Annotated in this window: 35 protein-coding genes; 15 read left to right on the forward strand and 20 right to left on the reverse strand. The window is 56.8% G+C overall.

Annotation, left to right across the window (positions count from 1 at the left end; translation table 11 throughout):
• The first annotated feature begins 892 nt into the window (after window positions 1-892).
• Window positions 893-2,521: a dipeptide ABC transporter ATP-binding protein gene (locus J1779_RS01390; protein ID WP_217202679.1), complete on the forward strand. Its 1,629-nt coding sequence runs from the start codon at window positions 893-895 to the stop codon at window positions 2,519-2,521.
• On the opposite strand, the gene J1779_RS01395 is transcribed toward J1779_RS01390, so the two are convergent.
• The 7 genes from J1779_RS01395 to J1779_RS01425 all read right to left on the reverse strand — a co-directional run bounded on the left by J1779_RS01395 (window position 2,518) and on the right by J1779_RS01425 (window position 10,055).
• Window positions 2,518-3,357, reverse strand: a complete 840-nt coding sequence (locus J1779_RS01395; RefSeq protein WP_217202680.1) for a sulfurtransferase — start codon at window positions 3,355-3,357, stop codon at window positions 2,518-2,520. The genes J1779_RS01390 and J1779_RS01395 overlap by 4 nt on opposite strands.
• Window positions 3,344-4,345, reverse strand: coding sequence for an ornithine cyclodeaminase (locus tag J1779_RS01400; protein WP_217202681.1), 1,002 nt, complete (start codon window positions 4,343-4,345; stop codon window positions 3,344-3,346). The genes J1779_RS01395 and J1779_RS01400 overlap by 14 nt, the downstream gene beginning before the upstream one ends.
• 1 nt (window position 4,346) lies before the next feature.
• Window positions 4,347-5,345, reverse strand: coding sequence for a 1-aminocyclopropane-1-carboxylate deaminase/D-cysteine desulfhydrase (locus J1779_RS01405; protein WP_217202693.1), 999 nt, complete (start codon window positions 5,343-5,345; stop codon window positions 4,347-4,349).
• Between the two features lie 64 nt (window positions 5,346-5,409).
• Window positions 5,410-6,792 (reverse strand): M20/M25/M40 family metallo-hydrolase, encoded by a 1,383-nt coding sequence (locus J1779_RS01410; protein ID WP_217202682.1) that lies wholly within the window; start codon window positions 6,790-6,792, stop codon window positions 5,410-5,412.
• The gene (locus tag J1779_RS01415; protein WP_136375195.1) at window positions 6,789-7,703 is read right to left on the reverse strand and encodes an ABC transporter permease; all 915 of its coding nucleotides are present in this window, start codon (window positions 7,701-7,703) and stop codon (window positions 6,789-6,791) included. The genes J1779_RS01410 and J1779_RS01415 overlap by 4 nt, the downstream gene beginning before the upstream one ends.
• Before the next feature lies 1 nt (window position 7,704).
• Window positions 7,705-8,565: an ABC transporter permease gene (locus J1779_RS01420; RefSeq protein WP_056777336.1), complete on the reverse strand. Its 861-nt coding sequence runs from the start codon at window positions 8,563-8,565 to the stop codon at window positions 7,705-7,707.
• Entirely contained in the window at window positions 8,562-10,055 is a 1,494-nt protein-coding gene (locus J1779_RS01425) for an ABC transporter substrate-binding protein (protein WP_122095379.1), read from the reverse strand. The genes J1779_RS01420 and J1779_RS01425 overlap by 4 nt, the downstream gene beginning before the upstream one ends.
• A 188-nt stretch (window positions 10,056-10,243) precedes the next feature.
• Between J1779_RS01425 and J1779_RS01430 the strand changes: the two genes are divergently transcribed.
• Window positions 10,244-10,900 carry an FCD domain-containing protein gene (locus tag J1779_RS01430; RefSeq protein WP_056777328.1) on the forward strand — a complete coding sequence of 219 codons (657 nt, stop codon included), beginning with the start codon at window positions 10,244-10,246 and terminating at the stop codon, window positions 10,898-10,900.
• A 73-nt stretch (window positions 10,901-10,973) separates the two neighbouring features.
• On the opposite strand, the gene J1779_RS01435 is transcribed toward J1779_RS01430, so the two are convergent.
• From J1779_RS01435 to yahO, 4 genes are all read right to left on the reverse strand, one after another.
• Window positions 10,974-12,317: an LLM class flavin-dependent oxidoreductase gene (locus J1779_RS01435; protein ID WP_122095378.1), complete on the reverse strand. Its 1,344-nt coding sequence runs from the start codon at window positions 12,315-12,317 to the stop codon at window positions 10,974-10,976.
• A 32-nt stretch (window positions 12,318-12,349) separates the two neighbouring features.
• The gene (locus J1779_RS01440) at window positions 12,350-12,910 is read right to left on the reverse strand and encodes a GNAT family N-acetyltransferase (protein ID WP_217202683.1); all 561 of its coding nucleotides are present in this window, start codon (window positions 12,908-12,910) and stop codon (window positions 12,350-12,352) included.
• A 10-nt stretch (window positions 12,911-12,920) separates the two neighbouring features.
• Entirely contained in the window at window positions 12,921-13,919 is a 999-nt protein-coding gene (locus J1779_RS01445) for an LLM class flavin-dependent oxidoreductase (RefSeq protein ID WP_056777318.1), read from the reverse strand.
• Window positions 13,920-14,122: 203 nt separating this feature from the next.
• Window positions 14,123-14,401: a DUF1471 family periplasmic protein YahO gene (yahO, locus tag J1779_RS01450; protein ID WP_056777315.1), complete on the reverse strand. Its 279-nt coding sequence runs from the start codon at window positions 14,399-14,401 to the stop codon at window positions 14,123-14,125.
• 330 nt (window positions 14,402-14,731) lie between these two features.
• Between yahO and J1779_RS01455 the strand changes: the two genes are divergently transcribed.
• The 3 genes from J1779_RS01455 to J1779_RS01465 all read left to right on the forward strand — a co-directional run bounded on the left by J1779_RS01455 (window position 14,732) and on the right by J1779_RS01465 (window position 17,087).
• The gene (locus J1779_RS01455) at window positions 14,732-15,499 is read left to right on the forward strand and encodes a phytanoyl-CoA dioxygenase family protein (RefSeq protein WP_056777312.1); all 768 of its coding nucleotides are present in this window, start codon (window positions 14,732-14,734) and stop codon (window positions 15,497-15,499) included.
• A gap of 139 nt (window positions 15,500-15,638) precedes the next feature.
• Entirely contained in the window at window positions 15,639-16,475 is an 837-nt protein-coding gene (locus J1779_RS01460) for an AraC family transcriptional regulator (RefSeq protein ID WP_056777310.1), read from the forward strand.
• Between the two features lie 81 nt (window positions 16,476-16,556).
• Entirely contained in the window at window positions 16,557-17,087 is a 531-nt protein-coding gene (locus J1779_RS01465; RefSeq protein WP_217202684.1) for a chorismate mutase, read from the forward strand.
• Between the two features lie 58 nt (window positions 17,088-17,145).
• On the opposite strand, the gene J1779_RS01470 is transcribed toward J1779_RS01465, so the two are convergent.
• Window positions 17,146-18,060 (reverse strand): DMT family transporter, encoded by a 915-nt coding sequence (locus J1779_RS01470; protein WP_238485019.1) that lies wholly within the window; start codon window positions 18,058-18,060, stop codon window positions 17,146-17,148.
• On the reverse strand, window positions 18,057-18,650 hold the full coding sequence (locus J1779_RS01475) for a TetR/AcrR family transcriptional regulator (protein ID WP_217202685.1): 594 nt from the start codon (window positions 18,648-18,650) through the stop codon (window positions 18,057-18,059). The genes J1779_RS01470 and J1779_RS01475 overlap by 4 nt, the downstream gene beginning before the upstream one ends.
• Window positions 18,651-18,850: 200 nt before the next feature.
• Between J1779_RS01475 and J1779_RS01480 the strand changes: the two genes are divergently transcribed.
• The 4 genes from J1779_RS01480 to J1779_RS01495 all read left to right on the forward strand — a co-directional run bounded on the left by J1779_RS01480 (window position 18,851) and on the right by J1779_RS01495 (window position 22,766).
• Entirely contained in the window at window positions 18,851-19,276 is a 426-nt protein-coding gene (locus J1779_RS01480; RefSeq protein ID WP_217202686.1) for a CopD family protein, read from the forward strand.
• A 196-nt stretch (window positions 19,277-19,472) separates the two neighbouring features.
• Window positions 19,473-20,495, forward strand: a complete 1,023-nt coding sequence (locus J1779_RS01485; protein ID WP_217202687.1) for a LacI family DNA-binding transcriptional regulator — start codon at window positions 19,473-19,475, stop codon at window positions 20,493-20,495.
• Window positions 20,496-20,651: 156 nt separating this feature from the next.
• Window positions 20,652-21,695: an oxidoreductase gene (locus J1779_RS01490; protein ID WP_056777292.1), complete on the forward strand. Its 1,044-nt coding sequence runs from the start codon at window positions 20,652-20,654 to the stop codon at window positions 21,693-21,695.
• A gap of 60 nt (window positions 21,696-21,755) precedes the next feature.
• The gene (locus J1779_RS01495) at window positions 21,756-22,766 is read left to right on the forward strand and encodes a bile acid:sodium symporter family protein (RefSeq protein WP_056777287.1); all 1,011 of its coding nucleotides are present in this window, start codon (window positions 21,756-21,758) and stop codon (window positions 22,764-22,766) included.
• 64 nt (window positions 22,767-22,830) lie between these two features.
• Here the strand turns inward: J1779_RS01495 and add are convergent, their stop codons facing one another.
• From add to malX, 3 genes are all read right to left on the reverse strand, one after another.
• Window positions 22,831-23,829 carry an adenosine deaminase gene (gene add / locus J1779_RS01500; protein WP_217202688.1) on the reverse strand — a complete coding sequence of 333 codons (999 nt, stop codon included), beginning with the start codon at window positions 23,827-23,829 and terminating at the stop codon, window positions 22,831-22,833.
• Between the two features lie 207 nt (window positions 23,830-24,036).
• Window positions 24,037-25,221 (reverse strand): MalY/PatB family protein, encoded by a 1,185-nt coding sequence (locus J1779_RS01505; RefSeq protein WP_217202689.1) that lies wholly within the window; start codon window positions 25,219-25,221, stop codon window positions 24,037-24,039.
• A 60-nt stretch (window positions 25,222-25,281) separates the two neighbouring features.
• Window positions 25,282-26,895 (reverse strand): maltose/glucose-specific PTS transporter subunit IIBC, encoded by a 1,614-nt coding sequence (gene malX / locus J1779_RS01510; RefSeq protein WP_056777271.1) that lies wholly within the window; start codon window positions 26,893-26,895, stop codon window positions 25,282-25,284.
• Window positions 26,896-27,151: 256 nt separating this feature from the next.
• On the opposite strand from malX, the gene malI reads away from it, so the two are divergent.
• The gene (gene malI / locus J1779_RS01515; protein WP_056777268.1) at window positions 27,152-28,183 is read left to right on the forward strand and encodes a Mal regulon transcriptional regulator MalI; all 1,032 of its coding nucleotides are present in this window, start codon (window positions 27,152-27,154) and stop codon (window positions 28,181-28,183) included.
• A 100-nt stretch (window positions 28,184-28,283) separates the two neighbouring features.
• On the opposite strand, the gene araA is transcribed toward malI, so the two are convergent.
• The gene (gene araA, locus J1779_RS01520; protein ID WP_122095370.1) at window positions 28,284-29,789 is read right to left on the reverse strand and encodes an L-arabinose isomerase; all 1,506 of its coding nucleotides are present in this window, start codon (window positions 29,787-29,789) and stop codon (window positions 28,284-28,286) included.
• 36 nt (window positions 29,790-29,825) lie between these two features.
• A complete protein-coding gene (locus tag J1779_RS01525) occupies window positions 29,826-31,505 on the reverse strand; it encodes a ribulokinase (RefSeq protein ID WP_217202690.1) in 1,680 nt (559 codons plus the stop codon).
• Between the two features lie 416 nt (window positions 31,506-31,921).
• Here J1779_RS01525 and J1779_RS01530 point away from each other — a divergent pair, with 416 nt between their 5' ends.
• The 4 genes from J1779_RS01530 to araC all read left to right on the forward strand — a co-directional run bounded on the left by J1779_RS01530 (window position 31,922) and on the right by araC (window position 36,762).
• On the forward strand, window positions 31,922-32,908 hold the full coding sequence (locus J1779_RS01530) for an arabinose ABC transporter substrate-binding protein (protein WP_056777260.1): 987 nt from the start codon (window positions 31,922-31,924) through the stop codon (window positions 32,906-32,908).
• A 148-nt stretch (window positions 32,909-33,056) separates the two neighbouring features.
• Entirely contained in the window at window positions 33,057-34,640 is a 1,584-nt protein-coding gene (gene araG / locus J1779_RS01535) for an L-arabinose ABC transporter ATP-binding protein AraG (RefSeq protein WP_238485020.1), read from the forward strand.
• 17 nt (window positions 34,641-34,657) lie between these two features.
• A complete protein-coding gene (araH, locus tag J1779_RS01540) occupies window positions 34,658-35,662 on the forward strand; it encodes an L-arabinose ABC transporter permease AraH (RefSeq protein ID WP_056777255.1) in 1,005 nt (334 codons plus the stop codon).
• Window positions 35,663-35,838: 176 nt separating this feature from the next.
• Window positions 35,839-36,762 carry an arabinose operon transcriptional regulator AraC gene (gene araC, locus J1779_RS01545; protein ID WP_056777252.1) on the forward strand — a complete coding sequence of 308 codons (924 nt, stop codon included), beginning with the start codon at window positions 35,839-35,841 and terminating at the stop codon, window positions 36,760-36,762.
• 112 nt (window positions 36,763-36,874) lie between these two features.
• Here the strand turns inward: araC and J1779_RS01550 are convergent, their stop codons facing one another.
• Together J1779_RS01550 and J1779_RS01555 are read right to left on the reverse strand one after the other, a co-directional pair.
• Window positions 36,875-38,818, reverse strand: a complete 1,944-nt coding sequence (locus tag J1779_RS01550; RefSeq protein WP_217202691.1) for an exoribonuclease II — start codon at window positions 38,816-38,818, stop codon at window positions 36,875-36,877.
• 148 nt (window positions 38,819-38,966) lie between these two features.
• Window positions 38,967-41,273, reverse strand: a complete 2,307-nt coding sequence (locus J1779_RS01555) for an FdhF/YdeP family oxidoreductase (RefSeq protein ID WP_122095366.1) — start codon at window positions 41,271-41,273, stop codon at window positions 38,967-38,969.
• 461 nt (window positions 41,274-41,734) lie between these two features.
• Here J1779_RS01555 and J1779_RS01560 point away from each other — a divergent pair, with 461 nt between their 5' ends.
• The gene (locus J1779_RS01560) at window positions 41,735-42,904 is read left to right on the forward strand and encodes a serine hydrolase (protein ID WP_217202692.1); all 1,170 of its coding nucleotides are present in this window, start codon (window positions 41,735-41,737) and stop codon (window positions 42,902-42,904) included.
• The last annotated feature ends 142 nt before the right edge of the window (window positions 42,905-43,046 follow it).

Here is a 43,046-nt window from a genome sequence, read left to right on the forward strand (position 1 = left end):
AAACAGGGGGGTTTTATCCTGTGCTTCAAGTTCAACTTCAAGGTCAAGACCGTGGGTTGCCACCCACACCGGCCTTAGGGGTGGCTTATCGCCGCCACCCCTAAGAACCCCGGGCTCTTTTCACTGCGCGCTGTCGCTTGCTGGCTATGTTTCAGGGGCTCCTCCTATTGCCGCAAACGCCGCCGCTGCGCGGTCCTCTCATTTCAGGTTCGGACCCGCTCGGAAAATACCCTCGCGGTTTCTCACCGTTCATTCGACGTCGTTTTGAGCGCGGCCAGAGGCTTCTTAAAGCACAACCTCACCGTTTTCGACTTTATAAATCAAAGATAAATCAAAAAATTAAGTCTCAATAATCATTTGAATTACATAGCCATTAGCCGCACTCAATAATCATTCGAATTACATAGCCCTTGGCCGCGCTCAAAAATCACGCCGTAGGGAGTGGTGGAAAACCGCGCGTTTTTTTGCGCGGGTTGTAACCCGACCGGAGGGCACCGCGTAGCGGCGGGATTTTGCGGCAATAGCCGGAGCTGCTGGAAAGTAGCCCGCGAGCGGCAGCGCGCAGTAAAAAAGACGTGGGAGATCCAAGAGGGGCCCGTCCTGGCCCCTTTTGGGCGGTTTCGGCGACAGCCGCTGAGCGATCACCGCACGTGAGAAACCGAAATTTTCACCAGGCCCTAAAATGGTCGTGTTACAACGCGTGGAATAGCCGCCGCCCCCCAAGTCGGTGTGGGTGGCAACCCACGGTGTTGACCTTAAGGCCGGTGTGGGTGGCAACCCACGGTCTTGAATTTGAATTTGACCTTAAGACAACACCAGCATGGCTACCTGTTGCCCCTCAACAATATACGATATATCCTCTATGCTCACTTTCCACCCAGGAAACCCCGTTATGACCCCATCCACAACGCTTCTCGATATCCGCAGTCTTGCGATTCATACCGATTCAGGGATCCCGCTGGTAAATCCTGTTTCCTTTCAGGTGAACAGACGCGAAATAGTGGCGCTGGTGGGGGAATCAGGCTCGGGGAAAACCCTCAGTTCGCTGGCGCTGATGGGGTTGTTGCCGCCCGGCGTGTTGATGAGCGGGGGCGAAATCTGGCTGGAGGATAAACGTATTGCCAGCCCGGATGTGCCTTACGATGCGCCAGTGCGCGGCAAAGAACTGGCGATGATATTTCAGGAGCCGATGACCAGCATGAATCCGGTGCTGAAAGTCGGGGAGCAGATCGCGGAAGTGCTGGTTCGCCATCAGCAGATTGGCTGGAAACAGGCGCATCGCGACGCGGTTGCCTTGCTGGATCGCGTGGGCATCGTTAACCCCGAGCAGCGGGCGAAGCAGTATATTCATCAGCTTTCCGGCGGGATGCGCCAGCGGGTGATGATCGCCAGCGCCATCAGCTCTAAACCCCGTCTGCTGATTGCCGATGAGCCCACCACCGCGCTGGACGTCACCATTCAGGCGCAAATCCTCGCGTTGTTGCAGGAACTGCAACAGGAAATGGAAATGGGGATCCTGCTGATTACTCACGATTTAAGCATCGTTGCCCGCTACGCCGACCGCGCATATGTCATGCATCAGGGAAACCTGGTCGAGCAGGGGCCGGTCGGGCAGTTGCTGACCGCGCCGCAGGAACCTTATACCCGCAAACTGATTGCCGCCTCACAACCGCAGGCGCGTCCGGCAGGCGCACAGATAAGCGATGAAGCACCGCTTATCCGGCTGCACGCGCTGACCAAAAGTTATGCGCAAACCCGCTCTCTGCCTTTTGTTGCCGCTAAACGCCAGACGGTGCTGTTCCCCACCACGCTGGATATCCGCCGTGGCGAAATTCTCGGGCTTATCGGGGAATCCGGTTCCGGTAAAACGACGCTGGGGCGGGCGATTATGGGGCTGATTGACACCGACAGCGGCGATATCGAATTTGACGGCGTATCCCTGACCCTCGCCAGCCAGGCCATCCGGCAGAAAATGCGTCGCCGTGCGCAAATTATCTTTCAGGATCCCTATGCCAGCCTGAACCCGAAAATGACCATTGGTGAGCAAATCGCCGAGCCGCTGCGGGTCTATAAATTACGTCCGGCGGGGCAGATTCAGGCAAGGGTGGCGGAGTTGCTCAAACTGGTCGGGCTGGAAGCGCATCACGCCAGCCGCTTGCCCGGTGCGTTTTCCGGTGGGCAGCGTCAGCGCGTGGCGATTGCCCGTGCGCTGGCGCTGGAACCGGAGTTACTGGTCGCGGATGAAGCCGTTTCGGCACTGGATTTATCGGTTCGCGGGCAAATACTGGCGCTGCTGGACAGACTGCGTGAACAGCTGGGGCTGACCGTGTTGTTTATCAGTCATGATCTGGCTGCCGTGAAGCAGGTCTGCGATCGCGTGGTGGTGCTGTATCACGGAAAAGTGGTGGAAAGCGGCACCACCGGCGAGGTGCTTGTCGCGCCGAAACACCCCTATACCCGCCAGCTGCTGGCCGCGGCGCCGGATATTGTGCAGGCGCTGCAACTGCGTAAAGCCAGCTAGAAACCGGCCAGCATCGGCAATTCATCATGTTCAGCCCATTCATGCCAGGAGCCGACATAAATCGCCAGATGCTGATAACCCGCCAGCTGAAGCGCGACATACACCGTGGCAGCCCGCGCGCCACGGTGGCAATAAATAATGGCGCGGCGATTGGGTGAAATCCCGGCTTTTTCAGCACGCTGACGAAGCTTACCGGCTGCCAGAAACTGACCGTCCTGTATCACATCCTCCCAAAACAGCAGTGTGGCGCCCGGAATACGCCCGGCGCGGTGACAGCATTCATGGGCAAACTCGCCGGAATACTCGCTTTGCCTGCGGGCATCGACAATCTGCGTATGGTGTTGCGCGGCTGCCAGCACGTCAGCCCGCGTGGCGGCGAGGCATTTCTGCATTATGGGAGCGGGTGAAAAGTCAGGGTGTTGTGCGCTGATTTCAGCCTGCAAACCCTGTCCGGGCAGCAGCGCGCCACCGGCCTGCACCCAGGCATCGACACCGCCGTCGAGCAGTAACGCTCCCGAAATGCCGGTAAACTGCGTGAACCAGACGCCCCGTGGCGAGCGCATGCCCACCTGTTGCTCGAAAAAAACCGGAGTGACGTTGTCACCGATGAGCAGCGTCTGCCACGCGCGATAAAAAGCGTGAGCCATGCTGACGATCCCTTCGTCGCTGCTGTCAGGAATAAAATAGTCGTATACGTTGAGATGGCAGGCATCAGGCAGGGTGGCCTGCTGCCATTGCGCCCGTTCACGGACGTCAATCAGCGCAAATAACTCGCCCTGCGCCAGACGGGCGCGCAGTTCAGCCGCACCGATCAGCAGGGAATTATTCAGGGGCATGGGGGGACTCCGGGAAAAACGGTAACAGGGTGCCGGTATCGCGTTCAGCGGCCAGCCGCAGGACCCGCGAGGCCAGGGCGATATCGAACACGTTAAGGCCAAAAGAGGAAAAATAGACGCTGTCCCCGGCGGCAGGCCGCCAGCCGTCGAGCAGCAGGCTGCCTAAATCTGCATCCACCCGCTCCCTGCTGAATTCACCGGCGCGGTACATCTGGAACAGACTTTTGGCACTGGTTTCGCAGAAATCACCCCATAAATCCACCACCACGCGGCTGGCGCAGCGGATGGCGGCAAAACTGACTTCGTGATAGCCGACCTGGATCACCAGCCGTCCGGGGCGCATCGCCTCAGCTTCCAGCAGAGGTTCTGCGGCGCTGGTGCAGGTGATGACTGCGTCAATATCCCGGCTGAGCGCCTCCTGCAAATTTTCGACGTTGACCAGCGGCCACGGTAAAGACGCGCTATCGAGCGGCAAACTGCGCTGGCGGCGATCCCACCAGCTGACTTCCAGCAAATTGCCGAACAGCTGACGCAGCATATCCAGATGTGCCATCGCCTGAACGCCAGCCCCCAGCAGCAGCACGCGCTGCACGGTGCGCGGCGCGGCGTGACGCAGGGCAAGTGCGCTCACGGCCGCCGTGCGGGTGGCGGTCAGCGCACCACTTTCCACCAGCCCGAGCGGCAGTCCGTTATCCGCCCGGCTGACAAGCGTGAGCGCCATTGCCTGCGGCAGATTGTCCTGTGCGTCTGGCCGGTGGGCGGTCCATTTCACGCCTGCGGCATTAAAACGCCCGCCGACCCGCGCCGGTAATGCATAGGCTTTGCCACGCTGGCCGGTGAGGCTGACATGGGTTTCCGCAGGCATTTCGGCGTCGTGGTGGCGCATTAGCGTGACAACGTCACAGACATCATCCAGCGCCGCCTGTGCCAGCGTACCGCCGAGCGAGATGACGTCCTGCCGGCTCAGATAGCGAAAACCCTCCGTCATTTCAGTGCTCCAGCAGCGTTTGGGCAAAGGGATAGAGCGCCGGTGAACCGCCGCAGTGGACGAAAATCACCGTGGCACCGGCTTTAATTTTGCCTTGTTCCACCAGACCGATCAGGCCGTGCATGGCCTTGCCGGTATAGACCGGATCCAGCAGCAGGCCTTCTTCCTGCGCGACACGGTAAATGGCGTCAATCCCCCCGGCGGACGGCACGCCATAGGCTGTACCGACGTACTCATCCTCAATCCAGATATCGTCGGGAGTCCAGCGTTGCGGCCATTCGAGCAGATCGGCGCAATCCTGCGCCATGGCGGATATACGTGTGCGGAACCATTCGGCCTTAGCACTGACGCTGATGCCGACGATGCGGGTGTCAGGCCAGTATTTACGTGCACCGACGTACAATCCGGCCAGAGTGCCGCCGGAGCCGGTGGGGGCGACGATCACCTGCGGCGGTGGCTGATTGCGCTCTTTAAGCTGAGCATCCATCTCTTCGACCGCGCGCACGTAGCCCAGTGCGCCGAGCGGCGTGGCACCGCCGAGCGGAATGATCAGCGCTTTCTCGCCACGGGCTTCTGCCGCCGCCGCGTGGGCGTTCATGGCGCCTTCAATCTGGCTGAAATAGCCCTCGGGGTCGAGGAACTCCAGCTCCGCGCCAAACAGCTTATCGAGCAACAGGTTGCCCTGATAACTCTGCGGCGCGTCGCCACGCAGCACCAGCACCGGTTTCATGCCGAACTTACGTGCCGCCGCCGCCACCATGCGGGCATGGTTGGACTGATGGCCGCCGGTGGTGATGACCACCTTGACCTGCTTGCGGCAGGCGTCAGCCATCAGATACTCCAGCTTACGGACTTTGTTGCCACCGCCGCCAAAGCCAGTGTAATCATCACGTTTGATGTCGAGCGTGATGCCAAGCGAGTTACTGAGCGAGGCCAGACGCTCGAGAGGTGTGGGGAAAAACCCCAGTGGAACACGTTCAAAATCATCTGCTTGTTTCATCATATTTTCCTGCTGATTATTTTTTAAAACTTTCCCGGGAGTTGACGCAAAACAGCGGCGGAGATCACTCCGTCACCGTTGAAAAAGAGGTGTCGTTGCTGAAGAAATGTATCCAGTCGGTGACGGATTGCTGAAACCGTGCCAGCCCGCGCAGGGTGACGAATTCATTGACGCCGTGGGCGTTGCCACCGTGGCCGAGGCCGCCAATCAAAAAGGCTTCGGACACGTGCGCAAAGGTGTAGGCGGGCGCGCAGCCGGGCGCCCAGGGCCAGATTTGCGGCGTGGCACCCTGCGCCTGATAGCTGGCGAGCAGCGCGTCCACCCCGGCACTTTCGCGCGGGAAGCGGTGGCCGGGATAGCTGTCGTCCAGCGTCAGCGTCACGCCGCTGAATTCCGGGCGCGACAGGGTTTCCCTGATGTCGTTAAGCAGGCTTTCCCCGTCGATGCCGGGCGGCACCCGCAGCGCAAATTCGGCGCTGGCACGGTGCGGGATCACGCCGCGCGCATCGGACGGATCGCTGCGGATTTCGGAAATGTTCAGCACCGCGCCGTTAATCAGCTGTTGCAGGCAGGCAAGCGTATCGCCGTGTACGGACAGTTTTTCGCTGCGGCGAAAGCGCAGTTCGTCTTCGATGCTGAACCGGGCGGCGAGGGTGGTCAGCAGGCGGGTCGCCTGTTCGTCGGTCTGTCGTCGCGCCATCACGCCGTTGTCTTTGGCGGGCGCAATGGCATGCAGGGCGTTCACCAGGTGCCAGATGGGGTTGGCGATCCAGTTGGCATTGCTGGCATGGATTGCCGCATGAGGGCCGCCCCATTTGCCCGCGTTGACTTCAATTCTGCCGCCGCTCAGCCCGCTGAAACCGAGGTAAACCCGCGGTTCGCCGCCGCCGTATTCGCACAGCGAGGGGAAAAATACCGCGTCAGCGGGCGCCACCGGGCAGGGTGTTTGTGCCAGATAGCGGCGTAAATGCCCGCTGCCCGTCTCTTCCTCACCTTCAAGAATGATCTCCAGATTGACCCGCAGGGCACCGCTATCGCGCAGGGATTTGATGGCCGTCAGCATCCCCGCCAGCGGGCCTTTGTTGTTTTCGGCTCCGCGCGCGACAAAGACGGCGCCAATGCCCGGCCAGTCACTGAATCCGCCGCTGAACGGCGGGTGCTCCCAGCCTTCCGGTCCGGCGGGCATGACGTCATACATGTTGTAGAGCACCAGCGTTTTCGCGGCCTGCATGTCGATGCGCAGATGCACCAGCGGCGGCGCGTCGCCTGACGATTGCTGGCTGACGGTGATAACCGGCGTGCCGCCCAGCTCGCGGATGATCCAGGCTTCCAGCCAGCGGGCAAGTTCGCGTTGCTCATCAATTCGCCCGGCTACGCTGGCAAACGGCGTAATGGCGGACAGGACGGCCAGGGTGGGTTGCAGTTCAGCAGGGATCTCAACAGTCACAGGCGAATCCTCGGATTAAGCACGACATAAAGCAGATCGATAATCAGATTGATGCCGACAAACACCAGCGCGGCCAGCAGCACGATGGCCTGCACCAGCGGGAAATCACGGTTCTGGATCGCCTGTACCGCCAGGCGGCCAATCCCCGGCCAGGCAAAAATGATTTCCGTGACCAGCGCGCCGCCGAGCAGTGACGCAAAATACATGCCCTGAACGGTGATCACCGGGATCAGCGCATTGCGTAACCCGTGGCGCACCACGACCCGCCACTGACTCAGCCCTTTGGCGCGCGCTGTGCGGATATAATCCTGCTGTAAAACGTCTATCAGGCTGGCGCGGATCAGGCGGGCAATGGCGCTCATGTAATACGCGCCAAGGCTCAGTGCGGGCATCACCAGCTGGCTGGCGCTGCCGTAGCCGCCGGAGGGCAGCCAGCGTAAATTCAGGCTGAACACGATGATCAGCAATAAGCCGAGCCAGAACACCGGCACGGCCTGCCCGCTGAACGCCAGCAGGCGGGCGAACAGATCCCACAGCGTGTTTTGACGAAGCGCACTGAGGATCCCGAGCAGTAAACCGGCCAGCGTGCTCCAGGCCAGCGCGGTGACGGCGAGCAGTAATGTCGCCGGTACGCGCTGGGAAATCAGTTCGGTGACCGGCTGGCTGTAGCGCAGCGATTCACCCATATCGCCCTGCAGCACGCCGGTCAGGTAATGCCAGTATTGCCAGGTCAGTGACCGGTCAAAGCCCATGCTGTGACGAAAATTCTCCATCTCCTGCTGACTGGAACCGGGTGGCATCATGACGGCAGCCGGATCGCCGGTCAGATGCAGGCTGTAAAAAATCAGCAGTGACACGCCGAACATCACCAGAACGGATTGGGCGAGGCGGTGCAGGATATAGCGCAACATATCAGTCGAGCCTCGTGTGGGTTTTGCGCAGCAGACTGTCGCCGAGCAAATTGCAGCCGATCACCAGCGCGGCAATCACCAGGCCGGGATACAGCACCAGCCACTGCGCCAGCAGCATGTAAGAACGGCCTTCGCCGATCAGATTGCCAAGGGTCGGCGTCGGAGGCTGAATGCCCATGCCGAGAAAGCCAATTGACGCTTCCAGCACAATCAGCCGGGGAATATCCAGCGTCAGCAGCACGATAAGCGGCGTCATCAGATTGGGTAACACGTGGCGCAGCAAAATACGCGGCGTGGAGAAGCCCATCGCTTTCACGGATTCGATGTACTCCAGTTCGCGGATTTCCAGCGTTTTTGCCCGTGCCACGCGGGCGTAAATCGCCCAGCTGGTGACGCCCATGATCACGATAATGTTGCTGAGCGTTGCGCCAAACAGCGCCATCACCAGCAGGATCAGCAGGATGAACGGCACGGCGAGCTGAATATCCATCAGGCGCATGATCACCGCGTCCAGCCAGCCCCCGACGTAACCGGCGATCATGCCGAGTGCGGAACCGATCAGCGCAGCGATCACCGCCGCCAGCATCACCACCATCAGCGAGAGGCGGGTGCCGGAGAGAATGCGGGAAAGAAGGTCGCGACCCAGCTGATCGGTGCCCAGCCAGTGCGCGCCCGCGGAGCCCGAACTGCCGGGAGGCGAGAACGCCGCTGCCAGATCGTTAATCAGCGGATCGGGCAGAGGAAGCCACGGCGCGAGCAGCGCCGGGACGATCACCAGCAGGAGCAATAGTCCGCCGAGGACGCCGTCACCGTAAAAACGGCGACGGGGTTTTCTCAGCAAAGCCTGTCGCGGTGAAATCATTTGAGCCTCAGATCAAACAGCGGGATACGGGCATCGGCGCGGCCGCTGAAGGTGAGGTTGTCAGCACTCGCGTACAACGCATCTTCTTTGTACAGCGGGATCAGCGGTTGCTGCTGCGCCACCACGTCCTGAATCTGTTGCAGGATTTTCTCACGGCGGGCCGGATCGACGGTCAGGCGGCTGCTGTTGAGTAAGGCATCCAGCTCCGGTGAGCTGACGGTCGAATAGGGTTCGCCGGAATGCAGAATGGGGTAAAGCGCAGCGTCGGCATCAAGCGTTTGCGTTGAACCCCACGCCAGCATGTACATCGGTGCCTGTTTTTGTGCGGCAACCTGCTGGGTGTAAACCGACCACTCCGGCACTTCCAGCTCGGCTTTCACCCCGATGGCGGCCAGATCCTGCACGATGGCCTGTGCCACGTCGGCGCTGGCAATGTAACGGCGCGGCGCCTGGAAGCGCAGGGTGAATCCCTGCGGGTAACCGGCTTCGCTCAGCAAGGATTTCGCCTTCGCGATATCCTGCGCCGGGGCGGGTATCGCCTGATAACCGAAATCTTTCGGCCCGGCCATGGTGCCGGTCGGCGTGCCAAATCCGTGCAGCAGATCGCGGGTATACGCGGTGCGGTTCAGTGCCAGTGACAGCGCCTGACGCACGCGCACGTCGTTAAGCGGTTTCTGATCGTTCTTCAGCCCGAGATAGATTGTGAGCCCGCCGTTTTTAACCTGTTCGAGATGAACGCCCGGCTTGTTTTTCAGCGCTGGCACCAGATCAGCCGGTACGCCATCCACCAGCTGAACTTCACCGGTCAGCAGGGCGGTAATGCGCGCGGTGGCTTCCGGGATCGGACGCCAGGTGACGGTATCGATTGCGGGCTTGCCGCGCCAGTAATCCGCATTGGCCTGCATCACGACTTTTTCATCCGGAACAAATTCTTTCAGAATATACGCGCCGGAACCCACGGGTTTGCGGGCAAATTCAGCCGCCCCTACTTTTGTGACGTAAGCTGGCGGTACAATGTAGGTCGGGTAGCGACTCATGCGGGTTGGCAGCAGCGGATCCGGGCCGGTGGTATGAATTTTCACTTCAAGATCGCCGCTGACTTCAACGGATTTTATCGTGCGGATATACGAAATGGTCGGTGAGTGATTGGCCGGATCGAGAATGCGATCGATAGAAAATTTCACCGCCTGCGCATTGACCGGTTCGCCGTCAGAAAATGTTACACCGGGGCGAAGGGTAAACGACCAGGTGGTGTCATCGAGGGCTTTCCATGCGGTGGCCAGACCCGGCTGCAACTGCATGTTGGCATCGCGCAGCACCAGCGTGTCAAACAGGTTGTCTACCAGCGTGGCAGGCTCTTTAAGGAAACCGGGATCCATCGCGGTTGCGGACGTTGTCTGGGCAATCACCAGTTCGGAAGCGAAGGCTACCGGCGTCATGAGGCTCATCAACACAGCCAGCGAAGCCAGCTTAAAGGCAGGTATTTTCATCTACGGTCATTCCCAAAGTGAAGCCGCCAGCAAAGTTGACGGAATTAACGTGACGTCCGGCGTCACAGAAAACGTACAAGCAATGTTCAACTCCTCAATACATGATATATCCTATATAATGTATTTTTGGCAAGCTACGGATTAAACCGCAAAAGAAAAGCCATATTTTTGCTAAAGGAAAATGTCACATGTTTGAGATGGAAAAAGCGCAGCGTGTCAGTTTAACCATGCAGGTCGAAGCCAAACTGAAAGGGGCGCTGATCGTCGGCATCCTCAAGCCCGGCGCGCGTCTGGTCACGAAAGAGATTGCGGCGCAACTGGGCACCAGCGTCACGCCGGTGCGCGAGGCACTGCTGCGGCTGGTGTCTGCGGGCGCGCTGGATGCCACGCCCGCGCAGGCATTTCTGGTGCCTAAAATCGCGCTGACGCGTTATCAGGAAATCACGCTGATCCGTAAAAATCTCGAAGGTCTGGCGGTGTCTCAGGCCTGCGAGCGGGCAACGCCAGCCTGCCTGACGCAGCTGAAAACGCTGAATGCCCAATTTATGGCGGCGAAAGTGGTGAATAACGTGGAAGAGGCGTTACAGGCTAACCGCGAGTTTCGTTTTGCGCTGTATGACATCGCCGGTATGCCGACGCTGACGGCGCTGATTGAACAACTTTGGGTGCAAATCGGTCCGTGTTTTAACTATCTCTATCCGCAATCGGCGCACATGGCACAGGGCCAGCACAATTACGATCAGCTGCTGCTGGCGTTAGAGGCGGGTGACAGCAAACGCTGCGTGAAACTGATTCATAAATCCATTGATGACGGTTCTGCCATTCTGGAAAAGCACTATTTCTGAGAGGCTGGGCATAAACGGGTGGTGGGAATAAACAAAAGCCAGACAGGACGGTGATCACCTGTCTGGCTGCACCTTACGCGGTGGCAATTTCCTCTTGTGCGGCCTGCGCCGCAAACTGGTTTTCCGGCTCGGCTAACCCCAGATTTTCCCTCAGCGTCTTCCCTTCATACTCCGTGCGGTACACCCCGCGGGCCTGTAACAGCGGGATCACCTGGTCGGCAAAGACGTCAAATGCCGTCGGCGTGCCGCCGCGCACGATAAAGCCGTCAGTGGCGCCGGAGGTAAACCAGTGTTCCAGTCCGTCGGCGACATCCGCAGGCGTGCCAAGGAACGTCGGGCGTGGCGTGGCGGCTTCCAGTGCCGCCTGACGCAGTGTCAGCCCGCGTGCGTGCGCATTGCGTTTGATTTCGTCGGTGGTGCTGCGAAAGCTGTTCTGGCCCAGATCGCCGATGTCCGGGAAGGGCGCGTCGGGGTCGTGCTGGCTGAAATCGTAATGCTCAAAGTAACGCCCGAGGTAATCCAGCGCGCTTTCCAGCGTCACTAACTGCGCGGTTTCCTGATACTGGCGCTCAGCCTCGCTGACCGTGTCACCGATAATCACGCTGATGCCCTGGAACACGCGGATATCGTCGGCGTTGCGGCCATTTTCCACCAGCTGACGGCGGACATCCTCGCGGAATGCGCGGGCCAGTTCAGGCGTTTCCTGACGGGTATAAATCGCGTCAGCCGCTTCGGCGGCAAAGGCTTTGCCCTGTTCGGACGCGCCGGCCTGAAATACCACCGGACGGCCTTGCGGTGAGCGCCCGACGTTGAGCGGGCCCTGCACCGAGAAGTATTTTCCCTGATGATTCAGCGTGTGTAATTTTTCGGAAGCGAAGAATTCGCCGCTGGCTTTGTTACGCACGAACGCATCCTTTTCCCACGAATCCCACAGCCCTTTCACCACGCTGACGTACTCACTGGCGATGCGGTAACGTTCGTCGTGCTCCGGGTGTTTGTCACGGGAGAAGTTTTTGGCCGAGCCTTCCAGCGGGGAGGTGACGACGTTCCAGCCCGCCCGGCCACCGCTCAGATGATCGAGGCTGGCAAACTGACGTGCGACGGTGAACGGCTCGCTGTAGGACGTTGAAAGGGTCGCCACCAGACCAATTTTATCGGTGACCAGCGACAGCGCCGAAAGCAGGGTAATCGGCTCAAAACGGTTAAGAAAATGCGGGATAGATTTCTCAGTAATAAAAAGCCCGTCGGCAACAAATAAGAAATCAAATTTAGCCTGTTCGGCTTTTTGCGCTAATTGCTGGCAGAACTGAATATTAATACTGGCGTCGGCGACAGCGTCAGGGTGTCGCCACGCCGACATATTTCCCGATGCGCCCTGAATAATGGCACCCAGACGAAGGTATTTATTGTGGCTCATTGTGAATTCCTTATTGATTTAACCGGGCGGCGCTAAACCGGCGCGCGTAATTCAGTGAGTGAACGAACCTGTGGCTTATTTTCCTGTACGTCGAATGCCTGCTGATCGAGAATTTTACGCAGATACACTAGCTCGACGCCCAGCGCATTGGTCGCGGTATGAAACGGCTCGTAGCCACGGCGCAAATAGAGATCTGTCAGCCACGGGTGTCTGATCGCCGTAGCCAGATACACGGCGGGGGATTTCAGCGTATCGCGTAAAAACGTTTCTTCGACGTGACGGATAATTTCGCGGCCAAAACCCTGGCCCTTCGCCTGTTCGGCCACCGCGAACCAGTGCACAAAAGGCCAGGGGGCGAGATGATTTTTTGCCGGTGTCCACGGAAAGCGGGTGGTCAGGGTGGCGGTCAGTCCGGCATCGGTTTCCAAAACATAAGTGGTTTCACTGCGGATAACCTGCCGCACGTCTTCCACGCTGGCGCGGGTAATGGTGAAGTGAATATTGTGCTCGAGAAGCGGCGCGTAGGCCTTTTGCAGCAGGCAGTGCAGGGCTGCTGCGTCGGACTCACGGGCAAGACGAATACCTTGGCTCATGTTCAGATCCTCAGGCCAGCGCCACGCTGGACGTGGCGAGTAATTCGAGAGAACGCAGGCGCGCCTGCGGCTGTGCCAGCGGGGTATCTATCACAAATTCCTCAATGCCGTATTTCGCCTGCAACGCCTCCAGTTGCTGATGGACCTCCTCGCCGGTGCCGTGCAGCACGGCGGATTTGCGCTCTTCAATTTCATGAGACGCGGCGTCCGACTGGCGCGCGTACAGCTCGGCCTGTTCCAGACTGCCGACGTTGACGCTCTGACCGTCGCTGCCGGTCACGCGATATCGCTGGCTGTTATCCACCAGGCTGGCCGCTTTCGCCGCCGTGTCGGCCACGATCACCGGCACGGCCAGCAGGGCGCGCCTGCCGTTGCTGTCATGCGAATAGGCGGAAAGGGCGCGGGAAATATCGCGCTCGTCGGCATTCAGATGGGCGGCGAAAACGAAGTTCCAGCCGAGGCTCGCCGCCAGCCGCGCGCTTTGCTCACTGGCACCCAGCAAAAAGCGTGAGGCAGGCTGCGGCGGTTGCGGCGTCACAGACAGGCGGTCATCGCCATGCCCTCTGACCGGCACCGACAGCCAGTCATCCAGCTGGCGAAGCTGTTCGGCAAAATCGCCTTTACGGGCAGGATCGACGGCGTACTGCAACGCGTGGGTGGAAAGTGGCAATCCGCCCGGCGCTTTGCCGATACCGAGATCAACACGTCCCGGCGCCAGCGAGGCCAGCTGATTGAAATTCTCCGCCACCTTGAACGGGCTGTAGTGTTGCAGCATCACGCCCCCGGAACCGACCCGCAGTTGCCGGGTATGCGCCAGGATCCAGGCGATGACAATTTCAGGCGAGGAGATCGCCAGTTTGTCCGTATTGTGATGCTCGGCCAGCCAGAACCGGTGATAGCCCCAGCGTTCGGCTTTTTGCGCCAGTTCCAGCGTGCGTCTGAGCGCACCGGCCGCATCTTCGTGGTCATCCAGCGGACTTTTTTCCAGCAAACTTAAACGGTATCCCATCGCTTTCCCTTGTTTTCGAAACAGGTTGTTAACAAGGATTATTGGATTCAGGGGGAAGGGATGTAAAACAACAATAGTTGCTATTTAAGTGCGGGAAATGAGATTAGAAAGCAGACTGGCGGGGAATATTTCATAAGACGCAAAAAATAACATGCCCATCATGAAATGGGCATGTTAAGAAAACCGGTTTTAACGTTTAAAAATCACTTTTTCTTATAAACGTCCGCAGTACCGTGGATCTTATTATTGGTATTGCCGGAGGTTAAAACGAAGACGTCACCGCCTTTTTTATCGGCTTTTTTCGACAGGTCTTCGATAGCGCCGGACTGAGAGGTTTTATTGGACGTCGTCACTGAACCCACTTTGGTGTATTCAGACGCCACTTTTTCAAAATCCACTTTCTTCATCAGTTCTGCGGAAAAAGCACTGGAAGAGATAAACGCCGTCAAAGCCACAGCCAGCAATACATTGTATTTTTTCATGTCAGCCTCAGATTGAGAATTGCCCAGTAATTGACGAAACCTGGCTAGCCCTACGCCTGTTTATAATAACCCTGTTAAGTAATAAACCCGTCTGTAAACAACAGGTTCACACCTCACTAAGGTGTAGATGACGTTGTGAGTAATTTCAATGCAAAACTAAAATTTTAAATGCTTCCCGCTCTGTTTCAGGGAAAAGCCGTCATGGCGCGCTATCTCACATTCCGTTTCCGATCCCACAAAAATCCAGATCTCCGTAGGATTTTCATCGTTTTTTCCTGCTCCTTTCCCCGTAGTTTGATGTTACGCAAACGTTAACTGACGAGGCAAAACATGAACACTTCAACAGAACAGTATCTCACCGCGCTGGGCGCAAATCAGACGTTGTCACCGGCGCAACTCGATGAGCTGGAGACGAAAGGTTATGTGGTTATTCATGATGTTATCGACAAAGACTGGCTGGAAGATATGCGCAGTGCCTTTGATTCTCTGGTGGAAAAAGAGGGCGATAATCTGGCGGTGGAACACCATCAGGAAGCCACCGCGACGCGCATCGCTAACATGATTAACAAAGGCACCGTGTGGGAAAAAGTCTGGGCGCATCCGCTGATCCTTTCTGTCTGCCGCCATATTTTTCAGGGAGCCTTCAAGGTGTCGAGCCTGAACGGACGGGAAGCGTTGCACCACGGCGGGCATCAGCCGCTTCATGCAGACTGGAAAAAACCGCGCCCGGATTTCCCTAAAGTGCATCTGGTGAATGCCATCGTGGCGATTGACGATCTGAGTGCTGCCAACGGCGCGCCGCGTATCATTCCCGGCACGCACCATCGCCCGGAGCTGCCGGAAGAGGTGCTGGCCGACCCCGCGCTGCCGCATCCTGATGAAGTGATGTTTGAAGCCCCCGCAGGCAGTGTCATGATTTACAACGCGCACGCCTGGCATGGCGGCACCAATAACACCCTCGGCACACGCCGCCGGGTGCTGCACAGTTTGTATATCGACCGTGACGATATGCAGCAGCAGGATCAGCGCAAGTGGCTGAAGCCCGAAACGGCCAGCCGTCTGACACCTGCGCAGAAATGGTTACTCGACGTGCTGTGACGTCTGACGGAGTGAAACGCCCGGCCTGCAGGTCGGGCTTTTTTTTGGCAATTTGCGCAGGGTCACAGAGTCCGCCACCGGCATAACATCGAAGTTGTTACGGGTATGTTATGGTAAAAGGAAATCCCCGGAGGCTCACATGCTGACTGACGTCATTGAAACCCTTTTCCGATCGGTGTCCGGCAGCGGCGCGCCGGTGGTGCGCTTCCCGGATAACTCCCAGCCGCCGCCCGAACTGGCCTGTGTGGTGAGCTTTCCGCGTATCGAATTTGTGGTCGAAGGTGAGGTGCATGATCGCAGTATCACCCGCGACAAGGGTTTACTCAGGCAGGGGGACGCCGTTTATATCCCCGGCGGGAAGTGGAATCTGACGGTATGGGACCGTCCCGCGGTGTTGCTGAGTATTCTGTTCAGCAAAGAAAAGCTGGGTTTCAGCCTGCAATTCTGGGATGGCAAGGCCTTCACCGGCACCGACAAACAGAGCGTGCCGCGCCTCGGCCCGCGCGTGGGATCCTTCCTGTTGCAGGCCATGAATGAAAGCGTTTCTCTTCCCGACGATCAGCAAACCGCCCGCTGCGTGGTGGCCGGATTGCTGAGCCATTGCCTTGAGCAGTTATCCAACAGGGCCCAGGTGCTGACCCGCAGTGGCGCACTGTTTGAGATGGTGAAAAAATACATCGACGAAAATGCTTCGCTGCCGCTGACGCGGGAAAACGTGGCGAAACGCTTCCACATCACCCCCAATTACCTGTCGCATCTGTTCAGAAAATCCGGCGATATCGGCTTTAGCGAATACCTCAATCACGTGCGTCTGGAGCGGGCGAAACTGCTGCTCAAAGGCTACGAGCTGAAAATTAAAGAAGTCGCGAGTCATTGCGGATTTGTGGACAGCAATTATTTCTGCCGTGTGTTTCGCAAAAGCACTGCGCGATCCCCTTCGCAATACCGCAGCCAGTGGCTGAGCCAGTTGCCCTGATTTTTTTTGCATATTGTCACTCTGCGGTATTATTGCGGGTCTATGCTACTTTTTTTAACCCGTAATGATAAGGAATGAGTGATGCACCAGCTCGTGTTGTTTTTATCTTTGTTCTGCATGGCCAGTTCGGCTTTCGCCAGCCCCGATGCGGCGACTTCTCTGGCTTCAGCGATGAATCAGCGCATGGCGGTGATGAAAGATGTGGCGGGGTATAAAGCGGCCCATCATTTACCGGTTGAGGATTTGGTCAGGGAACAGAAAGTGCTGGCCGAAGCCCAGGAAGAGGCGGGGAAAGCGGGCGTGGACGCTCAGTCGGTCGCGCCGTTTATTCAGGCGCAGATGGATGCGGCGAAAGCCATTCAGTACCGCTATCTGGCAGACTGGCTGTCGCAGCCGGAACCTGAGTGGAAACCGGCCGATCTGGCGGACGTCAGAAAACGGATTTCACAGTACGACAAACTGATCCTCGACGCGCTCAGCCAGCAACTGAATGCCGGAGGATTCAGCAAGGAAGAGCGTGCGCGGATGGTCAGCCTGCTCAACGCGCCGCACCTGAGTAATGCCGATAAACAGCGCCTGGCAGATTCACTGGGAATGATTAAACCTAAGTAAAACCCCTCAACCCGGCGGGAATGGCGCACTTTTCGCTGCCATTCCCCCGTCTCTTGTTCTACGCCTGTGCCAGCCGGCGTCTCTTCACCGGCACCGTGATCCACAGCAGGCAGGCGACAATCAGGCCAATCCCCACCCAACCCAGAGCGGGCAGCCTTTCTCCGACTATCACCACGGCAAGCACCGCCGCAACGGCGGGTTCGAGCAGCGTAATGGTGGTCGCCATACTGGCCGGAATGCGCGCCAGCCCGTAGCCGTAACAGAGATAGCCGATAAACATCGGGACCAGCGCCATGTAAATGCCGACGGCGGCGTTATTCCACGAGGCCAGCAACGGCGCGCCGGTAGCAAAGAGTACCGGCATCAGCATTATTCCGCCGAAGCCAAAGGTCGCCCCCATGGCGGTGCGCGAAGGAATTCCGCGCTGCATCAGATGACGCGCCGCCCAAGAGTAAAGGGCGTAGGTCAGACCGGCCAGCAGCCCGAGCGCAATGCCGGTGATCACCTCTGACTGCTGCGCCGTGGAGGAGGAGTGCGCACTTTCGGCCAGACAGAGCAGCACCATGCCTGCGACGCCCGCCGCCGCGCCGGTCATCCAGCGGCGCGTCAGGCGCTGTCCGTCAAGACCATATTCAATCAGTGCAGACAGCAGCGGTGCGGAACCGATGGAAATCACCGTCCCGACCGTCACCCCCGCCAGATGCATGGAGGCATAAAACGCCAGCGGATACACCGCCACCGCCAGCGCACCGGTCAGCAACATCCGCCAGTGGTGGCGCAGCGTGGCGCGGTGACGGGCAATGCCCCGCAGGGCGATCAGCGCCTGTAACATGCCGCCAACGCCCATCGCCACCGCACCGATGGCAACGGCGCTGACGCCCGGCGCAAAGGTCGCCGCCGTTCCGGTGGTTCCCCACAACAGTGCGGCGATCAGCACGCCGCCCATGCCTGACATACGTTCACCGGGATTCATGCCTGCGTCGCCTCCATCATCTCTTCTGCCATCGCCATGGCCTGCCGGACACAATCGCCGTTGCCTTCAAGCCCCGCGCGGGACATGGCCCCTTCGAGCAGGAAGGAGAAGTGACGCGCCATCCGCTGCGCTTTGAGTTCATCGCCGTTAAACAGGGTGAGAAGGTGGGCGGTCAGAATCGATTCCACCTGTTCTTTGTGCCCGCGCACCGTCGTTCTGCCGGGGGCGCCGGCGGGTAACTCTGCGGCGGCGTTGAGTAATCCGCAACCGCGAAAGCCGCGCTCATAGGCGAATTCCGCGTGATCCTCATACGCCAGAAATACCGCCAGCACGCCTTCTCTGGCGTCAGAAGTCTGTTGCAGACGGCGGCTGTAGAGCATCAGCCATTCGTCGTGGCGGATCTCAATGTACGTGGCCACCAGTTCAGCTTTGGATTCGAAATTGTTGTAGAGGCTTTTTTTGGCCACACCGGCTTTTTTGACGATGGCATCAATGCCCGTCGCAGCGATGCCATCGTTGTAAAACAACACTCTGGCCGCGCCCAGCAGGCGGTCGCGGGCGCTTTCTGCGGGAGAATCGGAGACTGGCATGGCGCAATTCCTTCGGGGTGAGTAAGTGGTAGGTATACCAGTCTACCTACTGGTGACGAAAAACGAAAGGGACAAAGTGGACGGGTTAACCGTGCCTTTACTGGGGGAAAGAGACATAATCCGGTAAAAGCCGTTTGCAGACAGCGGGTTGGTTCTGTCCGGCAGAGCAATATGTCGTTAACTTTCAGAAGGAATAAAACATGCTTCATGAGTGGCTGAATGCCGTACACGTTATTGCAGGGGTGTTGTGGATTGGCGGAATGATGGGGATGGCGATGGTTTTCGCGGTCACCGGCAACGCGGCGGCGAAGGAGGCCAGCCAGGCGGCGCTGCTCGGCTATGTGCGCAAATGGAACCGCTGCGTCACCAGCCCGGCGATGCTCCTGCTTTGGATCGCCGGTATCTGGATGATTGTCAGTTACGGCAAATTTCCGCACGCCTGGTTGCTGATCAAACTGCTGGTGGTGGTGGGGCTTTCCGCCCTTCACGGCATGCTTTCCGGTGAACTTCGCCGCCGTGCAATCGGCCAGCCGACCAAAAACTTCGCCATTTTAGGTAAGGCGTCGGCAATTATCGTGGTGGCCGTGGCAGTGATCGGGGTGTTAGCGGTGATCAGACCCTTTTAACGGTGCGGCAGTGACCGGCTAAAACGGCCTTAACCGGCAACAAAAAATCCACGCTCAGACGTGGATTTTTTATTGGCATCAATTTCGTAACAAACACTAAACATTTTCAGCTTAACCCGCTGGCGGCGCTGTGAGAAACTGGCAATGATTGCGCAAACATTCTAATTTTTGACACCCGAAAACAGTGGGCAATGCTTTGAATAACACCCAAAAAACCTATAAGAATCGAACCCGTTCTGCCACGCTCGAAGATGTGGCGAAAGAAGCCGGTCTGTCACCGATGACGGTGAGCAGGGCGCTGAATAACCCGAAAGTGGTGCGCCCGGCGACTATCTCCCGCGTGATGGATGCGGTGAATATTACCGGCTACATCCCCAACATGCTGGCCGGCGGGCTGGCGACCAGCCGCACCAAGCTTATCGCCGTGGTAGTGCCGCAGATTAATAACAATATGTTTGTCGATACCGTGCAGGCGATAAGCGATGAGCTGGCGCTGCGCGGTTACCACATGTTGCTGTGCATTGTCGGCTACGAGCCGGAGGCGGAAACGGACATTGTGGCGACACTGCTTTCCCGCCGCCCGGACGGCATCGTGCTCACCGGTATTCATCACACCTCAGAACTGAAACGCATTATTCTGAACGCCAATATTCCCGTGGTTGAAATCTGGGATTTAACGCCCACGCCCATCGACATGCTGATCGGCTTCTCCCATGAAAAAGTCGGCAACGCGATTGGCGCGTATTTTCTGGATAAAGGCTTCACCCGCTTCGGCTTTATCTGTGCCTCTGACCGCCGCGCGGTGGTGCGGAAAAAGGGTGCGCAGGCGGTGTTGCGCACCCGGCCTGAGCATGAGATTGAAGAGCTGATTGTCTCCCGTCCGGCGAATATGGAGATCGGGCGCAATGCGCTGCGTCAGATGATGGCGGAGGGTAAACGTTTCGATGCCATCATTTGCAGTTCTGACACGCTGGCGCAGGGCGCGATTATGGAGGCGGAAGCGCAGGGGTTGCGGGTGCCGGGCGATCTGTCGGTTATCGGCTTCGCAGACCTGAATTTTGCCGCCCACAACCGCCCGGCGATAACCACCGTAAGTGTGGATAAGTGGGAACTCGGGGTGAAGGCGGCCCGGATGCTGGCGGATAAAATCGAAGGCATTCCGGTGGCGGAAAGCGTGGTGGATCTCGGCTATTCGCTAGTGATCCGCGAATCCGCATAAGGCCATCAGGGAATATCTCGCGGGGATTTATGCCTGCATCACAGCGGCTTATCACCTTTAGAAAACGTAATTTTAACTTGTTCGCCACCTTATCCTGGTGTCAAATCAGACACATTGCGTCCTGACGGGCAAGACCGTTAACAAAAGGAAAATACTATGTCTCAAACTCTGCGGGTTGGCCTCATCGGTTATGGCTTCGCCAGCAAAACCTTCCACTCACCGCTGATCGACGGCACGCCGGGTCTGGAACTGGCCGTGGTGTCGAGCAGTGATGCCGGAAAAGTGCATGCAGAATGGCCGCAGGTCAGGGTAGTGGATTCCCCTGAGAAGGTGTTTGCCGATCCGGATATCGATCTGGTGGTGATCCCCACGCCAAACACCACGCACTTCCCGCTGGCGAAACTGGCGCTGGAAGCGGGTAAGCACGTCATCGTCGATAAACCCTTTACCGTCACGCTGGAAGAGGCCCGCGAGCTGGATGCGCTGGCGCGTGAAAAAGGCAAAGTGCTGTCGGTGTTCCATAACCGCCGCTGGGACTCCGATTTCCTGACCGTGAAAACGCTGATCAACGAAGGTTCTCTTGGCGATATCGTTTATTTCGAATCGCATTACGATCGTTACAAACCGCAGGTGCTGGAACGCTGGCGTGAGAGCGCGGCGCAGGGCAGCGGCATCTGGTATGACTTAGGATCGCATCTGCTGGATCAGGCATTGCAGTTGTTCGGTACGCCGGACACCTTACAGGCCGATCTGGCGGTGCTGCGCCCCGGCGGTAAAGCGGTGGATTATTTCAACGCCGTGCTGACCTATCCGCGCCGTCGCGTGGTGCTGCACAGCACCGTCTACGCCGTGGCCGAAACGGCGCGCTTTATCGTACAGGGCGAAAAAGGCAGCTATGTGAAATTCGGGCTGGATCCTCAGGAAGATCGTCTGAAAGCGGGCGAACGTTTGCCGCAGGCTGACTGGGGTTACGACATGCGCGATGGCGTGGTGACGCTGAGCCATGACGGCGTGCTGGCGGAAAAATCGCTGCTGACCCTGCCGGGCAACTATCCGGCCTATTACGCCGGTGTGCGTGATGCGATTAACGGCCAGGGTGAAAATCCGGTGCCCGCGGGCGACGCTATCCGCGTGATGGAACTGATCGAACTGGGTATGCAATCTTCTGAGCAACGCGCGACGCTGAACGTCAAAAAATAAGTCGCCGTTGTTATTTTCACGAGGTGTTAACCGCACCTGTTTATCTGGCAAGGAAGGTCCATGTCCTGGTTAAAAATCGATAAGTTTTTGCTGATTCTGATCTGTGTGGTGGTGGTCGCGTCGTTCTTTCCTTGTGAAGGGATTTACAAAACGATCTTCGAACACCTGACCACCGCGGCCATCGCGCTGCTGTTCTTTATGCACGGCGCGAAGTTGTCCCGCGAAGCGATCATGTCGGGGATCGGCCACTGGCGTTTACACGTTGTCGTTTTCCTCAGCACCTTCGCACTGTTCCCGCTGCTGGGGCTGGGGATGAAATGGCTGGTGCCGGTGGGGATTTTAACCCCGACGCTGTATTACGGTTTTCTGTATCTCTGCGCGCTGCCTGCCACCGTGCAGTCGGCCATCGCCTACACCTCGGTGGCGGGCGGGAATATTCCGGCGGCGATTTGCAGCGCGTCGGCCTCCAGCATTCTCGGCGTTTTCCTTTCGCCGGTGCTGGTGGGCCTGCTGATGCATACGCAGGGCGGCACCAGCGATACGCTGCATGCCATCGGGTCGATCGTGTTGCAACTGATGGTACCTTTCATCATCGGGCATCTGTGCCGTCCGCTGATCGGGGGCTGGGTGCAGCGACATAAGAAAATCGTTAACGTGACCGACCGCTCTTCCATCCTGCTGGTGGTGTACGTGGCCTTCAGCGCGGCGGTAGTGGAAGGGATCTGGCATCAGATTGACGGCTGGTCACTGCTGGCGGTGCTGGGTTGCTCGATTGTGCTGCTGACCATTGTGTTGATCATCAATACGTTTGTGGCGCGCTTGTTTGGCTTTAACACTAAAGATGAAATCACCATTGTCTTCTGCGGGTCGAAGAAGAGCCTGGCGAACGGGATCCCGATGGCGAACGTGTTGTTCCCGGCGGCAGCCGTCGGGGCGATGGTCTTACCGCTGATGATTTTCCACCAGATCCAGCTGATGGTGTGCGCGGTGCTGGCCTCGCGTTATGCCAGACGCGTGGCGCGTGAAGACGCGGCTGCACAGGTGAAAAAAGAAGACGTGACATCAGCATAACCGGCTGACAGAAAGACAAAAGGGCGAGAATCATTCTCGCCCTTTTTTATGGAGTCAGAAACAGTTACGCCGAGACTTTGTCGCGGATTGCCTGTTTTTCCGCATCGGTCAGGAAGGCCATGGTCAGGCCGTTTTCCTGCGCTTTGCGGATTTCATTTTGCGTCAGGCCCGCGGCTGGCGCGGCAACGTTGTACTCGTTGGCGATTTCAATGCCCTGAACCGCCGGGTCATCGGTATTGATCGACGCCAGAACGCCGTGACGCAGGAACGTCGCCAGCGGGTGCTGCTCAAGCGACGCCACGGTGCTGGTTTGAATATTGGAGGTCAGGCAGGATTCGATACCAATCTGGTGCTTCGCCAGGAAATCCATCAGCGTCGGATCTTGCGCCGCTTTCACGCCGTGGCCGATACGCTCAGCGCCCAGTTCACGGATGGCCTGCCAGATGCTTTCAGGGCCTGCCGCTTCACCGGCGTGAACGGTAATACGCCAGCCTGCATCACGCGCGCGGTTAAAGTGGCTGAGGAAAAGACTGCCCGGAAAACCGAGTTCATCACCGGCCAGATCCAGCGCGGTAATACCGTCGCGGTGCGCCAGCAGGCCTTCGAGCTCCTGCACGCAGGCATCTTCACCAAAAGTACGGCTCAGAATACCGATCAGACGCACATCGATATCATGATTTTTTTGCCCTTCACAGATCCCTTCGATCACCGCTTCCACCACGCCGGCAACCGGCAAATTGTGATTCATCGCCATGTAGTACGGCGAGAAACGCAGCTCGGTGTAATGCAAACCGGCCTTCGCGGCATCTTCCACGTTTTCTTTGGCAACGCGACGGCAGGCGTCGATGTCGCCCAGCACTTTCACGCCCCAGTCCAGTTTTTGCAGGAAGCTGACCAGATCCGGTTCCGCGTGCATCACCTGCACGTGCGGGCGCAGGGCGTCGAGTTCGTCAGCAGGCAGGGTCAGATTAAACTGACGACCTAAATCGAGAATGGTTTGAGCGCGAATGTTGCCATCAAGGTGGCGGTGGATATCAGTGAGGGGAAGGCGTGTGTCGATCATGGTGTGCACTCATTATTATTGAAATGTGCGGGGCATTATAACTGGATTTAGTTGCGCAACAAGGAAGGTTTTGGTTTTGCTGCCTCCCCGGCGAAGAGGAGGGTTGGGGTGGGGGATGAAGAAAAACTCAGCCGTCTGATGTGTGTGCTGGCATTGAGAACGCCTGCAAACACGCCGTGCATTCTCCCCCTTCGCAGGGGGAAGCGCTTACCGTAATGCCCTGATACCGCTGATTAATTTTTCAACTCCCGCTTCAACTTTCGACCGCGGGCAGCCCACATTGAGACGCAGGAAACCGTTGCCTTCTTCACCGTAGGTATATCCCGGCATGATGGCGACTTTTTGATGTTCGATCAGCTCTTTTTGCAGCAGTTTGTCGTCAATGCCCAGCGGGCGCAGGTCGATCCACGCCAGATAAGTGGATTGCGGCGGCTGCCAGTTGAGGGCCGGGAACGCGGCATTCAGCTTGTCGGCCACATAGCGCAGATTGCCCTGCAAATAGTTGCGCAACGCATCCAGCCAGGGCTCACCGGCCTGATAAGCAGCAACGTGAGCGTGGATCGCCAGCACTGCCGGAGAGGATAAGCCGTCGCAGGCTTTGAGCTGATGCAGATAGGCTTCGCGCTGCGCTTTGTGGCTGATCAGCCCGTAAGCGCCGGTCAGCGCCGGGATGTTGAAGCTTTTCGAGCCGGAAGTCAGCAGCGCCCATTCGCCACGGCCGGTTTCATTCCACGGCGTATGCGTATTGTCGCCCCAGACCATGTCCATGTGGATTTCATCGCTGATCACCCGCACGTTGTGGCGCTCACACAGTTCAGCAATCAGCGTCAGCTCTGCGCGCGTCCAGACTTTTCCGGTCGGGTTGTGCGGGCTGCATAACAGCAGCACTGAGCAGGTCGGCTGTGCCAGCAGCGTTTCCAGCTGGCGTGGATCCAGCGCCCAGTCGTTGCCCTTTTTGGTCAGCGGGCTGGAAAGCATGGTGCGCTGATTGCCTTCCACCACTTTGAAAAATGCATCGTAAGCGGGGGTGAAGGTCACCACGCCGTCGCCCGGCTGGCTCCACTGGCGGATCAGTTGCGCCACCATGTAAATCACCGACGGACCGTATACCACCATGTCGCGATCGATCTGGCTGTTGAATCGCTGCTGATACCAGTGCGCGACCGCGCCGAGGAAATCGTCATGCTGCCAGCGGCTGTAGCCGAGGACGCCGTGTTGCAGACGTTTTTGCAAGGCTTCGAGAATGCACGGCGCGGCGGCGAAATCCATGTCGGAGATGGTGAAGGGCAGTAAATCAGCGCTGCCAAAACGGTCAGCGACGTAATCCCACTGCGTACACCAGCTGCCGTGGCGATCCACCACGGTGGAAAAATCGAAAGAAGTTGAAGTCATTTTTCACTCCCTGAAGAAAGCTGAAAAGGGCGACACAAGGTCGCCCTGCGGTTTCAGTGCTTACGCCGTCACCCCTTGCGGAGCTGAATGGCTGGCCGCTTCGCGGATCAGATAATCCAGTTCATCTTTCACCGACTGTACCTGCGGCCCGATCACGACCTGCAAATTGTGGTCGTTGAGATGAACCACGCCAATGGCACGGTTAGCTTTCAGTGTTGCGTCATCCACCCGTGACATATCCGAGACGGAAAGGCGCAGGCGGGTGATACAGTTGTCCAGAGAGACGATATTTTCGGCACCGCCCAGCGCGCTGAGAATAGCCGGGACGTTGTAGCCGGATTTGCTGGAAGAAGGCACCGGCGCTGCGTCAGGCATGCTTTCCGATTCGCGACCCGGCGTTTTGATATTAAAGCGCATGATGGAGAAGCGGAAGATGGCATAGTAAGCCGCAAACCAGATGGCTGCCACAACGGGTACCAGATACCATTTGGTCGCCGTGCCGTGCAGGATGCCGAAGACCACGAAATCGATGATGTTACCGTCGGTATTGCCGATGGTGACGCCCAGAACCGACATAATGGTGAAGCCCAGACCGGTCAGAATGGCGTGGATCACATACAGCACTGGCGCCACGAACAGGAACAGGAATTCGATCGGTTCTGTGGTGCCGCCCACCACGCACGCCACCACGCCGGAAATCAGCAGGCCTTTAATTTTATGACGGTTTTCAGGTTTCGCGCAGTGGTACATCGCCAGCGCTGCGCCCGGCAGGCCGCCGAGGAAGGCAGGCATTTTGCCCTGAGACAGGAACTGTGTGGCACTTTCAGAGAAACCGTGCGTGGTCGGGCAGGAAAGCTGCGCCTGGAAGATGGTCAGCGCGCCGCTCACTTCACGGCCACAGACATCCAGCGTACCGCCGGCTTCGGTGAAGCGGATCAGTGCCACCAGAATATGGTGCAGACCGAACGGCAGCAGCAGACGTTCGCCGGAACCAAAAATCATCGGCCCGAACACGCCCGCGCCCTGAATCAGACGGCCAAGACCGTTGATGCCAGCGGCGAAGAACGGCCAGATAAGCGGGATCAGCAGACCGACTAAACCGAGCACCACGGTGGTGACGATAGGCACGAAACGGGTACCGCCGAAGAAGGCCAGTGCATCCGGCAGGCGGATGGTGTTGTAGCGTTCATGCAGCATGTACACGATGATACCGACGATCACCGCGCCCAGAATACCGGTGTCGATAGACTGAATACCGAGGATCATCTGGATGTTGTTGGCTTTCAGTACCGCAGGATCCACGGTCGGCAGCGTGCCGTTGGCGGTCAGGTAGAAGTTAATCGCCAGATTCAGCACCGCGAAGCCGACGAAGCCGGAAAACGCCGCGACGCCTTTGTTCTCACGCGCCATGCCCAGCGGGATTGCGATAGCGAACATCACCGGCAGGAAGCTGAACGCGAAGGAACCGACTTTGCTCATCCAGACGAAAATCAGCTGGAGGATCGGATTGCCCAGTGCGGGGAGCAGGGTCACCACATCGTGGCTGCTTAACGAGCTGCCGATGCCCAGCATGATGCCGCAAAACGACAGCAGAGCCACCGGCAGCATGAAGGTTTTACCCAGACTCTGGAAGAATTCCCAAAGCGTAATTTTTTGTTTTTTACTGGCAGGCATAGCTGCTCCCTGTAAGTGTTGGTGTTAGCTGTGTGTTGACGGCGCTAAAGATAAAACGTTTTACCTAAATAATACGTGGTGTGAATCACAATATTCGATCATTCCCTCTGTGCCGGGTCTGGTGGCAGGTTTAACGTTTTACTCAATCCGGTGAATTAGGTATAACTGTCTGACCACGCTTATTTTTTAATGTTGTAAATAATGCGGGCGGGAAAGGATCCCGTTTTATGGAGTTTCAAATGAACGATGACGTCCAATGAATCATAAAAAAATCACGATTATTGACGTCGCGCAGCACGCGGGAGTTTCCGTTACCACGGTGTCACTGGTGCTGAGCGGCAAAGGACGAATTTCACAGACCACCTCCGAGCGCGTAAACCGTGCGGTCGATGAACTGGGGTTTGTGCGCAACCGTCAGGCCAGTACGCTGCGCGGCGGCGAATCCGGCGTGGTCGGGCTGATTGTTCGCGATATCTGCGAGCCTTTTTATGCCGAAATGACCGCCGGGCTGAGCGAGATGTTTGAGGCGCAGGGCAAAGTGCTGTTTCTGCTGCAAAGCGGCTCAACCGGCAAGGGCCTTGAGCGCTGTTTTGATACCTTACTGACGCACGGCGTTGACGGCATCGTTATCGCCGGTGGGGTGAATTCGATTGCCGGGCTGAAAGAAAAAGCGGAAGAACATGGGGTGCCGCTGATCTGCGCGGCGCGCTCCGGCGGTATCGAAGGGGTAGATGTGGTGCGCCCGGACAACATGCTGGCCGCGAAAATGGCCACCGAATATCTGATCAAACGCGGGCATAAACAGATCGCGTATCTGGGCGGCCTGAGCAATTCGCTCACTCGCGCCGAGCGGCTGGGCGGCTTCTGCGCCACGCTGTTGCAATACGGCCTGCCGTTTCGCAGTGAGTGGATCATCGAGTGTGATTATCAGCAGAAATGCGCCGCCGATGCAGCAGAAGCCTTGTTATCCCGTTACCCGAAAATCAGCGCCATCGTCTGCCATAAAGCCTCCGTTGCGCTCGGTGCCTATTTTGGTGTGATGCGCACCGGCACCCAGGTCGGCGGTGGCGCTGTCGATAACTTCTTCCAGCAAAAAGTCGCGCTGATCGGCATGGAGGATGCGCCGGAATCCGCGCTGACCGAGCCTCCGCTGACGTCAATCGTCAACTCGGCCAGGGAAATTGGTTATTCGGCGGCACGCCGGTTAATGCTGAGGATTGGGGGGCAAAATCTGGAGGCGCAGAATATTATCGTCGCACCGGGGCTGGTGGAGAGGGAATCGGCGTAAGGCGGATTTCACAGCGGCACAACAGACTCTGCGCGCCGCTGCGAAATCTCATGATGACTCAGCGTGATTCACATGGCCGCCGTGGCGACGGCCTGCGTGATTAACGGCTGCACAGCTTGTAATACACCTCATTCCAGCGGATCTGGTTTTTGAAGTCTGCCAGCGTCGTGTCGTTATCTATCACCAGCAACTCAATTCCGGAAAGCTCGGCATAAAGACGCAGCGCGTCGATATCCAGTGCCTGCGAGAATACCGTGTGGTGCGCGCCGCCGCCGAGGATCCAGGCTTCTGCCGCGGTAGCCAGTGATGGCTGGGCTTTCCAGATAGCGCGGGCGACCGGCAATTTTGGCAGCGGATGAGGCTGTTCGACGGTATCCACCAGATTGACCAGCAGACGGAAGCGGTCGCCCATGTCGATGACGCTGGCGTTCACCGCCGGACCTGCCGGGGTGGAGAAGATCAGACGCGCCGGATCCGCTTTGCCGCCTATGCCGAGAAACTGCGCATCCAGCAACGGTTTTTCTTCTTTGGCAATCGACGGGCACACTTCCAGCATGTGCGAGCCCACCACCAGATCGTTCCCCGGTTTGAAGTGGTAGGTGTAATCTTCCATAAACGACGTGCCGCCTTTCAGGCCGCTGGCCATCACTTTCATGATGCGCAGCAGGGCGGATGTTTTCCAGTCGCCTTCGCCGCCAAAGCCGTAGCCTTTTTGCATCAGACGCTGTACTGCCAGCCCCGGCAGTTGTTTCATGCCGTGCAGATCTTCGAAGTTAGTGGTGAAGGCACCAAATTTGCCTTGTTCGAGGAAACGGGTCATGCCCAGTTCGATCTTCGCGGCGTCCAGCAGGTTTTCACGGCGTTCGCCGTTGACTTTGACCGTATCGGTGAGACGGTACGTGGCTTCGTACTCTTCCACCAGCGTATCCACGTCACCTTTGCTGACTTCGTTGATCACACTCACCAGATCGCCGATACCGTACGCGCTGACGGTGTAGCCAAACTGGATTTGTGCGGCGACTTTATCGCCTTCGGTCACTGCCACTTCACGCATGTTGTCGCCAAAACGCGCCACTTTCAGGTGCTGACTTTCATTTTTTGCCGCCGATACGCGCATCCACTGAGCGATGCGGCGATGTGATTCACCGTCCTGCCAGTGCCCGGCCACCACGGAATGTTGCTGACGCATACGGGCACCGATGAAGCCAAATTCACGGCCACCGTGCGCAGTCTGGTTCAGGTTCATGAAGTCCATGTCCATGGTGTCCCACGGCACTTCGGCGTTGAACTGCGTATGGAACTGTAACAGCGGCTTGTGCAGGATGCTCAGGCCGGCGATCCACATTTTGGCCGGCGAGAAGGTGTGCAGCCAGGTGATGATCCCCACGCACGGGTTGTGGTAGTTCGCTTCGCGGCACAGGGCGGTGATTTCGTCCGGCGTGGTCACCAGGGGTTTGAGCACCAGCTTAATCGGCAAACCGGCTTCCGTGTTCAGGCCGTTCACCACTTTTTCGGCATTCTCTTTGACCTGACGTAACGTTTCCGGCCCGTACAGATGCTGACTGCCGATAGCGAACCACACTTCGAGATGTTTAAACGCGTCCATTTGTTACTCCTGAATATCGGATATGAGAAAGAGGAATTAATGCGTCGTCTTCGCTGCGAACAGCGGTTCAGTCGTGACACACCATTGCTGATAACGTTCGTACAGGCGCTGATATTGCTCGACGCGCTGCGGATCCGGCAGCAGCGTGCGTTCGATGCTGCAGGCCATTTTTTCCTGCGCGGCAGGCACGTCGCTGAATTCACCGGCGGCGACGGCGGCAAAGATCGCCGCACCCAGCGCACAGCACTGATCTGAAGCGACAATTTGCAGCGGACGGTTCATGGCGTCGGCGCACACCTGCATGATGACCGGCGATTTACGCGCAATGCCGCCGAGGGTCAGCACGTTTTCCACCGGAATATCCTGCTGTTCGAAACACTCCATGATGGCGCGTGCGCCAAAGGCGGTGGCGGCGATAAAGCCCCCGAACAGTTCCGGCGCTTCGGTACCTAAATTGATATCGGTAATCACGCCTTTCAGGCGCTGGTTGGCAAACGGCGTGCGGCGGCCGTTGAACCAGTCGAGCACCAGCGGCAGGTGATCCAGTTTCGGATTGGCGGCCCAGGCGGCGGTGAGATCCGACAGGAGGTTTTTTTGTAATGCGGTTAACTGTGTTTGCAGTTCAGGATGGGTTTTCGCCGCCTGAATTAGCGGCCAGCTCAGCAGACGGCTGAACCAGGCGTACATGTCGCCAAAGGCAGACTGCCCGGCTTCCATCCCGATCATGTCCGGCACCACGCTGCCTTCGACCTGACCACAAATCCCGGCAATGGCACGATCGTTAACGCGGGCTTTATCGGCAATCAGAATGTCGCAGGTGGACGTGCCGATGACTTTCACCAGCGTATACGGCTGTGCGCCCGCACCGACGGCGCCCATATGGCAGTCGAATGCGCCGCCGGAAAGCACCACGCTTGCCGGTAAACCGAGACGTGCTGCCCATTCAGGGGTAAGGGTACCGACGGCCTGTTCGGCGGTGACGGTATCGGTAAAGAGCGGATATGGCAGGTTTTCAACCAGCAACGGATCAAGGGCGGCGAAGAAATCTTTCGGTGGCAGGCCGCCCCAGGACGGATGCCAGAGCATTTTGTGCCCGGCGCTGCAACGCCCGCGCACCACTTTGTCCGGCGCGGTGGTACCGGAAAGCAGGGCGGGCACCCAGTCGCACAGCTCAACCCACGACGCGGCGGCTTCTTTCACCGCGGCATCAGCGCGGGAAACGTGCAGGATTTTCGCCCAGAACCATTCGGAGGAGTAGACGCCGCCGATGTAGCGGGAGTAATCAGGGAAATCGCCGCTGCGGCACAGACGGTTGATCTCTTCGGCTTCTTCTATTGCCGTGTGATCTTTCCACAGCACGAACATGGCGTTCGGGTTTTCGGCAAATTCCGGGTTCAGCGCCAGAATGTTGCCCTGATGATCGACAGGCGCGGGGGTTGAGCCGGTGGAATCGACACCGATACCGACCACGCGGGCGGTGCGCTCATCGCCCAGGCGGGTCACCACGTTTTTTATCGCCTGCTCCATCGCTTCTATATAGTCGAGCGGGTGATGGCGGAACTGATTTTTAGCCGCATCACAGTAACGGCCTTCATTCCAGCGCGGGTAATACACGACATCCGTTTCTATCTCAGCACCCGTCTGACAATCTACCGCCAGTGCACGGACAGAATCGCTGCCAAAATCCAGACCAAGAGCAATCGCACCTTGCGTCATTCTTTCTCACTCCTTCAGGTTTGCCGTAGTCATTACGGCGGCGAATCGAATTGCTCTAACAGTAGGAGGATGTCAAAAAGGCAGTGAGGAGGCGTTAGCTGGAAGTATGCACAAATCTGCTCCCAATGATGTTTCTGTGAGGTTGGTCAAATGTTAGCGTTTGGCTAAAATCGCTATATCTATGCACATTCCTGCTGTTTTCCCGGCGTGTGATAGCGCTCTACATTCCGCTGCAAAATTACCGCTAAAACTTAACCCGTCTTACAAGAGAGTGTGACGTAAATCCGCTATACACAGGACTTCGGCGCATCCTCACTTTGTTTCCTTACGCTACTGATAACGTTTTCACGATGGCGGCAAACCACCAGATTTCAGAGCGCAATTGTGAAAAACAACAATAAAAGTCGGAGAACATCATGCATAAATTCACTAAGGCATTAGCGGCGGTAGGGTTAGCAGCCGTTATGTCACATTCAGCTATGGCAGCAGAAAATCCGAAGCTGGGTTTCCTGGTTAAACAGCCTGAAGAACCCTGGTTCCAGACTGAATGGCGCTTCGCCGATAAAGCCGGTAAAGACCTGAACTTCGAGGTCATTAAAATCGCCGTGCCGGATGGTGAAAAAACGTTGAATGCGATTGACAGTCTGGCGGCGAACGGCGCGAAAGGTTTTGTTATCTGTACGCCGGATCCCCGTCTCGGGCCTGCCATCATGGCGAAAGCGCGCAGCTATGACATGAAAGTGATCCAGGTGGATGACCAGTTCGTGAATGCCAAAGGCAAGCCAATGGAAGAAGTGCCGTTAGTGATGATGGCCGCGACCAAAATCGGCGAGCGTCAGGGGCAGGAACTGTATAAAGAGATGCAAAAACGTGGCTGGAAACCGGCTGAGACAGGCGTCATGGCCATCACCGCCGATGAGCTGGACACCGCACGTCGTCGTACTTCCGGTTCAATGGACGCGCTGAAAGCGGCCGGTTTCCCGGAAAAACAAATCTACAAAGTGCCGACCAAATCTAACGATATCCCTGGCGCACTGGATGCCGGTAACTCCCTGCTGGTGCAACATCCTGAAGTGAAAAACTGGCTGATCATCGGCATGAACGACAACACCGTGCTCGGTGGCGTGCGTGCAACGGAAGGTCAGGGCTTTAAAGCGGCTAACGTGATCGGCATTGGTATCAACGGTGTGGATGCGGTGAATGAGCTGTCGAAAAGCGCGCAAACCGGCTTCTACGGTTCCCTGTTACCCAGCCCGGATATCCACGGTTACAAAAGTATCCAGATGCTGAACGAATGGGTGACCAAAGGCGTTGAGCCACCGAAATTCACCGAAGTGACTGACGTTGTGTTAATCACCCGCGATAACTTCAAAGAAGAATTGAAGAAAAAAGGGCTCATGTAATTTCCGGGATCATTTGAAAAGAGCATCAGATAACGCTGCTGCATAACGGACGACAGTTTTTTTTATAAGTTATTTATAAAAGGTTACGTACTGTTTTCTGCTGTGCAGTGGCGTGCATTCAACTTCACTTAATTTCCAGGTAGCCACTATGACTCAGCAATCTTCAACCAAGACGCCTTTGCTGAAACCGTCGCTGACGGAGTTTGATGCGGCCAAGCCGTATCTGGAATTCCATGACATTGGCAAAACTTTTCCGGGCGTGAAAGCGCTGGACGGAATTTCTTTCAATTGTTATGCCGGGCAAATTCATGCACTGATGGGCGAAAATGGCGCAGGTAAATCGACGCTGTTAAAAATCCTCAGCGGTAATTATCAGCCGTCGCAGGGCGTTATTCACATTAAAGGCCAGCCGGTCAGTTTTAATAAAACCACTGACGCACTTGATGCGGGCGTGGCGATTATTTATCAGGAATTACATCTGGTGCCGGAAATGACGGTGGCAGAAAACATTTACCTCGGACAATTGCCGAGCAAATACGGTTTTGTGAACCGTAAACTGCTGCGCTATGAAGCCAAAATTCAGCTAGAACACCTCGGGCTGGACATTAACCCGGATACGCCGCTCAAGTATCTCTCCATCGGTCAGTGGCAGATGGTGGAGATCGCCAAAGCCCTGGCGCGTAACGCCAAAATCATTGCCTTTGACGAGCCAACCAGTTCGCTCTCTGCCCGTGAAATAGAACAATTATTCAGGGTTATCCGTGAGTTGCGTGCCGAAGGGCGCGTGATTTTGTATGTCTCCCACCGTATGGAAGAAATCTTCGCGTTAAGTGACGCTGTCACGGTGTTCAAGGATGGCCGCTATGTGCGTACGTTCGACGACATGACGCAGGTCGATAACAGCAAACTGGTGCAGGCGATGGTGGGCCGTAATCTGGATGATATATACGGTTACGCACCGCGTCCGCATGGCGAAATCCGCCTCGAACTGGATGAAGTCAAAGCGCCGGGCGTGAGAACGCCGGTCAGCCTGACGGTGCGTCAGGGGGAAATTGTCGGTCTGTTCGGGCTGGTCGGTGCAGGGCGCAGCGAGCTGATGAAAGGATTATTCGGCGGCACGCGCATAACCGGCGGCACACTGAGGCTGGACGGTGCGGTAATGAACATCCGTAAACCGGCGGATGCCATTCGTCAGGGCATCATGCTTTGCCCGGAAGACCGCAAGGCTGACGGCATCATTCCGGTTCACTCGGTGCGCGACAACATCAACATCAGTGCCCGCCGTAAAACGGTGAAAGCAGGGTGCCTGATCAACAACGCCTGGGAAGCGAAAAATGCGCGCAAGCATATCGAGGCGCTGAATATTAAAACCCCGAGCGATCAGCAGCTGATCATGAATTTGTCCGGCGGTAATCAGCAAAAAGCCATTCTTGGCCGCTGGTTGTCGGAAGACATGAAAGTGATTTTGCTGGATGAACCGACGCGCGGCATTGACGTCGGCGCGAAACATGAAATCTACAACGTAATTTATTCTCTGGCAAAACAAGGCATTGCGGTGCTGTTTGCGTCCAGTGACTTACCGGAAGTGCTGGGTCTGGCCGACAGAATTGTGGTGATGCGCGAAGGCGCCATCTCCGGCGAACTGTCCCATGACGAAGCCACCGAAGAAAAAGCGCTGGGGCTCGCGATGTTGCGAACGCCAGACCTGACTTCTGCCCCTGACGCAGCCTGACCGAGGAGCAAAATATTATGTCGAGTATGACAACCAATTCCGCCAAACCGGATCAACCCTCAGCGGCTTCACGCGGCGGCCAGGGCCTGATGCGTATCTGGGACAGTTACGGCATGTTAGTGGTGTTCGCCGTGCTGTTCATTGCCTGTACCATTTTCGTGCCAAACTTCAGTTCTTTCATCAACATGAAAGGTCTGGGGCTGGCGATTTCAATGTCCGGGATGGTCGCCTGCGGCATGTTGTTCTGTCTGGCCTCCGGTGATTTCGATTTGTCCGTGGCATCGGTCATTGCCTGCGCGGGTGTCACCACGGCGGTGGTGATTAACCTCACCGAAAGCCTGTGGATTGGCGTCGGTGCGGGGCTGGTGCTGGGGATGCTGACCGGTTTACTCAACGGTTTCGTGATCGCCCGGCTGAAAATCAATGCGCTGATCACCACGCTGGCAACCATGCAGATTGTGCGCGGTCTGGCGTATATCATTTCCGACGGTAAAGCGGTCGGTATCGAAGATGAGCGTTTCTTCGCCCTCGGTTATGCCAACTGGTTCGGGCTGCCTGCACCGATCTGGCTGACCGTCGGCTGTCTGATTATCTTCGGTCTGCTGCTCAACAAAACCACTTTCGGGCGTAACACGCTGGCGATTGGCGGTAATGAGGACGCGGCGCGTCTGGCCGGTGTGCCGGTGGTGCGTACCAAAATCATCATTTTCATGTTGTCCGGGCTGGTGTCGGCGGCAGCGGGGATCATTCTGGCGTCGCGTATGACCAGCGGCCAGCCAATGACATCGCTGGGCTTTGAACTGATCGTCATCTCCGCCTGTGTGCTGGGTGGCGTTTCCCTGAAAGGCGGTATTGGCAAGATTTCCTACGTGGTATCCGGGATTTTGATCCTCGGTACGGTTGAAAATGCCATGAACCTGCTGAACATTTCCCCGTTCTCGCAGTACGTGGTGCGTGGCTTGATCCTGCTGGCGGCGGTGATCTTCGACCGCTACAAGCAGAAAGCTAAAAAGACCCTGTAAACCGGTTTTGTGATAACGCTTTCACCGCGCTTTTTTCACGGCATTTAACGCTTTCAGGGGTTAAGTGCCGTAAAAACGCGTGGTTGTTCACAAATTGATAACCTTTACTGGCAGCGTTTTCACCGCCGATTAGAATAGATGAAAAATCCATAGCCACGTGATGTTCAGGAGGTTCGATGTATCACCGCATGATTCAGGATCAGCAGCAAAATCCGCTGTTACCGGGTTACAGTTTTAATGCTTATCTGGTCGCCGGAATGACACCGATCCTTGCTGATGGCCCGCTGGATTTCGCCATTGACCGCCCCGGCGGCATGAAAGGCTTTATTCTCAACCTGACGGTAAAAGGCCAGGGGAAAGTTTTTGACGGCGAGGATACCTTTTATTGCAACCCCGGCGATCTGTTGCTGTTCCCGCCGAAAGCGCGCCATCTTTACAGCCGCTCGGCTAACGCAGACTCCTGGTATCACCGCTGGGTCTATTTCCGCCCGCGCGCCTACTGGGCCGACTGGCTGGAATGGCACACCAAAACCCGCGACGTCGGGCGTCTCTCTTTGCCGAATAACACCCTGTTGCTGGAATTCGACCGGCTGTTCGCAAACATCGAACAGACGCAAAAATCAGGCCGCCGTTTTTGCGAAGAACTGGGCATGAACCTGCTGGAACGTCTGTTGTTGCGTGCAATGGAAGAAGACCCGCAGAGCCCGCAAAAAATCATGGATCCGCGCGTTATCGAAGCCTGTCAGTTTATTACCGGTAATCTGGCCGGTGAGCTGCGCATTGATGAAGTCGCCCGCCATGTCTGCCTGTCGCCATCGCGGCTGGCGCATTTGTTCCGCGAGCAGGTGGGGATTAACATTCTCCGCTGGCGCGAAGATCAGCGGGTGATCCGCGCCAAACTGCTGTTGCAGACGACGCAGGAGTCAATCGCGACCATCGGGCGCGTGGTGGGATATGACGACCAGCTGTACTTCTCAAGGGTATTTCGCAAGCGGGTAGGGGTCAGCCCGAGTGATTTCCGCCGCCGCAGCGTCGAGATCAATTACCCGGCAAAGCCTTACCGGGCGCAGGCGGATAATGCGGTGGCCTATCACTTCTGAGCCTCTCACAGCCTGAACAGTGATGAGCAAAATTCAGACGAACGCTGATAAAGCAGACAAAAAAAAGCCGGTATAAAAACCGGCTTTTCTCTTTTTAACGTACTGACGAAAGTTACGCCGCAGGTCGGGCGATCACATTTCGGTTTTCCATGCGCACTTCCGCAATCGTCACATCAATGATGTCACTCTGGCGGTAGGCCACTTCGCCTTTAATCAGCACGGTGCCGGTGTCAGCGCTGCACACCAGCTCGTCGCGCACGCTGTGCAGGAACGGAGCAGGAATGAACGCCACGGCGCCGATATCTTGCAGACGGATACGCAGGCCGCCGCGGGTCACATCGATAATTTCAGCGCTGAACTTCACCTCAGTACCGACTTTATCTTCCAGATAACGGGCGTACAGCCAGTCACCGACATCACGCTCAGCCATGCGGTTCGCGCGACGGCGCTCTGCCAGCTGTACGGTCATCTCATCCTGAGGTTTCTCAGCAGACTGTTGAAGGATCATCGCTTTCAGCAAGCGGTGGTTCACCATATCGCCGTATTTACGGATGGGTGACGTCCAGGTGGCGTAAGCTTCCAGACCCAGACCAAAGTGCGGCCCCGGCGTGGTGCTGATTTCTGCAAAGGTCTGGAAACGACGAATGCGGCTGTCGAGGAACTGCGTTGGCAAGGCATCAAGCTTACGGCGCAAGGCGCAGAAGCCCGGCAGTGTCAGCATCTCATCGGCGTTGGCTTGCACGTCATTGGCCTGCAACACGGTGACCGCGTTCTCAACCAGCAGCGGATCAAAACCGGTGTGCACGTTGTAAACGCCAAAACCGAGGCTGTCGCGCAGGGCGATGGCGGCACAGACGTTGGCGGCAATCATCGATTCTTCCACGATGCGGTTAGCGATGCGGCGATGCTCGGCGACGATTTCCAGCACGTTGCCTTTCTCACCCAGCACGAAGCGGTAATCAGGACGATCTTTAAACACCAGCGCGTGCTCAGTGCGCCATGCACTGCGCACGTCACAGACGCGTTTCAGCAGGCGGATCTGCGAGGCGATCACCTCACTGGCCGGCTGCCATTCGCTTTTCTCTTCGGTTTCCAGCCAGTCAGACACGTTATCGTAAGCCAGCTTGGCTTTGGACTCGATGGTCGCGGCGAAGAAACGGATGTCACTGCCCAGGGTGCCATCGGTGCTGAGCGTCACAGAGCACGCCAGAACCGGACGGCTGACATCCGGCCACAGTGAACAGATGTCGTCGGACAATTCACGCGGCAGCATCGGGATGTTAAAGCCCGGCAGATAGTTGGTGAATGCGCGTTTTTTAGCAATATTGTCGAGATCGCTGCCTTCTGCTACATAAGCTGTCGGGTCAGCAATCGCGATGGTCATTTGCAGGGTGCCGTCGCCGTTGTCTTTGACATACAGCGCGTCATCCATGTCCTGCGTGCTGCCGCTGTCGATGGTGACAAACGGCAGGGCAGTCAGATCTTCGCGGGTCAGGCCTTCGTCGCGCAATTCGGCGATGTCAGATTTAGGTGCCTCGCGTTCAAGATTATGACGTGCCAGTGTCACCCACCACGGCGCGAGATCGTCAGTGCCGGTGGTGATCCACTCAGTGATTTCAGCCTGGAAGCTGTGATCACCTTCTTTCAGCGGGTGGCGGCGCATTTCAGCCACACACCAGTCGCCGTCGCTCACTTCATGATTGATGTTACGGGCAACGCGGCACTGAATGGAATCACGTAATAAAGGGTGATCGGGAAGAATAGTAAGACGGTCGTCTTTTTTGGTCACACGACCCACAAAACGGCTGAGGAAAGGTTCAACCAGGGTTTCCGGCTGGACGACTTCACGCTCTTTTTCGGTTTGCAGTGAGGCGATCACGCGGTCACCGTGCATGACTTTTTTCATGTACGGAGGCGGAATGAAATAGCTTTTTTGGCCGTCTACTTCAAGAAAGCCAAAGCCTTTCTCAGTGCCTTTCACAATGCCTTCGACACGTGGAGTCTGAGAGTGAAGTTGCTGTTTTAGCTGCGCGAGCAGCGGGTTATCTTGAAACATATCGTCCAGAGAATTGGGGGTTAATGTGGCTCGATTAGCGGCAGACAGTTTTACGCGATCTGGCACCGTCGGGCAAGCTCTTATCCCCCCTTTCGCCTCATAACGCCGACGCGAAAGGGAGGATTTACGGCACACCCCGCAAAAGGGATCAGGCGATACGTTGCAGATCGACGGTTTGTTCACAGCGACGGATTGTCACCGGCACCGCTTTTGAGGTCGGGGTGTGGGTCTGATCGCCAAAACTCGACATCGGCACCAGCGGATTGGTTTCCGGATAATAGGCCGCCAGATTGCCGCGCGGAATGTCGTAGCTCACCAGTTTGAAACCGCTGACTTTGCGCTCAACGCCATCGTTCCACAGCGTTTCGATTTCCACCAGTTCACCGTCTTTCAGGCCTAAATCGGCCAGATCCTGCGGGTGAATAAACAGCACTTCACGCTGACCATAGACGCCACGGTAACGGTCATCAAGGCCGTAAATCGTGGTGTTGTACTGGTCATGGGAACGCAGGGTCTGCAGCGTGAACGGCGCATTGCGGTCGCCCATTGGGATCAGCACATCAGGCAACGGCGCGGCGCTGAAATTCGCCTTGCCGCTCAGGGTGTTGAAATTCAGTTCTGCCGCTGCATTGCCCAGATAGAACCCGCCTTTAATGTCGCAGCGCGCATTAAAGTCTTTAAAGCCAGGAATGGTCGCTTCGATGTGATCGCGGATCAGATTGTAATCATCCGCCAGCGCCATCCAGTCGAGGTATTTGTCGCCGAGAACCGCATCGGCGATACCGCAGACAATGGCCGTTTCGGAACGCTGTTCTTTGGATAACGGAATACCCACACCTTCGGACGCATGCACCATGCTGAAAGAGTCTTCGACGGTGATGAACTGCGAACCGGTGGCCTGCATGTCCAGCTCGGTACGACCCAGCGTTGGCAGGATCAGCGCTTCATGACCCGGCGTCAGGTGGCTGCGATTCAGTTTGGTACTGATCTGCACCGACAGTTCAAGATTGCTCAGCGCCTGAAGGGTACGCGGCGTATCCGGTGCCGCCGCCGCGAGATTACCGCCAAGGCAAATCAGCACTTTCGCTTCTTTACGCAGCATGGCTTCCAGCGCTTCTACCGTGTTGTGGCCCGGAGTCCGCGGTGGGGTGAAATGGTAATGTTTTTCCATCGCATCCAGCAGGGCTTTCGGCGCTTTTTCGTCGATACCCATGGTGCGGTTACCCTGCACATTACTGTGGCCACGCACCGGACAAAGCCCCGCGCCCGGTTTACCCAACTGACCAAACAGCAGTTGCAGGTTGGTGATTTCACGCACGGTCGGCACGGAATGTTTGTGCTGAGTAATGCCCATCGCCCAGGTACAGATCACGCGTTCGGCGTGCATATAAATAGCCGCGGCTTCGCGCAGATCCTGCTCGCTCAGGCCAGACTGTTCAGTGATTTTTTCCCAGCTGGTGGCATCCACTATTGCCAGATACTCGTCCACGCCAGCGCTGTTTTGCGCAATAAACGCATCATCGAACAGGGACGGCTGGCCGGAGGCAATGCGCTCGCGGTGAGTCTGTAACAGCGCTTTGACGATGCCGCGTACGGCCGCCATATCGCCGCCCAGATTGGGCTGGTAATAGGCGGAGCTGATGCGACCGGCCTTCGGTGTGACCACTTCCAGCGGTTTTTGTGGATCGGCAAAACGCTCCAGACCACGTTCGCGCAGGGTGTTAAAGCTGACCACTTTCGCGCCGCGATCGGCTGCGTGACGCAGGCTGTGCAGCATACGCGGATGGTTGGTCCCCGGATTTTGCCCGAAGACGAAAATGGCATCGGCTTTTTCAAAGTCGTCCAGACGGACCGTGCCTTTACCGACGCCGATACTCTGTTTCAGGCCAACGCCGCTGGCTTCATGGCACATGTTGGAACAGTCAGGGAAGTTGTTGGTGCCGAACATGCGGCCAAACACCTGATACAGATATGAAGCTTCGTTGCTGGCGCGTCCGGAGGTGTAAAAATCAGCCTGATCCGGGCTTTCCAGACCTTTAAGATGGCTGGCGATCAGCGAAAAGGCAGCATCCCAGCTGATCGGTTCGTAATGGTCGGTGGTGCGGTTGTAGCGCATCGGGTGGGTCAGACGTCCCTGATATTCCAGGAAATAATCGCTCTGCTCACGCAGTTTGCTCACGCTGTGCTGAGCGAAAAACTCCGGTTCGACGGCTTTACGGGTGGCTTCCCAGCTGACGGCTTTCGCGCCGTTTTCGCAGAAGCTGAACGTACTGTGATTATCATCGCCCCAGGCGCAGCCCGGACAGTCAAAACCGCGACCTTTGTTAACACGCATCAGGTTACGTAAATTTGAGAGGACTTTTTTACTGTCGAAGACGAAACGGGTGGTGGATTCTAATGCACCCCAGCCACCGGCCGCGCCGTGGTAGGGTTTGATCTCAGTTTTGAATTTCATAATTATGCTTCGCAGGTGGTTTTTATTCTGGTCTGGAAACAATCGGATCGGCAAAATGTTAATCGGATTGTTAATTTTATGTCACAAGTTTAGGAGGGCGAGGGGAATACGTCTAATCGAATGCCGTGATGGTGTGATAGATAACCTCTATGACGCAAAAAGTTCGGCGTGAAATCCACATTTCCCAGTTCTGACGGGGGCTTAAAGTCAGTTTCATCAGGTTAAAAAACAGCAGGTTGTGATAATCAAAACTGATTGCGCGGGCAACTGACTGTTTTGCTGAAAAAGCGTCCAACTTGTAACTGAACCGTTTCATTATGAAATGCTTAGCAAAAGACTAAGGGTTTTTCTGCACGCCGATTTAAGGCACCCTATGCCGCAGATCTCAATCTATGATTTTTTTGTATATTGCCTGTGCATTTTTATGCGCCGGTCAATACGGCACGTTTAAGGAAGACTCAGTGAAACGTAGTGTAATAAGTGTTTTGTCTTGTGTGTTGATGTTCTCTGCGGGCAGCGCCCACGCTGTCGCGCCACTCGATTTCCCGGTTGTGCCACCGAGCATTGATGCCGCCTCGTTTGTCCTGATGGATTACGCCAGCGGTGATGTGCTGGCGGCAGGGAATCCGGACGATCGCCGTAACCCGGCCAGCCTGACCAAACTGATGACCGGCTACGTGATTGACCGTGCTTTGGATCAGAAAAAAATCACCATGAATGACGTGGTGACCGTGCCTCAGGAAGCCTGGGTGGCGGGTAATAAAAGTCTCGATGGTTCTTCCCTGATGTTCCTCAAACCGGGCGACCGTGTTTCCGTGCGCGATTTGATCCGCGGGATCATCATTACCTCCGGTAACGATGCCTGCGTGGCGATGGCTGACTATGTGGCGGGCAGCCAGGACAGTTTTGTCGGCATGATGAACAAATATGTCGTCAGCCTGGGCCTGACCAACACCCATTTCGAAACCGTGCACGGTCTGGATGCGCCGGGGCAGTTCACGACGTCATACGATCTCGCCAAGCTTTCCCGAGCCATCATTGGCGGCGAGCCTGAGGAATATCAGATGTATGCCGAGAAATCGTTGACATATGACAACATCACTCAGCAAAACCGTAACGGCCTGTTGTGGGATAAAAACCTGCAGGTAGACGGCCTGAAAACCGGTCATACCGAAAGCGCCGGTTTTAACATTATCGCTTCGGCAACGCAGGGTAACCGTCGTCTGATTGCCGTCGTCATGGGTGGGAAAAGTTCAAAAGGGCGTGAAGAGCAGGCACGTAAACTGCTGACCTGGGGATTCCGCGAATACACCAGCAAGCAGATTTTCAAAGCGGGTCAGACTGTCTCTGATGAACATGTCTGGTACGGTGCGAATTCCCAGGTGAAAGTCGGTTCGCTGAGCGATGTATTCATCAGCGTACCGCAGGCGGATGCCGATAAACTGAAAGCACAGTATGTTCTGACTAACCCGCAGGTTGAAGCACCGCTGAAAAAAGGGCAGGAGCTGGGCAATATCAATATCGTGGATAACGGCAAAGTGATTAAAACCGTGCCGCTGGTGGCATTAGAAGATGTCGCCGAGGGCGGAATCATCAGCCGGGCGATCGATTATGTGAAACTGAAAATTTAAAATAACTTCCTTAATAATAAGTATTAATAATCCCTGGTGAAATGACCGGGGATTTTTTTTGCCATAAATTTGAAGTATTGATAATTTATAAAATATGACGGAGTTATTGTTTTTAAATGTAATTGGCGTAATTCATATTATC

Source organism: Rahnella rivi (genome assembly GCF_019049655.1).
Lineage (GTDB): Bacteria > Pseudomonadota > Gammaproteobacteria > Enterobacterales > Enterobacteriaceae > Rahnella > Rahnella rivi.

What these genes read in the sequence shown, in the direction of transcription:
- J1779_RS01390 (WP_217202679.1), top strand. Translation starts at nt 893, where the DNA reads ATGACCCCATCCACAACGCTTCTCGATATCCGCAGTCTTGCGATTCAT.
- J1779_RS01395 (WP_217202680.1), bottom strand. Translation starts at nt 3,357, where the DNA reads ATGCCCCTGAATAATTCCCTGCTGATCGGTGCGGCTGAACTGCGCGCC.
- J1779_RS01400 (WP_217202681.1), bottom strand. Translation starts at nt 4,345, where the DNA reads ATGACGGAGGGTTTTCGCTATCTGAGCCGGCAGGACGTCATCTCGCTC.
- J1779_RS01405 (WP_217202693.1), bottom strand. Translation starts at nt 5,345, where the DNA reads ATGAAACAAGCAGATGATTTTGAACGTGTTCCACTGGGGTTTTTCCCC.
- J1779_RS01415 (WP_136375195.1), bottom strand. Translation starts at nt 7,703, where the DNA reads ATGTTGCGCTATATCCTGCACCGCCTCGCCCAATCCGTTCTGGTGATG.
- J1779_RS01420 (WP_056777336.1), bottom strand. Translation starts at nt 8,565, where the DNA reads ATGATTTCACCGCGACAGGCTTTGCTGAGAAAACCCCGTCGCCGTTTT.
- J1779_RS01425 (WP_122095379.1), bottom strand. Translation starts at nt 10,055, where the DNA reads ATGAAAATACCTGCCTTTAAGCTGGCTTCGCTGGCTGTGTTGATGAGC.
- J1779_RS01430 (WP_056777328.1), top strand. Translation starts at nt 10,244, where the DNA reads ATGTTTGAGATGGAAAAAGCGCAGCGTGTCAGTTTAACCATGCAGGTC.
- J1779_RS01435 (WP_122095378.1), bottom strand. Translation starts at nt 12,317, where the DNA reads ATGAGCCACAATAAATACCTTCGTCTGGGTGCCATTATTCAGGGCGCA.
- J1779_RS01440 (WP_217202683.1), bottom strand. Translation starts at nt 12,910, where the DNA reads ATGAGCCAAGGTATTCGTCTTGCCCGTGAGTCCGACGCAGCAGCCCTG.
- J1779_RS01445 (WP_056777318.1), bottom strand. Translation starts at nt 13,919, where the DNA reads ATGGGATACCGTTTAAGTTTGCTGGAAAAAAGTCCGCTGGATGACCAC.
- yahO (WP_056777315.1), bottom strand. Translation starts at nt 14,401, where the DNA reads ATGAAAAAATACAATGTATTGCTGGCTGTGGCTTTGACGGCGTTTATC.
- J1779_RS01455 (WP_056777312.1), top strand. Translation starts at nt 14,732, where the DNA reads ATGAACACTTCAACAGAACAGTATCTCACCGCGCTGGGCGCAAATCAG.
- J1779_RS01460 (WP_056777310.1), top strand. Translation starts at nt 15,639, where the DNA reads ATGCTGACTGACGTCATTGAAACCCTTTTCCGATCGGTGTCCGGCAGC.
- J1779_RS01465 (WP_217202684.1), top strand. Translation starts at nt 16,557, where the DNA reads ATGCACCAGCTCGTGTTGTTTTTATCTTTGTTCTGCATGGCCAGTTCG.
- J1779_RS01470 (WP_238485019.1), bottom strand. Translation starts at nt 18,060, where the DNA reads ATGAATCCCGGTGAACGTATGTCAGGCATGGGCGGCGTGCTGATCGCC.
- J1779_RS01475 (WP_217202685.1), bottom strand. Translation starts at nt 18,650, where the DNA reads ATGCCAGTCTCCGATTCTCCCGCAGAAAGCGCCCGCGACCGCCTGCTG.
- J1779_RS01480 (WP_217202686.1), top strand. Translation starts at nt 18,851, where the DNA reads ATGCTTCATGAGTGGCTGAATGCCGTACACGTTATTGCAGGGGTGTTG.
- J1779_RS01490 (WP_056777292.1), top strand. Translation starts at nt 20,652, where the DNA reads ATGTCTCAAACTCTGCGGGTTGGCCTCATCGGTTATGGCTTCGCCAGC.
- J1779_RS01495 (WP_056777287.1), top strand. Translation starts at nt 21,756, where the DNA reads ATGTCCTGGTTAAAAATCGATAAGTTTTTGCTGATTCTGATCTGTGTG.
- add (WP_217202688.1), bottom strand. Translation starts at nt 23,829, where the DNA reads ATGATCGACACACGCCTTCCCCTCACTGATATCCACCGCCACCTTGAT.
- J1779_RS01505 (WP_217202689.1), bottom strand. Translation starts at nt 25,221, where the DNA reads ATGACTTCAACTTCTTTCGATTTTTCCACCGTGGTGGATCGCCACGGC.
- malX (WP_056777271.1), bottom strand. Translation starts at nt 26,895, where the DNA reads ATGCCTGCCAGTAAAAAACAAAAAATTACGCTTTGGGAATTCTTCCAG.
- malI (WP_056777268.1), top strand. Translation starts at nt 27,152, where the DNA reads ATGAATCATAAAAAAATCACGATTATTGACGTCGCGCAGCACGCGGGA.
- araA (WP_122095370.1), bottom strand. Translation starts at nt 29,789, where the DNA reads ATGGACGCGTTTAAACATCTCGAAGTGTGGTTCGCTATCGGCAGTCAG.
- J1779_RS01525 (WP_217202690.1), bottom strand. Translation starts at nt 31,505, where the DNA reads ATGACGCAAGGTGCGATTGCTCTTGGTCTGGATTTTGGCAGCGATTCT.
- J1779_RS01530 (WP_056777260.1), top strand. Translation starts at nt 31,922, where the DNA reads ATGCATAAATTCACTAAGGCATTAGCGGCGGTAGGGTTAGCAGCCGTT.
- araG (WP_238485020.1), top strand. Translation starts at nt 33,057, where the DNA reads ATGACTCAGCAATCTTCAACCAAGACGCCTTTGCTGAAACCGTCGCTG.
- araH (WP_056777255.1), top strand. Translation starts at nt 34,658, where the DNA reads ATGTCGAGTATGACAACCAATTCCGCCAAACCGGATCAACCCTCAGCG.
- araC (WP_056777252.1), top strand. Translation starts at nt 35,839, where the DNA reads ATGTATCACCGCATGATTCAGGATCAGCAGCAAAATCCGCTGTTACCG.
- J1779_RS01550 (WP_217202691.1), bottom strand. Translation starts at nt 38,818, where the DNA reads ATGTTTCAAGATAACCCGCTGCTCGCGCAGCTAAAACAGCAACTTCAC.
- J1779_RS01555 (WP_122095366.1), bottom strand. Translation starts at nt 41,273, where the DNA reads ATGAAATTCAAAACTGAGATCAAACCCTACCACGGCGCGGCCGGTGGC.